The organism is Rhodococcus sp. PML026 (genome assembly GCF_000963615.1).
Taxonomy (GTDB): Bacteria; Actinomycetota; Actinomycetes; order Mycobacteriales; family Mycobacteriaceae; genus Rhodococcoides; species Rhodococcoides fascians.
In genome coordinates, this window is sequence record NZ_KQ031375.1 from 1 (window position 1) to 57,671 (window position 57,671).

Consider the following 57,671-nt stretch of genomic DNA (forward strand, 5'->3'; position numbering starts at 1 on the left):
TTGTGTGTGTTGTTTGAGAATTGCACAGTGGACGCGAGCATCTTTGTTGTAAGTAATGAAGAGCGTACGGTGGATGCCTTGGCACCAGGAGCCGATGAAGGACGTAGGAGGCTGCGATAAGCCTCGGGGAGCTGTCAACCGAGCTGTGATCCGAGGGTGTCCGAATGGGGAAACCCAGCACGAGTGATGTCGTGTTACCCGCATCTGAATATATAGGGTGTGTGGAGGGAACGTGGGGAAGTGAAACATCTCAGTACCCACAGGAAGAGAAAACAATAGTGATTCCGTGAGTAGTGGCGAGCGAAAGCGGATGAGGCCAAACTTTGTGCGTGTGATACCCGGCAGGGGTTGCGTATGGAGGGTTGTGGGGTTTGCATTGTCGATTCTGCCGGATCGGCCGACAGTGAGAAATTGTGGTGTTAGTCGAAGTGGTCTGGAACGGCCTGTCGTAGAGGGTGAGAGTCCCGTAGACGAAAACATTGCAACTGTCGTTGTGGATACCCAAGTAGCAGCGGGCCCGTGAAATCTGCTGTGAATCTGTCGGGACCACCCGATAAGCCTGAATACTCCCTGGTGACCGATAGCGGACTAGTACCGTGAGGGAAAGGTGAAAAGTACCCCGGGAGGGGAGTGAAATAGTACCTGAAACCGTGCGCTTACAATCCGTCAAAGCCGTCGAGCAGTTTACTGTTGGTGGTGATGGCGTGCCTTTTGAAGAATGAGCCTGCGAGTTAGTGGCATGTCGCGAGGTTAACCCGTGTGGGGTAGCCGTAGCGAAAGCGAGTCCGAATAGGGCGTATCCACGTTTGTGGTGTAGTGGCGTGTTCTAGACCCGAAGCGGAGTGATCTACCCATGGCCAGGTTGAAGCGACGGTAAGACGTCGTGGAGGACCGAACCCACTTAGGTTGAAAACTGAGGGGATGAGTTGTGGGTAGGGGTGAAAGGCCAATCAAACTCCGTGATAGCTGGTTCTCCCCGAAATGCATTTAGGTGCAGCGTCACGTGTTTCTCACCGGAGGTAGAGCTACTGGATGGTCTAGGGGGCCTACAAGCTTACCGAAATCAGCCAAACTCCGAATGCCGGTGAGTGAGAGCGTGGCAGTGAGACTGCGGGCGATAAGGTTCGTAGTCGAGAGGGAAACAGCCCAGATCGCCAGCTAAGGTCCCTAAGCGTGTACTAAGTGGAAAAGGATGTGGGGTCGCGAAGACAACCAGGAGGTTGGCTTAGAAGCAGCCACCCTTGAAAGAGTGCGTAATAGCTCACTGGTCAAGTGATCCTGCGCCGACAATGTAGCGGGGCTCAAGTACACCACCGAAGCTGCGGCACTCACACAATAGCCCCATTCAGGTCTGCGGATCTGTGTGCAGGTGTGTGGGTGGGTAGGGGAGCGTCGTGCAGCCATGGAAGCATCGGAGTGATCCAGGTGTGGAGGCTGCGCGAGTGAGAATGCAGGCATGAGTAGCGAAAGACGAGTGAGAAACTCGTCCGCCGAATGACCAAGGGTTCCTGGGCCAGGTTAATCCGCCCAGGGTGAGTCGGGACCTAAGACGAGGCCGACAGGCGTAGCCGATGGACAACGGGTTGATATTCCCGTACCCGTGTAACCGCGCCCATGGTGAATCAGTGACACTAACCACCCTGAATCCAGATGACCGATCTCTTTCGAGAGTGAGGCGTGTGGTGGATGCGTGGGACCTGATCTGGTAGTAGCCAAGCGATGGGGTGACGCAGGAAGGTAGCTGGGCCAGTCAGTGGTTGTACTGGTGTAAGCCTGTAGGGCGAACGGTAGGCAAATCCGCCGTTCACACAGCCTGAGAGGTGATGCGTAGCCGATTGAGGCGAATTCAGTGATCCTATGCTGCCGAGAAAAGCCTCTAGTGAGTTGTTACACGGCCCGTACCCCAAACCGACACAGGTGGTCAGGTAGAGAATACTAAGGCGATCGAGATAACTATGGTTAAGGAACTCGGCAAAATGCCCCCGTAACTTCGGGAGAAGGGGGGCCCCTGCCGGTGATCACTCTTGCAGTGTGAGCTGGTGTGGGCCGCAGAGACCAGTGAGAAGCGACTGTTTACTAAAAACACAGGTCCGTGCGAAGTCGTAAGACGATGTATACGGACTGACGCCTGCCCGGTGCTGGAAGGTTAAGAGGACCGGTTAGCCAGTAATGGCGAAGCTGAGAATTTAAGCCCCAGTAAACGGCGGTGGTAACTATAACCATCCTAAGGTAGCGAAATTCCTTGTCGGGTAAGTTCCGACCTGCACGAATGGCGTAACGACTTCTCAGCTGTCTCAACCATAGACTCGGCGAAATTGCATTACGAGTAAAGATGCTCGTTACGCGCGGCAGGACGAAAAGACCCCGGGACCTTCACTACAGCTTGGTATTGGTGTTCGGTTCGGTTTGTGTAGGATAGGTGGGAGACTGTGAAGCGGTGACGCCAGTTACTGTGGAGTCGTTGTTGAAATACCACTCTGATCGTATTGGATACCTCAACCTCGGACCATGATCTGGTTCAGGGACAGTGCCTGGTGGGTAGTTTAACTGGGGCGGTTGCCTCCTAAAATGTAACGGAGGCGCCCAAAGGTTCCCTCAGCCTGGTTGGCAATCAGGTGTCGAGTGCAAGTGCACAAGGGAGCTTGACTGTGAGACTGACAAGTCGAGCAGGGACGAAAGTCGGGACTAGTGATCCGGCACCGGCAAGTGGAAGCGGTGTCGCTCAACGGATAAAAGGTACCCCGGGGATAACAGGCTGATCTTCCCCAAGAGTCCATATCGACGGGATGGTTTGGCACCTCGATGTCGGCTCGTCGCATCCTGGGGCTGGAGTAGGTCCCAAGGGTTGGGCTGTTCGCCCATTAAAGCGGCACGCGAGCTGGGTTTAGAACGTCGTGAGACAGTTCGGTCTCTATCCGCCGCGCGCGTAAGAAACTTGAGGAAGGCTGTCCCTAGTACGAGAGGACCGGGACGGACGAACCTCTGGTGTGCCAGTTGTTCCACCAGGAGCACCGCTGGTTGGCTACGTTCGGAAGGGATAACCGCTGAAAGCATCTAAGCGGGAAGCCTGTTCCAAGATGAGGTTTCTCACCCCCTCGAGGGGGTAAGGCCCCCGGCAGACCACCGGGTTGATAGGCCAGAACTGGAAGTACAGCAATGTATGCAGGTGACTGGTACTAATAGGCCGAGGACTTACCACAAAGAAGCTACGCGTCCACTGTGCAATATCTGAAACAACACACGAGTAGTTGTTCAGTAACACAACCGAATACAGGTCCAAGAACGAAACACCACCCCCGACAGTATGTGGGGGATGTGTTCTCCGACTGAGACCGCTCGTGACACTGTTTCGCAGAGTTACGGCGGCCATAGCGGAGGGGAAACGCCCGGTCCCATTCCGAACCCGGAAGCTAAGCCCTCCAGCGCCGATGGTACTGCACTCGACAGGGTGTGGGAGAGTAGGACACCGCCGAACACCCGTTGTAAGAAGGGGACCCACTTGGTGGGTCCCCTTTCTGCGTTTGTACCCGAAAATCCGAAAGGACGCCCGTGTCGGAAGACAACAACGATCGTCGCCCCTCCCGAGCAGACGGTGGCAATCGCCCCAACGAGTCCCGAGATCGCAACCCCCGCGCTCAGGACCGTCGCGCCGACCCGCGTCGTTCGGACGGTCCTCCCCGCAGGCGTGGTGGGGAAGGTGGGTTCTCCGGCGATCGCCGCGGAAACAGCGCATCGTCCGACCGTCGACCCCCGCGGCCAGACGAGCCGGATCTGCCCGACGAGGTCGAAGCCGGCCAGCTCGAGCCGGCAGTGCGCCGGGATCTGCTGAGCTTGGACAAGAACAATGCCACTGCTGTGGCGCGTCACCTCGTGATGACCAGCCGCCTGCTCGACGACGACCCGCAGTTGGCGCTGCTGCACGCGCGCGCTGCTCGTCAGCGGGCCGGCCGCATTGCCGTGGTACGCGAGACGGCCGGTATCGCGGCATATCACGCGGGTGAATGGGCGGAGGCTCTGTCGGAACTGCGGGCGGCACGTCGAATGGCCGGCGGCCCCGGCCTCATCGCGGTCATGGCCGACTGCGAACGCGGACTCGGGCGCCCCGAGCGGGCCATCGAACTCGGTCGCAGCGACGAAGCGCGGGAACTGACCGGTGAAGAGGCGTCGGAACTCCGGATCGTCGTCGCCGGCGCTCGTATGGATCTCAATCAGTACGACCAGGCCGTCGTCACCCTCCAGACTCCCGATCTCGACGCGTCCCGGTCGGGTACGGCTGCGGCTCGTCTGTTCTACGTCTACGCCGATGCGCTCGTTGCTGCCGGTCGCGTCGACGAAGGTGTGAAGTGGTTCCTCAACGCTGCCGCGGCGGATGACGATGGAGAAACCGACGCAGAAGAGCGGGTCGAGGAGTTGTCCGGGGGCAGTCGGTGACATTGCTGCGCGACGCCCACGACGTTCTGCTGCTCGACCTCGACGGCACCGTCTACGCCGGCAAGGAACCCATTCCGGGTGCAGTGGAGGCGCTTTCGGGTGGTTCCGAGAAGCAGTTCTTCGTCACCAACAATGCCAGTCGCGCACCGAGCGATGTCGCCGAACACCTCCGCGAACTCGGTTTCGACACCACAGCGGAATTTGTCGTCACCAGTTCCGAAGCAGCAGCCCGAGTACTCGCGGACAGACTCGATCCTGGCTCACGCGTCCTCGTCGTCGGTACCGACGCCCTGGCGACCGAGATCGAGAAGGTGGGATTGACGCCGGTGCGCTCTGCCGACGACCAGCCGGTTGCGGTGGTTCAGGGACATTCGGTCGATACAGGGTGGCCCATGTTGGCCGAGGCGGTGCTGGCTGTGCGTGCGGGCGCGCTGTGGGTCGCGACCAACGTCGATGCGACTCTTCCGACCGAGCGCGGCCTCGTTCTCGGCAACGGTTCGATGGTGGCAGCAGTGCGCAATGCCACCGACGTCGAGCCCATCGTTGCAGGCAAGCCCGCGGCTCCCATCATGCGTGACGCCGTCGAGCGAAGTGGTGCCAAGTCGGCGCTCGTGGTCGGGGACCGGCTCGATACCGATATAGCAGGCGCGAACGAAGCTGCCCTCCCGTCGCTGTTGGTCCTGACGGGTGTCAGTACCGCTGCAGAGTTGCTTCGTGCTCCGAAGCACCTGCGTCCCACTCACATCGGTAGTGATCTCGGGGTTCTGAACAAGGACGAGTCGGCGTCCGAGGTAGCCGGTAAGGATGGCTGGACGGTCGGCATCGACGACGAGGTCCTGTCCGTGCGGTTCGAGGGTGCTGCCGAGATGGATGCCTTCGAGGGTCTGCTCGCCGTCCTCGATATTGCGTGGTCGGGTTCGGAATTCTCGGACGTTCGCTTCGACGGGGATGGACTCGCCGATCTGCGCTCGTTGTTGGGTTGTTGACACGGGTTCGTGCAGTCGGCCGCGAGCGGGCGTTGGTCGGACCCATCCGATAGCGTGAGAGGTGATGAGCGCGTCGATTCCACTCCCAGGACAACACCGGCCGAACGCGGCCGGCGAACAGTCGTCCGCAGATCCGGACAGCATCAGGGCCGAGATGTCGTCGCTGCTCGCGCAGCTCACCATCGGGTCGGAGGCAGGCCTCGACTCGGAGGCCGTCGATTCCGACGCCCTGGCGCGTGATGCGAGTGTGCTGGACCGGGCCCACGAAGTGCTGGTTCGGGCCTTGACGACCGTCGACAAGACCTGACGTGGCCCGTCGCGCACGTGTCGACGCAGAACTGGTCCGTCGTGGATTGGCCAGATCTCGTGAACACGCCTCCGAACTCATCGAAGCAGGCCGGGTGAAGATTGCCGGAACCGTGGCTTCGAAGCCCGCTACCGCCGTCGAGCCGGGCACTCCGCTGTTGGTGGCCGAGGAAGACAACGAAATCAGCTGGGCGTCTCGCGGCGCGCACAAACTGCTCGGTGCCCTCGACGCGTTCGAGCCACTGGGTCTGACCGTCGAGAACGCGCGGTGTCTCGACGCCGGTGCCTCCACGGGAGGTTTCACCGACGTTCTGCTCAGTCGCGGTGTGCGCGAGGTCGTTGCGGTCGACGTGGGTTACGGCCAGCTCGTGTGGCGGCTGCAATCCGACGAACGCGTGCACGTCATCGATCGCACCAATGTGCGTTCGATAGATGCCGACACGATCGGGGGCCCGGTCGACGTCATCGTGGCAGACCTGTCGTTCATCTCTCTGAAACTCGTTCTTCCCGCTTTCGTCGCGTGCTCCACGTCGGGTACCGACATGGTGTTGATGGTCAAGCCTCAATTCGAGGTCGGCAAGGATCGTGTCGGTTCCGGCGGCGTCGTGCGAGACCCGGCGCTGCGGGCGGAGGCCGTCGAGGACGTCGCGAATGCCGCGCTTGCGTCGAACCTGCGAGTCGAGGCGGTCGCCGCAAGCCCACTGCCGGGACCTTCGGGCAACGTCGAGTACTTTTTGTGGCTGAAGGCGGGCGCAGGTGACGGTTCGCCGCGTACCGACGTGGACGTCACCGAGTTGGTCCGTCACGCGATCGAGGAAGGACCACAGTGACTCCGTCCCATGCAGCACCGACACAGGAGTCCGTTCGGGAGATTCTTCTCGTCGCACACCCCGGCCGGCCCGACATCGCCGAGACGGCGCGCCGAGTGGGCAAAGTGTTCGACGAAGCAGGCATCTGCCTGCGGGTTCTCGTCGACGAAGTGGAACCGTCCAAGATCGAGGCATCGGACACCGAGGAACACGACCATGTGTTCGTGGCGGACATGAGGCTCAACGTCGTCGAGTTCGGTCCCGATGCGGCCGCCGGGTGCGAGATGGTTCTGGTTCTCGGCGGTGACGGAACGTTCCTGCGCGCAGCCGAGCTCGCACAGGCGGCCGACATCCCGGTTCTCGGTATCAACCTCGGCCACGTGGGGTTTCTCGCGGAGGCCGAGGCCGACCATCTCGAGGACGCGCTGGCGCGTGTCATGGCCGGCAACTATCGCATCGAACAGCGGATGACGCTGGACATTGCCATCCGAGTGGGCGACCAGGTCGTCGAGCGTGGGTGGGCCTTGAACGAGGCGAGCATCGAGAACGGTTCCAGGCTCGGGGTCCTCGAGGTCGTTCTCGAAGTGGACGGGCGTCCGGTCTCCGCGTTCGGCTGCGACGGAGTGCTCGTGTCGACACCCACGGGGTCGACGGCATATGCGTTCTCTGCAGGCGGGCCGGTGGTGTGGCCGGAACTCGAAGCCATACTGGTCATCCCGAGCAACGCCCATGCCCTCTTCGCGCGTCCGCTCGTCACCAGCCCCGAGTCGATCATCGCCGTCGAGATCGATGCCGGCGGACACGATGGTTTCGTGTTCTGCGACGGCCGCCGCACATTGGGGTTGCCGGCGGGAGCACGCGTCGAGGTCGTGCGGGGAGCATCGCCCATCAAGTGGGTTCGCCTGGATTCGGCACCGTTCGCCGATCGCATGGTCAAGAAATTCGAACTGCCCGTGACCGGGTGGCGGGGGAGAGCGAGGTAGGGATGCTCGAAGAGATTCGGATCGACAGCCTCGGAGTCATCTCCGGTGCGAGCGCACAATTTCACGAGGGGTTGACGGTTCTCACCGGCGAGACCGGTGCGGGCAAGACGATGGTGGTCACCAGCTTGCATCTGCTGTCGGGTGCACGCGCCGATGCAGGTCGGGTGCGGCTCGGTGCCCAAAGGGCCGTGGTCGAGGGTCGATTCAGCACCGACACCGCCTCGGAACAGGTGATCGAGGACGTCGAGAAGGTGCTCGAATCCTCGGGAGGTCAACGCGACGAAGACAATTCGATCATCGCCGTGCGAACGGTCAATTCGGACGGCCGCTCACGTGCACATCTGGGTGGACGAAGCGTCCCCGCATCGGTGCTGTCGAACTTCACCGATTCGCTGCTGACAGTGCACGGCCAGAACGATCAGTTGCGGCTGCTGCGCCCCGATCAGCAACTCGGTGCACTCGACAGATTCGCCGGTGATTCGGTTGCCTCTCTGGTGGCGAAGTATCGCGCCGCCCGTAAGACGTGGCTCGACGCACGCAACGAATTGATCGACCGCACCGAACGCAGCCGTGAATTGGCTCAGGAAGCGGACCGGCTGCAGTTCGGCCTGCAGGAGATCGACTCCCTGGCACCGGAGCCGGGTGAGGATCGCTCCGTGGCCGAGGATGTGCGCAGGCTCGGCGACCTCGATTCGCTGCGGGAAACCGCCGAGGGTGCCGCCGCGGCTCTCGTCGGGAGTACCGAGGAGGCGTCGGACACCACGTCTGCGCTGTATCTGTTGGGCGAGGCACGATCGCGTCTCGAACACGCCGACGATGCTGCTCTCACAGAACTGCTGCCCCGGTTGAACGACGCGATGGCCGTCGTCGGCGACGTCGGTGCCGACCTGACCACGTATCTGTCGGATCTCCCGTCGGATCCAGGAGCTCTCGACACGATCCTGAACCGGCAGGCCGAGCTGAAGTCTTTGACGCGCAAGTACGCCGCCGACGTCGACGGTGTCATCGCGTGGGCCGAGGACGCTCGCGAACGTTTGTCTCGGATCGATACCTCTGCCGACGCGCTCGCGGAGCTGAGTGCGCGTGTCGAGTCGGCTGCGGTCGATGTAGCGGCGGCCGCGTCCAAGCTCAGCGCTGCCCGGTCGAAAGCGGCGACGAAGCTGTCCAAAGCCGTCAGCGTCGAGCTGGCCGGACTGGCGATGGGAAAAGCCAAGCTGCAGATAGATGTTCGATCGCTGCCGGCCGGACCGTCGGACACGGCACCGATCGTCGTCGACGGTACCGAGTTGCATGCGGGTAGTACCGGGGTCGACGAGGTCGAGTTCCGGTTGTCCGCGCACGACGGCGCCCAGGCGTTGCCGATCAGCAAGAGCGCGTCGGGCGGCGAGCTCTCGCGGGTGATGTTGGCGCTCGAGGTGGTGCTGGCGGGTTCCGACAAGGGCGCGACGATGGTGTTCGACGAGGTCGACGCCGGAGTCGGTGGTCGGGCAGCGGTCGAGGTCGGTCGTCGGCTCGGTCGGTTGGCTCGTACCCATCAGGTCATCGTCGTCACCCACCTGCCGCAGGTGGCTGCGTTTGCGGACACGCATCTGGTGGTGGACAAGACCGACGCCAAGAAGGGGGCGGCGAACAGCGGAGTCCGGACGCTGTCGTCCTCGGAACGCGTCGTCGAACTCGCCCGGATGCTCGCTGGGCTCGACGACACCGAGACCGGTCGCGCACACGCCGAAGAGCTGTTGGCCACCGCAAACGCGGATCGAGCCGCCCTGTAACTTTTGGTGCTGATGTGATCAGTGTGGTAGTTGTTTCGGCGCGCCTCCATGGCCGGGCGTGTCGATCGGGTCATCATGGTGGGCATGAAGATGCCGGCACTGCTGTCACGTAGTCAGGATTCGCTGCCCGGAATCACCGGGATCGCGCGAGTCGATCGCAACACGGCCAAGCTGCTCAAGCGGGTCGGCCCCGGCGACATCGTCGTTCTGGACGAGCTCGATCTGGACCGGTTGACCGCAGATGCGCTCGTCGAGGCCGGGGTGCTCGCGGTCGTCAACGCGTCGCCGTCGATCTCCGGCCGCTATCCCAACCTCGGCCCCGAGGTCATCGTCGCCAACGGGATCACCTTGATCGACTCGGCCGGCACCGAGATCTTCAAGAAGATCAAGGACGGCACCAAGATCCGGCTCAACGACGGTGGCGTCTACACCGGCGATCGCCGCCTCGCCAAGGGTGAGGAGCAGAGCGAAGCCGAGATCTCGGACAAGATGATCGAGGCCAAGACCGGGCTGGTCGACCATCTGGAAGCGTTCTCGGGCAACACGATCGAGTTCATTCGGACCGAGAGTCCGTTGCTGATCGACGGCGTCGGGGTACCGGACATCGACATCGACCTCAAGGGTCGTCACGTCGTGATCGTTGCCGACGGGCCGGGGCACGCGGAGGACCTGAAGAATCTGAAGCCGTTCATCAAGGAGTACTCGCCCGTCATCATCGGCGTCGGTGCGGGCGCGGACACAGCGATGAAAGCGGGACACCGCCCGGATCTGATCGTCGGCGATCCGGAGGACGTCACGGCGCAGACACTCAAATGTGGTGCAGAAGTGGTACTTCCGGCCGATTCGGACGGACACGCGCAAGGTCTCGAACGCATCCAGGATCTCGGTATCGGTGCCATGACCTTCCCGGCGACCGGTGCTGCTGCAGACCTCGCACTACTGTTGGCCGACCACCACGGTGCGTCGCTGATCGTGTCGGTCGGTAGCCCGGCAAGCCTGGACGAATTCTTCGATCGCGGACGACGCAACACCAACCCGGCCGCGTTCATGACGCGTCTGAAGGTCGGTGCCAAGCTGGTCGACGCCAAGGCGGTGGCCACGCTGTATCGAAGCCGCGTGTCGGGCGGTGCAATTGCCCTGCTCATTCTCGCTGCGCTCGTTGCGGTGATCGTGGCGTTGGCAGTTTCCAACATCGGCGGCGAATCCTTGGATTGGGCGATCGATCTGTGGAATCGATTCGCACTGTGGTTCCAGGGGTTGCTTTCGTGATTTCGCTTCGCCAACATGCCATTTCGTTGGCCGCCGTGTTCGTTGCGCTGGCCATCGGCATCGTCCTCGGCTCGGGTCTGCTGTCCAGCGGACTGGTCTCGGGTCTGCGAGACGACAAGACGGGCCTCGAGAATCAGGTCGACGATTTGCAGTCGACCAACAACCAGCTCGGCGAGCAGCTGAACTCGGCCGACGGTTTCGATGCGGCGGTGTCGGGTCGAGTACTTCGGGACACCCTCGTCGATCGCAGTGTCGTGGTCATCACCACACCCGACGCAGATCCCGGCGATGTCGACGGCGTCACGCGGTCGATCGGAGCGTCCGGGGCCACGGTCACGGGTCGGGTATCGCTCACGGATTCGTTCGTGTCCGCGGCGAACGGCGACGATCTGCGCACCCGACTGACCAATGTCATTCCGGCCGGGGTGCAGTTGCGGACCGGGGCGGTCGACCAGGGCAGTCTGGCGGGCGACCTGCTGGGTTCGGTGTTGCTGCTCAATGCGCAGACGGCACAGCCGCAATCGACCCCCGAGGAGCTGTCTCTCGCTCTCGAGACGTTGCGCAGCGGCGGATTCATCGCTTATGACAACGGGGCGGTCGCACCGGCGCAGTTGGCCGTGGTGGTCACCGGTTCGGGTGCCTCGGATGTCGAGGACGGCAACCGAGGTGCCATCGTCGCTCGCTTCGCAGGAGCTCTCGATTCACGCGGAGCAGGTGCGGTATTGGCAGGTCGTTCCGGCGCGGCAGAGGGCAACGGCTCGATCGCAGTGGTGCGAGCCGACTCGGCGTTGTCGTCGGCGCTCAGCACGGTGGACAACGTCGACCGTGAAGCTGGCCGGATCACCACGGTTCTTGCCCTGGCGGAGCAGCTGGACGGTGCTTCGGGCCGCTACGGCACCGGAGCGAACGCGAACGCCGTCACCGTCGGAGCGCCGGTGAGTTGATCGGCGCTCGCGTCGAATACGCGTGTCGTTGGCGGTGAGGTACGTACTGGTGTTACCGTGAAGTCCCGTGGGTAGCAGGCCCAATTTTCACGCTTTACCTCTCTTATCAGCCCCCTGATAGGAGCAAGCCCTGCAGACTCGTCACGGGAGCCTCATTGTCACGCCTTCAGTCGCGTTCCGACACCAAGCACATCTTCGTCAGCGGAGGCGTCGCGTCTTCGCTCGGAAAAGGTCTGACGGCGTCCAGCCTCGGCCAGCTACTGACCGCACGCGGTTTGCGCGTGACCATGCAGAAGCTCGATCCGTATCTCAACGTCGATCCCGGCACGATGAACCCGTTCCAGCACGGTGAAGTCTTCGTCACCGAGGACGGCTCGGAAACAGACCTCGACGTCGGCCATTACGAGCGCTTCCTCGACCGTGATCTGTCCGGATTCGCCAATGTGACCACCGGCCAGGTCTATTCGACGGTCATCGCCAAGGAGCGTCGCGGCGAGTACCTCGGCGACACCGTGCAGGTCATTCCGCACATCACCGACGAGATCAAACGTCGCATCCTGGCCATGAACGGTCCCGACCTCCAGGGCCACCAGCCTGATGTCGTCATCACCGAAATCGGTGGCACCGTCGGCGATATCGAATCGCAGCCGTTCCTCGAAGCGGCGCGGCAGGTCCGCCACGACGTCGGCCGAAACAACGTCTTCTTCCTGCACGTGTCGTTGGTTCCGTTCCTGGCGCCGTCCGGTGAACTCAAGACCAAGCCCACCCAGCACTCCGTCGCAGCACTGCGCAGCATCGGCATTCAGCCCGACGCGTTGATCCTGCGGTGCGACCGCGACGTGCCGCCGGGGCTCAAGAACAAGATCGCGCTGATGTGCGACGTCGACGTCGACGGCTGCATCTCCACACCCGACGCCCCGTCGATCTACGACATCCCCAAGGTGCTGCACAAGGAAGGCCTCGACGCCTACGTCGTCCGGCAGCTCGGTCTGCCGTTCCGTGACGTCGACTGGACCATCTGGGGCGGACTGCTCGAGCGCGTCCACCAGCCCCGCGAAACCGTGCGCGTCGGCCTCGTCGGCAAGTACGTGGACCTGCCCGACGCCTACCTCTCGGTCACCGAGGCGCTGCGTGCGGGCGGATTCGCTCATCGCGCCAAGGTCGAGATCAAGTGGGTTCCGTCCGACGAGTGCTCGACGCCCGCGGGGGCTCAGGCTGCGCTCGGCGATGTCGATGCCGTGCTCATTCCCGGCGGATTCGGCATTCGCGGTATCGAAGGCAAGCTCGGTGCCATCGAGTTCGCGCGTACCCGCAAGATTCCACTGTTGGGGTTGTGTCTCGGTTTGCAGTGCGTCGTCATCGAGGCGGCTCGTTCGGTCGGACTGACCGATGCCAATTCCGCCGAGTTCGATCCGGATACCAAGGATCCGGTGATCTCCACGATGGCCGACCAGGAGGACGCCGTCGCCGGCGATGCCGACCTCGGAGGCACGATGCGTCTCGGTGCCTACCCAGCGACGCTGCAGAAGGGTTCGGTCGTCGCTGCGTCGTACGGCACCGAGAACGTCTCGGAGCGTCACCGTCACCGCTACGAGGTCAACAATGTCTACCGCGATCGAATTGCCAAGAGCGGCTTGGTCTTCAGCGGTACGTCCCCGGACGGTCATCTGGTCGAGTTCGTGGAGTTGCCGGCATCGGTGCACCCGTTCTTCGTTGCTACCCAGGCGCATCCGGAGCTCAAGAGCCGACCGACCCGTCCGCATCCGCTGTTCGCATCACTGATCAACGCGGCGTTGAAGTACAAGGCTGCCGAGCGGCTGCCGGTCGACATTCACGGTGACACCGCTGCGGCTGAAAAATCGGACGCCGAGGCCGAGACCGTCGGATGAGCGAGGACTCCAGACACGAATTCACCACGCTCGGTTCGACGGTTCCGTACTCCGGCGCGATTCTCGCGTTGCGGCTCGATCAGGTGGCGATGCCGAACGGGCGTCGCGCCGAGCGAGAGGTGATCGAACATCACGGCGCAGTCGGCATTCTTGCCGTCGACGATCAGGACCGCGTGGCGATGATCGAGCAGTACCGGCACCCCATCGGACGTCGTCTCTGGGAGCTGCCCGCAGGTCTGCTCGACGAGCCGGGGGAGCAGCCCGTGCTGGCGGCGCAGCGCGAACTGGCCGAGGAGACCGGTCTCGCGGCCGCCAAATGGTCGGTGTTGGTGGACGTGTTGGCCTCGCCCGGATTCACCGACGAAGCGGTCCGCATCTTCCTCGCCGAGGATCTGAGTGAGGTCGATCGCCCGGAGGCACACGACGAGGAAGCAGACATCGAGCTGTCCTTCGTGCCGATGGACGAGGCCGTCCGTCGTGCGTTGGCCGGGGAGATCGTCAACGCCTCCGCCGTGTCGGGAGTGCTCGCGTTGGCGGCAGCTCGTGCCACCGGTACCGAGTTGCGTCCGGCCGACGCCCCGTGGGCGGATCGACCCACGGCATTCGAGTCTCGGAAGAGTTCACGAAAGTAGCCACCGTGATCGTCGATCAGATTGCGACGTATCTCGATCATCTGGTGGTCGAGCGCGGTTCAGCACCGAACACGGTGTCGTCGTACCGTCGCGATCTGGTGCGGTACGAGCGGTTTCTCAGCGGGTACGGAATCACCGATCTGGCCAAGGTGACCGAGAACGACATCACCGAGTTCGTGCTGTACCTCCGGCGCGGTGACGACGAATTCCCGGCTCTCGCAGCCAGTTCGGCGGCCCGGACGCTGATCGCGGTTCGTGGTCTGCACCGGTTCGCTCTGGCCGAGGGCATGGTGGAGCGCAACGTCGCGAGCGAGGTAAAGCCGCCGCAGCCGGCCAAACGACTACCGAAGTCGCTGCCCGTCGACCAGGTCGTGGCGCTGCTGGAATCGGCGTCCATCGCCGGTCCCGATGCGCCGCGTGGTCTGCGAGATCGGGCACTGCTCGAACTGCTCTACTCCACCGGTGCGCGCATCTCCGAGGCCGTCGGTCTGGATGTGGACGACATCGACACCGAGGCTCGCTCGGTGCTCCTGCGCGGTAAGGGCGGGAAACATCGAGTCGTCCCGGTGGGGAGGCCGGCCATCGAGGCGGTCGACGCATACCTCGTGCGCGGTCGGCCGGGCCTCGTCGCCCGCTCGAATCCGGCGCTGTTCCTCAATGTGCGCGGTGGTCGACTGTCGCGGCAGAGCGCCTGGCAAGTGCTGCAGGACTCCGCGCAGCGGGCCGGAATCACGGCCGGGGTCTCGCCGCACGTGCTCCGGCACTCGTTTGCGACGCACCTGCTCGACGGCGGTGCCGACGTTCGTGTCGTGCAGGAGTTGCTCGGCCACGCGTCGGTGACCACGACACAGATCTACACCCTCGTCACCGTCACGACGTTGCGTGAAGTGTGGGCGGGTGCGCACCCGCGAGCGCGCTAGCACGCGGTCGGCAATCGAGTGTCAGCGTGTCCGACGACAATGCCGTCGCGTCAAGCGGTAGCGTTTGCATGAACTACTCGAAGACGAACGGGACAGGGGAGCGCTGGAACGTGTCGACACCGCAGCCGCCAGCGGCGGAGTCAGCCTCGGAACCGTCGTGGGGCGTGCAGCCCGCCGTCGCCCCCGATACCGGCGAAACGCATTCGTCTCATCCGCACAGCGATGGCGCTCTTTTCCACACACGTCAACCGGAATCCAGTCGGGAGACACGCGACATCATTCCTGCTCCGAACGAGCTCGGGCCCACCGGTCGCAAGACGAGGCCGGTTCCCGATCCGCAGCCGCTGGCCAGTCACGGCCCGGCCAAGATCATCGCGATGTGCAACCAGAAGGGCGGCGTCGGCAAGACGACGTCGACCATCAATCTCGGTGCCTCGCTGGCCGGTTACGGCCGTCGCGTGCTGCTCGTCGACCTGGACCCGCAGGGCGCACTGTCCGCGGGATTGGGCGTCGCACATCACGAACTCGATCTGACGGTCTACAACCTCCTCGTGGAGGCGAAGGTGTCGGCCGACGACATCATCATGCGGACTCGCGTCGACAATCTCGATCTGATGCCGAGCAACATCGATCTCTCAGCCGCCGAGATTCAGCTGGTCACCGAGGTGGGGCGTGAGCAGACGCTCGGACGGGTACTGCACCCCATTCTCGACCGCTACGACTACGTGCTCATCGACTGCCAGCCCTCGCTCGGCCTGCTGACGGTCAATGCGCTGACGTGCGCCGACGAAGTCCTCATTCCAATGGAGTGCGAGTACTTCAGTCTGCGCGGTTTGGCATTGCTCAACGACACCGTCGAGAAGGTCCGCGACCGCCTCAATCCGCGGCTGAAGTTGGCGGGCATCGTGGTCACGATGTTCGACGCTCGGACGCTGCACTCGCGCGAAGTGATGACGCGGGTGGTCGAGGTGTTCGGCGACGTCGTCTACGACACCGTGATCACACGCACGGTTCGGTTCCCCGAGACCAGCGTTGCCGGTGAGCCGATCACAACGTGGGCTCCCAAATCCGGCGGCGCGCAGGCGTACCGCGCTCTTGCGCGCGAGGTGATCTACCGGTCGGGTCCGTGACGGTCGACGCTGCCGACGAGGCCCCGATCGAGGTTCCCGCCGACGCGGACCCGGCGAAATTTCGGGTTCGGTTGCTCAACTTCGAGGGCCCGTTCGATCTGCTGCTGTCGCTGATCAGTCAGCACCGCATGGATGTCACCGAGGTGGCGCTGCACACCGTCACCGACGATTTCATCTCGTTCACCAAATCGCTCGGGGCCGATGTCGGACTCGATCAGACGACGGAGTTTCTCGTCGTGGCGGCGACGTTGCTCGATCTGAAGGCGGCTCGTCTGCTGCCGTCGGGTGATGTGGAGGACGCCGAGGATCTCGCGTTGCTCGAGGTGCGCGATCTCCTGTTCGCCCGGTTGCTGCAGTACCGCGCGTACAAGCAGGTGGCCCTGCTGTTCGGTGAGCTGGAAGCTGCTGCGCTGCGGCGTTATCCGCGCTCGGTGTCGGTGGAAGATCGATTCGCCGATCTGATTCCCGAGGTGTTGTTGGGTGTTGACCCGGCCAGATTCGCAGACATCGCGGCAGCAGCGTTTCGGCCCAAGCCGATCCCGCAAGTGGGTCTGGACCACATTCACCAGCATGCGGTCTCGATTCCCGAGCAGGCAGAGTGGTTGCTCGAGAACCTGCAGGGCCGGGGTTTCAACGAGTGGGCGTCGTTCTCGGAACTCGTGCAGGACTGTGAGGTGCAGGTCGAAATAATTGCGCGCTTCCTCGCGTTGCTGGAACTGTTCCGGCAACAAGTGATCGCCTTCGAGCAACCCGAACCGCTCGGCGATCTTCGAGTGAGCTGGACCGGCAAGGACGAAGGACCCATCGTGGTCACGGAAGAGGACTACGCATGAACGCCGACCCGGAACTCGAGCTCGAGGATGTCGACGAGTCAGGCGAACTCGACGACGCCACGCTCGCGTCGGCACTCGAGGCGGTTCTGCTCATCGTCGACACTCCGGCCTCCGACGAGCAACTGGCATCGGCCGTCGGTTCTTCGGTGGCCCGCGTACGTGCCGCGCTGAAGCGGATGGCCGCGGAACTGACAGAACGCCGCAGCGGAATCGACCTCCGCTACGCCGGTGACGGGTGGCGTTTCTACACCCGAACCGCCTATGCGCCGTACGTCGAACGGCTGCTTCTCGACGGCGCTCGGTCCAAGCTCACACGCGCAGCATTGGAAACCCTGGCCGTGATCGCCTATCGTCAACCGTTGACCCGCGCACGAGTCAGCGCCGTACGTGGAGTCAATGTCGATGGAGTGATGCGTACGTTGCTCGCCCGTGGACTGATCTCCGAAGCAGGAACGGACCCGGAGACGAACGGCACGATGTACTGCACCACCGAGCTGTTCCTCGAACGGCTCGGGCTCGCATCGCTCGGTGATCTACCCGAACTGGCACCGCTGTTGCCGGGAGTGGACCTGATCGACGAGATCAGTGACAGCATGGACACCGACCCCAGAACGACCCGCTCCACTAAGAACCGCGGATCGAAACCCGATCCGGCAGCCGAGCTCGACTCGGACGACTGATAGGTAAGACAAGTGAACAAGCCCGCTCGCCGTGATGGCACACCGGACCGTAACAAGAGACAAGACCCACGCAGGAAGCCCACCGCAGGTCGGTCGGACACCCCGCGTGACGCACGCCGCGGAGATCGCACCCGCGACGCCGCACCCCGGGACGGCGCTCCCCGCGCTGGTGCACCCCGAACCGGTGCCCCTCGCACCGGGGGACCACGCGCATGCGCTCCCCGCACCGGTGGCCGACCGGCCCCGCGCAGAGGCGTCGAGCAGGGGGAATCGTTCGAGAACAAGCCCGTCGAGACGGGCATCAACGACCGCAGCAACGACGCGGTGCCCCGCAAGAAGCCGTCGCGCCCCAAGCCGCCGAAGCCGCAGAAGAAGCAGGCTCCGGCAACCACCATCAGCAACGCCAAGCCGGCGAAGCATCAGTACACCGATTCGTCCCCGCGCAAGCACGTGCCTGCTGGTGAGGGTGTTCGGCTGCAGAAGGTGCTCGCGCAGGCCGGTGTCGCGTCGCGTCGGGCCGCTGAGGAGCTGATCGCCGACGGCCGTGTCGAGGTGGACGGACGCATCGTCACCGAGCAGGGTATCCGCATCGATCCGAACATCGCCGTCGTTCGCGTCGACGGCACCCGCGTCGTCGTGAAGGAAGAACTGGTTCATCTGGCGATGAACAAGCCGCGCGGATGGCAGTGCACCATGTCGGACGATCTGGGTCGTCCGTGCGTCGGCGATATCGTCGCCGAGCGCGTGCAGGCGGGCCAGCGACTGTTCCACGTCGGGCGACTCGATGCCGACACCGAGGGACTGTTGTTGTTCACCAACGACGGTGACCTTGCTCACCGGCTGATGCACCCGTCGTACGAGGTGTCCAAGACCTATCTCGCGACTCTGTTCGGCACCATTCCCCGCACGCTCGGCAAGCAGCTGCGCGAAGGCGTCACCCTCGACGACGGCCCGGTGAAGGTCGACGGCTTCCAGCTGCTCGATATCTCGGACGGTAAGTCGCTCGTCAAGGTGACGTTGCACGAGGGCCGCAAGCACATCGTGCGCCGGTTGTTCGACAAGGTCGGATTTCCGGTGGGACGCCTCGTGCGTACCGACGTCGGCAACATCGTGCTCGGCGATCAGCGCCCCGGAACACTGCGTGTTCTCGGCCGCGGCGAGATCGGCAAGCTCTACGAATCCGTAGGCCTGTGATGAGTGCGCTCGTCGTGGCGATGGACGGGCCGTCGGGCACCGGTAAGTCGTCGGTATCGCGCCGGCTCGCATCGGCACTCGAAGCAAGCTACCTCGACACCGGTGCGATGTACCGCGTCGCAACGGTATGGGTGCTGCGTTCGGGCGTCGAGCCCACCGATGCAGACGCAGTCGCGAAAGCTGTTGCAGCCCTTCCCCTCGAGATCGGGAAGGATCCACTGTCGGAGACCGTCTTGCTCGACGGAGAGGACGTCAGCGGCGAAATCCGCGGCGACGCAGTGACCAAAGCCGTCTCGGCTGTGTCCGCGGTGCCTGCGGTGCGTGAGCTCTTGGTGCAGATGCAGCGCGACCTCGCCAGCTCGTCGACGCGAATTGTGGTGGAGGGTCGCGACATCGGCACCGTCGTACTTCCCGACGCCGACGTGAAGGTGTTCCTGACGGCCTCACCGGAGGCGCGTGCGGAACGACGCAACAAACAGAACATCGAACAAGGTCGCGGCGACGACTACGAATCCGTGCTCGCGGATGTACAACGCCGCGATCATGCAGATTCGACGAGGGCAGTGTCACCGCTTCGTCCCGCTGAGGATTCGGTGATCGTCGATACCAGCGAGCTGGATCTCGACGGCGTGATCGAGCGTTTGCTGCTCGTGGTGAACGACAGAAGTGGAGCAGTCCAGTGAGTGAAGAATTCTTCTCCGGCGCAGCGGAAACCGCGGGCGACGGAACGTGGAGCGACGAGGGCGAGTGGGAGTACGTCGACCTCAACGAGGGTGAAGACGGTGAAGATGCCGTTGCCGTACCGACTCTCGCCGTGGTGGGCCGACCGAACGTCGGCAAGTCGACGCTCGTCAACCGCATCATCGGCCGCCGCGAAGCAGTGGTCGAGGACGTCCCGGGCGTCACTCGCGATCGTGTGTCGTACGAGGCGAACTGGAGTGGTCGACGCTTCCTGGTGCAGGACACCGGCGGTTGGGAGCCCGACGCCAAGGGGCTGCAACAGTCCGTTGCGCGCCAGGCCGAGTTGGCTATGAACACCGCCGACGCGATCCTGCTGGTCGTCGATGCCCGCGTTGGTTCGACGACGACGGACGAGGCAGTGGCACGAGTGTTGCGTCGGTCGAAGACTCCGGTTCTGTTGGTGGCCAACAAGGTCGACGACGGTCGCACCGAGTCCGAGGTCGCTGCACTGTGGTCTCTGGGTCTGGGGGAGCCGTTGTCGGTGTCCGCCACCCACGGCCGCGGTACCGGTGATCTGCTCGACCGTGTGCTCGAGGCCCTGCCGGAGACTCCGCGCGAAGGTATCCCCGGTGGGGGACCGAGGCGTGTCGCTCTGGTCGGTAAGCCGAACGTCGGCAAGTCGTCGCTGATCAACAAGCTCTCGGGTGACGAGCGTTCGGTGGTGCACGATGTTGCCGGCACCACCGTCGACCCGGTCGACTCGTTGGTCGAATTGGGCGGCAAGACATGGCGATTCGTCGATACCGCTGGACTGCGCAAGCGCGTGAGCCATGCCAGCGGCGCCGAGTTCTATGCGTCGCTGCGCACCAAGTCCGCGATCGAGGCAGCGGAGGTTGCGGTTCTGCTTCTCGATGCCTCACAGGTGATCTCGGAGCAGGATCTGCGCGTGCTCAGCATGGTCTCCGATGCCGGCCGCGCATTGGTGTTGGCGTTCAACAAGTGGGATCTGGTGGACGACGACCGTCGTCAGCAGCTCGAGAAAGAGATCGACCGCGATCTCGCGCGCGTGCCGTGGGCCCAGCGGGTGAACATCTCGGCGCACACCGGCCGTGCTATGCAGAAGCTGGTTCCCGCACTGGAAACGGCTCTGGAGTCGTGGGACAAGCGCGTCCCCACCGGACGCCTCAACACGTGGCTCAAAGAGGTCGTGGCGGCCACTCCGCCGCCGATGCGAGGCGGACGCCTGCCACGCATCATGTTCGCGACGCAGGCCAGCACGCGGCCGCCGACGTTCGTGCTCTTCACCACCGGCTTCCTTGAGGCCGGCTACCGCCGATTCATCGAGCGGCGTCTGCGTGAGGAGTTCAACTTCGACGGCAGCCCCGTCCGCGTCTCGGTACGTATCCGCGAGAAGCGAGAACGGCCGGGCAAGGGCAACAACCGCTGACCTAGTCCGACCCCGCCCCTGAGCAGGCGATTTCCTCTCAGGGGTAGGGCTGGGGTAATCTCAGCAAGCGCCTTTCGAGGTGCGGCGGGCTGTGGCGCAGCTTGGTAGCGCACTTGACTGGGGGTCAAGTGGTCGCAGGTTCAAATCCTGTCAGCCCGACACAGAGCAGTTCAAAGACGGTTCCGGAGCAATCGGAGCCGTCTTTTTTTGTTTGAATGCCGCGAGGATGTCACTGCTCGTTTCGTGCAGGTACGCATATGGTGCTGAAACAATTTCCAGCTGCGTTCAATGGCGTCCCAAATCTGCCAGTGTTGAGCGAATGGACCTGAGTGGACGAAGCCACTTGACTCGGTTAGTTCACTGTCAAGTAGCTACGGTGTCCATAGGGATCCGGGCTAAGTCGGAACCTGGGTGTTGTCCACCAGCGCGTTCAAGCCATTGCCGGCGACCCTGCATTTCAAGACTGGCCGTATAGCTCACCCGCTTGCACCGCCAGAAGCAGTTCGAAGATCTCGTACTTCCAAGGCTGGCGGAGCTCGCCTGCGATACTTGGTTTGCGGCTGCACGCCAATCGGGCCGACGGTGGAGGCGGGTATGGAGTGGGTAGAAGGCATGGATCCGGACGAGCCCGGAGTCCGGCGCGTCCCTTGGAGCAGCGTGGGTGAAAATCCACCCGAGGTGCGCGCACACATCGCTCGCAAGGAAGCGATCCGCGAGCGGAAGGCCAACCGGCGGGAGGTTCATCCCCGACGGAAGCCACCCCTCGAAGACGAGGGCCTACTGGTCGAACCCTCTGAGCGGTACCCGTTCTCGCTCGATGACGTACTTCTTGGCGGGGTCCAGATGAGGGTCGATCGGCTCCGCATCTTCCGAACGGGTCTTCAGTTCGACCTCTCTTCGACATCCTTTCACGAGGGCGGTGGGTTGTTGGATGACCGTCTCAATCTGACGCATCGCGTGCGTCCTACCGCGAAACACCGGATATACCTAGGCCTCGTGCTTCCCACAGGCAAGGTGGTGTCCAACAAGAAGAGCTTCGCCTGGGATGCCCCCGAGGACGACGACGCAACGACCCCATGGCTGTACGGGGGAGGAAGCTACAGCCGTCCGACAGAGACCGGTGCAACGTACTTTCTGAGTCCCCTCCCTGAATTCGGACCGATCACGTTTTCCATCGCGTACGAGGAACTCGGACTGAATACCGCCGCGAGCGTGTCGATCGACCTCGAACACCTTCTACAGCTCGAAAGACCAGACACTCGATAGCAAGCTCCTGACGAGGACGGAACTGACAGATGCTCGAAATGCGCGGAACGGTCACTGCCGTGTACAGGTCGATCTGCCTGGTAGACGACCCCGCGTCCGATGCAGCGTATCCCGACGTGGAAGTGGGGGCAGAAGATGTCGACGACTATCTCCCGCCCCCGGACCCGCCTGAAGGTTTCGACCTACTGACCGCTGCGCCAGGGGTCGTGACCGTCACGACCGGCGCGATACGTGGCCAAGTCGACCTTACGATTCGCGTGCTCGACGACGAACCTTCCGCGCTCGCACCAGGCATCTGGGACGCCGTCGAGGAAATCGGATTCCGCGCCCTCAGCGGGTATACGATGCCTGCGTCGGGCGAGTACTACCCCTTTTCCGCCGACGGCTCGGGCGTGTTCCCGTCGTCCGTCACAGCGAAAGGCCCTGGGTTCTATCGAGTGCGCGCCTACGAGCGCAATCGAAAGCTGACGATGGAGGTCAATCGCGAGGACAACGAACCCGCCGCGGTAGAAGCATATCTGTTAGAGATATGGGCCACGGACGTCGAAGACGAAGATCGGCGACGGCTCCGAGGACCGCACCCGACTTTGCTGCGATAACCTATTAGAAGATCCCGCCTCGTGAGCCACGAAAACTGATGCGGCGCAGCATATTCAGAGCTCTACTGGTAACCCCATGGCGGCTGTCGCTGTCTGGGCATCATCGCCTCCGTGTGATGGGTGATCGCGGTGACGTACACCCGAACGGCGACTATCGCGATCACGGCCCCTTATCCCAGCGATGAGTCGAATGATCCCAACGCAGACATTCCCACGTTGAGAGGACGGGCCGGGGTACGTGAACCTAGACGTCCCGAGGCGGTCCACTGTTCGGTCGTGGGCGCGAAAAGGTACGCAAATAGGTAACTCGCCGCCGTTATCGCTGCCAGTGCGATCCACCAGGACGGGAATACATCTGTGTCAGTGAGGATTTCACCGCCAGAAACGACCAGCCAGCACAATGCAAGAGAGGTCGCCAGCGTGACCGCTGCTGCGGTGCACGCCGCGAATCGGTGTCGCCAGGTGTGGTGAGATCGTGCGGCCCACATCCGGTTCGACCACAAGGCGAAGCGTCCACCACCGACTGCGATCACACCGACCAACAGTCCGGCGACGGCACCGCAGAACGCAGGAAACACCAGCAGCGCCAACCGGAGCAAGGTCCCTTCGAGGGCCCAGGGGAGCATGACACCCACCGCTGTGCAGGTACCGGTAAGACCAGCGACCCTTAGTTCTTTCTCGACCCAGTCCACTGTTCCACTAGAACACGGCAGAAATGCGCTTCGGTCTCGAAGCCGCTGTCTGACCGCTCACGTTTACATGTGGACCCGTTGACGCCGGACGTGACGCTGCAAAAGCGTAGATCTGACGACTTGCGCTACTGCCGCTCAACCGCGCTCGCTAACTCCTCGTATGTCTCTTCACTGATCGCAGCCAGCTATTCTCCGCGGCCCAGCAGTTGACAGCGCAATGAAGCCGCGAGATCTCCCCAGCAGCGCGCGATCTTGCCGTCGTCATCGAGCCGGTACATCGCTAGTTCTTGGATCTGCACATACCGGCCGGTCGCCGCGATCCCATCGAACTCACCGTGGTGGGTGCCGGTATCCGTCAGGCGAGCCGCCATCAACCGGCCCTCGACGACCAAGTCCTCCATGCACCAGCTGAAGTCGGGGAACGCGACTGTGATGTCTCGAAGGCCGTCGCGGTAGCCGTCGATGCCGCTGCGGACACCTTCGACATCGGTGGTGATGAATTCGTCGAGGTCGCCGAAACGCCGTTCGTTGCAGGCGGTGATGTAACGAGCGTAGGTACCGCGCGGATCGTCTGCGAAAATCGCCATACCATCCACGGTAAAGGCCCCGCGTAGTCCTGGCCAGGACGACAGCGGATCAGCTGCACGAACAGCATTTCACCGTCGTCACTGCCTAATGGCTGTTGTCAACGAGCCCGTTCGAGTCACCGTTACGGCGGACACACCATGCCTGTATCGGTTACGTCTTGACCGGACTGTGCTCACGAGCAATTGTCGCCTGCGGCGGTCTACATAGCCAGTAGCGGAAAACTCGGTGCATGGACTGACCCGGTTCTCGGCCCTTGGGCGTAGTCGATCTTGCAGATTGAACGCGGGGCGAGGCGGAGCGAACCCCGAATATGCCAAATAGCTGGCGGGTCAACGTCCCCCGCCTACGGTCGGCATCTGACCGCTCAGAGAGCGTGGAGTCAGCCGCTTCTGGTCGGACCCGTCGGGGTTCATCGACGCAATCTCGGCCTGAGAGCCGGTAGCGACATCGGTCACCAGTTCACCCGTCTGTGTGACCGCTCGGTCGTAGAGGATGCGCGAGCCGTCGGGCGTGAACTTCGGATGTACCGAGTAGGTATCGGTGAGAGGCGTGATCTCCCCTCCGGCGGAGGGCATTGCGTAGATCTCCGAGCCGTTGTTGCCGCCTCGGTTACTGGAGAAGACGAGCGTCGACCCGTCAGGCGAAAAGGCCGGGTCGGAGTTCCAGAACTGGTCGCGCAGAAGCACTGTCGATTCACCGCCGTCGGCAGGTACTTCGTTCAGGTAGCCGCCGGTGACGTAGACAACCCGTGAGCTGTCGGGCGAGAATGTCGCTCCGAACGCCGACTCTTCTTGCGCGATGACGTGTGCGTCGGACCCGTCGACGTTCATGATGTTGATGCCGCCGTTCGCGGTGAACGCGATCTTGGATCCGTCGGGTGAGAAAGCCGGTTGGTAGCCACCTTCGAATACCGATTTCGATTCACCCGACTCGAGGTCGAGGATCTCGATGAATCGGCCTCGGGCGTACGCGAGCTGCCCGCCATCGGGGGAGAGGGCAGCGCCGTTCCCATAGTTCGGGTCGCGGCTGTCTTCGCCCACGGTCGGGGTGACCTGACGCAAGCCGGAGCCGTCGAGGTTCATGACGAACAGTTGACCCCATCCGTCGTCGAATGCCACGACCACCGGTGTCGGCTCGGGTGCGGGCTCGTCGTCGCATCCTGTGGCGAGCAGTGTCAGCGCGACGAGTGCGGAGATCAGCCGGGTCCGGTGCATCGGGAAATCATCTCAGAACTGCCAACGTGCAGAACCCTTCTACGAGGCGGGCCTCTTGTCGAGGTCGTAAAACTGTCGTTCGACATGCCTCACTTGTCGATTCTCAGGGCTGTGCCTATCCACGGCGGTGCCCGCGGACAGGGATGTTGCATCGTGGAGTTCGATCGAAGAATTTTCGTGTCGGTGCTCTGTGCGACTCTGCACGGCATGGCGATCTGCATGGCGTGTGATCTGGAAATGCTCGATTCAGTGGGTTGCACGTGGCGGCCCAGTCGAATACCCAACGGCAGGAGCAAGTGCCACGACTGCGGTGCCCCGCCGCGAACGCTTCACCACCCGGGGTGCGACGGCGAGCGGTGCAGATGTGGACAGATGCTGTCATGCGGCAGCGGATGCGCGGTGGATGAGTGCGAACGTGAAGACGGCCACGACTACATCGACGGGAGCTGCAGGTGGTGCAACGAACCGTCCGGACAGCTCCGCGTCGTCGGCGGCGCATGACCCTACCGGCGGGTATCAGGACTTCCGACAGGACCCAATAGACCCCCTAACTGCAAGGGACAAACCCGGCGCGGTCACGGAGTTGTAGACGGTCAGGGTATCGGTACGTTGCGTCGCGGACCCAGAGGCGGAGGCATAGTCGATTTCTTTCCGTCAGGTGCTGGTTCGAGAGCGCACTGCACTAGGGCATCATGGGCCTATGAGTGATCTCGAGTACCTCGCCACTTTGCTCGCTGCGCTGGACGCGGAGATCGCGCGATTTTCGGCCTCCGAAGCCGGGTCCGACGAGCAGGCGTCGGCCATCGACGACGCAGCCGCCGCTGTCTTCCGGTTGCGTGAGAAGGTCAAGGCCGGTTACCCCGGCAAGAAGGCCTACTACCTTGCGGCGTCGACCGATCCCCAGGGGATCAGAGTCGAGGGAATTTCTGCCCTGCACGGCAAACGCGCCCATGAACTGGTCCAAGATGGTGGTTGGATGCACGCAGATTCCAGCACTGTTCTCGATGCTCTCGATGACGACCAAATCAGTCGGTATCACGCGATCGCAGGACGCGGTGTAGCGCAGACGCTTCGAGACTCACGCGAATACTTGGCGACGGCAACAGGTCTGGCCGAAAAGTAGACCCACGCATTGGTACGGCGAGTCGGCCCAGCCTTGGAATAAGGATTCCCGAAATCTGCTCGATTCCAATGACCAAGATGGCGCGCGATTGACTAATCGGATAGATGTCGAACGATGAGGGCTTATCCGTTCCATTGTGTATAGGCTCGACTGCAGAAGTCGGTTTTGTCCACTAGGGCGAACGGATGGTCGAGTATTCATGGCACTGGCAGATCTCGATACTGGCAACCCACATTGGCTCAACGCCGTCCTTTTTACTGTTGCCGCAGTCGTAGCGATTGTCCTCACTTGGTGGTTCTTCGGCAACGACAGTTAGCCGAGACGGACACGGCTGTGTAGCTCTTCAACACGAGCACGCGAACGGCGTGCTGCTCATCTGCCACAGTGAGCCGACGCACCTCGGCCGTGATGCCTCCGGTCATCGAGTCCACGGCCGTCACACGTTCGCCGGGTTCGAGGTGTTCGAGAACCCAGGTGGCAGTGGAAGGAGCAAGATCGGTGGACATTCTCGTCATGCCTCCGTCCCGCTGCGCTGGGTGCCGCAATCCCGGTGTCGGCCGAGCATCTCACCAGGCAGCCTTCGCGGTCCACCTGTTTTCGGCTGTATCCATGATTGAGGATCCGGCGTATTGGGCATCGTGCAGATATGACAGAGAACGCAAAGCTGACAGTGGAACGCACCATCGAAGCGCCCGTCGACGCAATTTTCGACGTCCTGTCCAACCCCGAGCGGCATCAGGCACTCGACGGCTCGGGCTTCGTACGCGGCGTGGACCACGCAGACCGAATTCAGAAGGTCGGCGAGAAGTTCACGATGAACATGCAGGGCGATCACATGGGTGGGGAATACCAGACCGACAATGTCGTCACCGGGTACGCCAAGGACAAGCTACTGGCATGGAAGACCGCGCCGGCCGGCAACGAGCCTCCCGGGTGGGAGTGGTTGTGGGAGCTGGAGTCTCAGGGGCCCAACGAGACATTGGTGCGGCACACCTACGACTGGTCGAAGGTCACGGACAAGAAGCTTCTCCAGCAGATCGGGTTTCCCCTGGTCACCGAGGATCAGCTGAACGACACACTTGCACGCCTCGCTGTCGAGGCAACGTCCTGATCTTTCGGGCATACGTTCAGCCGTAGAACGCCGCTGCGTCGACGCTCTCGATGTGCATCCATCGAGCTGGAAAGTCCGTCGACGCAGCGGCTTCGGCGAGGTCCAGGCCACGTATAGCCAACGCCGTCGTGGGTGACTGGTCCACGATCAGACTGATCGCGTACGTTGCTGCGGTGACGTGAACGCAAGGATCAGTTCTGCTGGAACAGGTGCATGCCGTGTCGACGTCCGTGGGAACCGGTGCCAGACCCCGCAATACCAGCTCCGCGTGAAGCGCGTCGGGCAGATCCCCGCTGCCTCTGCCGTGAGTCGGATGACCGGTGACGATGCGCAGAGCCGTCCTTTTGTGAGCCGCCGAATAGCGCGGCACCGCAAATGTCGCGGTCTCGATTTTCTTTCCTGCCGAGACCACGCAGCGAATAGAACCGATCGTGTTGGTATCCACGATGACCGACTCGCTACGAGCCAGGCTCCGCGCTCGAGGAAGCATGGGATTGGGTCGGGTAGCGGTGATCGGCTCGACTCGACGCAACCATTCCTTGCCCCATGGAGTCGCACCGAACGGCGGGGGCTGGGGAGTGGATGCCATCACCGTGCCACCGACAGCGACAACGTCTGTCTGAGTGTCGAATCATCCAGTGCGGCAAGCGCTGTCTCGTTGTTCCCCTCGGTCAACCCTGCAATTGCTTTCTTGCGGGCGTGCAGCGACGCAATGCACTCCTCCAATGTTCCTTCGGTGGTGAGCGCCATGACTGTCACAGGCGAGGTCTGTCCGATTCGATGTACCCGGCCGGTTGCCTGCGATTCCACCGCCGGATTCCACCACCGGTCGTAATGGATGACGGTGCTGGCACGGGTGAGGTTCAACCCATAGCCGGCCGCTTTGAGGCTCAGCACCATCACGGGACAGCTACCGCCCTGAAACTCGTCCACCATTTTCTCGCGCTGGTCCACGTCGAGTCCGCCGTGGAAGAAGGGTATGGCGGCTCCAGTGACACGCGCGAGATGGTCGGCGAGAAACTCGCCGGTCTTGCGGTACTGGGTGAAAACCAATGCGGTCTGCGACGATTCGGCGAGCTCCTCGATTATGTCGGTAAGCCTGTCGAGTTTCCCGGAACGGTCGGGCGACGAAGACATGATGCCGTTCACGAGACCCGGGTGGTTGCAGATCAGTTTCAGCGAGGTCAGCAAAGCGAGCACCGCAGTCCCTCGGCGTTGTGTAGAACCGAAACCGGTGTCGAAGGCAGCCTCGACCGTCGAGTTGTACAGCATCGCTTGCTCGTTCGTGATCGGGCACAGAACGTCTATCTGCTGTTTGGGTGGAAGGTCGGTCGCCACTTCGTCTTTCGTCCGTCGGAGGACGACCGGAGCTATGGAATGGGACAAGTGCGCAAGCGCAGCCGCCGAACCAGCGTTCTCGATGGGTGCGGAAAATCGCCGAGTGAAGCGTGCTCTGGTCCCGAGCAGACCCGGGTTGGTCAGGTCGATCAGGGCCCACAGTTCGTCCATGCGGTTCTCGACCGGGGTGCCGGTCAGTGCGATGCGAGTTGTCGAGCTCAGTCGTCGCGCAGCACGGGAAACCTGCGTGCGCGAGTTCTTCATGACGTGCGCTTCGTCGAAGAAGACCGTGTTCCAACTGATCTCGGCCAGACGGTCGGTGTCGGAGCGCAATGTCGGATATCCGGTCACGGTCACGCAGCCGACCTCGCCACATCCACCGAGCGAGCGGTTCGGTCCCCGGTAGACATTGACCGTCAGGTCGCCGGCGGAGAACTTCTCGATCTCACGTCGCCAATTGCTGATCAGGGATGTCGGGCACACCACCAGAAAATTGCCTTCACCGCGCGAGGCTCCCACAATCATGTGGGAAATGGCCTGCAGAGTCTTGCCCAACCCCATCTCGTCGGCGAGAATTCCTCCACCCCCGGCTTCTCCGACGGTCGGAATCCAGGACGCACCGTGCACCTGATACGGCCGCGGGGTGAAAGTGGACGCACTGTCGCCAAGACTGCCCTGCATGTGCAGGCTGGTGCGTAGGGCATCGACGGCACCGTGCGCGGTCGACACGCTGGACCCGCCCGTGTTGGGCACCGCGTACGCCGCCGGGGGGAGTGACTCCAGCAGCGATGCAGGAATCTCGGCGTAGTGGGGCCGGTGTTCCAGGTGGTCCAGAACCGCCAGCCACCCCCGGGCCGACGCGCTTTCCGGGAGGCCTGCCGATGGTGCCAGTGCCGCTTCGAGTTCGACGCGACGCGGCTCGACGAGCTGCGCTTCGACGGTCCGTACTGCCACGGAGCCACCCGTATTGGGAAGTGTCAGTTCGATCGGCGTCGTCGCTGTGGTAGCCGTCCTTGTGGAATCACGTTGCCAGACAGCGAAACAGTGTCGACGGGGCAGGTAGGTGACCTGCGGAGCGAGGCCCGTGTCGGTCGTCGAGAACATGCAACCTCCAGCCGAGTGAGCGCTTCGGTCGACCCGAAGCTGCCCACACGGTACGTGCCCGAACGGGATTTCGCCGCATTCAACAGCGTTTGACAATTCCGAAAAATGCTGTCCTACAGCGCTATCGAGCAGCACGCAGCGGCGCGGAACCGATCAGGATTGCTCGCGCGAACACCACCACGTGGTGCGGCCGCCCACCGTTCCGCGAGTCATCGGAGCACCGCATCGTGGGCACGCCGCGTCCGCCTTGCGGAACGGGATGATCTCACCGGTGTGCACGCCACCCTTCTTGATCGCTGACCTGATGGCGCGACGCAGAACAACGCGGAGCTCGTCGAGTTCCTCGGTGGTGAGGGTCTTTGCCCGTCTGGACGGAGATTGCTCGCTCTGCCACAGCACCTCGTCGGCCAACAGATTGCCGACGCCTGCGATTGCTGCTTGGTCCAGCAAACGTGCTTTCAGAGGTGCTCCGCTGGAACCGATTCGGTGCCGGAAGTCGTCGCGCGTGATCTCCGCAGCATCGGGCCCCAACGCATCGATATCGGGTTCGAGGCGCACTCGGCCGAGCCGGCGCTTGTCGAAGAGCCGGAGCTGACCCCCGTCTTCGAACGTCATGGCAAAGCGTGTCCACTCGGGCTTGTCGGTGTCGCGCTCGCCCACGTGCGGATCGCCGCCTCCGTACTGCGACGTGCGATCGCCGTCAGGAGCGGTGACAATGACGCGGCCGCCCATTCCGAGATGGATTCCCAGCGTCGGACCGCTGGACCCGTCGGCGGTGACGGTTTCGCACCACATCGCCTTGCCACGTCGACATGCCTCGGTGAGCTTGCCGCCCTTCAGGGCGTGAGCGATATCGCCCGGCATGTGTGGGCGGCACTCGAACGAGTCGGTGTCATCGATGTCGACGATGACGCGTCCGAGGGCTTTCTCGACGACCTGTCGAGCGTTTTCGACTTCGGGTAGTTCGGGCATGAAGCGGGTGTACCCAATTCGCCGGCTCTATGCGCGAGCCTGTGTCGTCAGGCGCGCTTCCTACCGGTGGCGAACTGTCTGAAGCCGATCAGGTTGCCGAACGGATCGAGAACCTGGCACAGACGTTCACCGGTGAACACCGATTTCGGCCCTCGATGCACGACGCCTCCGCGATCGACGCAGCCGGCGACCACTGCGTCCACGTCGTCGACGTTCCAGTACGAGACCGACCCTGCGGTCCCCGCGGGGCGGTTGTACGAATCGGTGACGTGGACGGTGAGCCGGGTTCCTGAGACGTCGAACGCGGCGAGTTGCTCGTGTACGTCGACGGGGTCGGTGCCCAGGAGCGTTCGGTACCAGTCGACGGCGGCGGCGAGGTCGTCTGCGAAGTAGAAGACATTCCCCACGCCCAAGAGTGTGTTGTCCATCATTGTCCGTTCGGGTTCGTTCGCACCGACAGTGCGATGTCATGGGTTTCGGTGTGCGTAGCACCGTCGACGGTGTGGGCCAGCGCTTTCTGCACCACGTCGTGGTCGGAGCCGGTCCACCGTTCTTCTCGCTGACGTCGGTACTGGCTCCACGACGGCACAGTGAACTGCTCGACCACGGTGTCCTCGACGTCCAGACTCCGGTACAGGTTCCAGGCGTACGCCCCCGTTCGCTTCCGCGCGATCCCGACCGGAGCCATCGACGTCAGAAACTGTTCGAGAGCGTCGTCGACGACTCGGTACGTAACGGTGATCCGTACCGGCCCGTCGTCCGGATCGGGCTCGAACATCACGGTCGGGGTCGGCCACGCCATGGACACCGCACGGTCGAGCACGCCGGTTTCGGGTCGCAGGGGGAGGACTGCGACACTCGCAGCGACCAATGCCAAGGCGGCTACCGCGACCGCGAGTGCGTCGACGATGCCGGTCTTCGACGCCAACCATCCCCACACGAGCGAGCCGATGGCCTGAGAACCCATGAAGACCAGGAGGTAGACCGACATCCCGCGCGCTCGAACCCAGGTGGCGAGCGAAAGCTGGATAGACGCATTCAGTGCGGTCAACGTCGTGATCCAGGCGATGCCGGACAACAGCAGCGCCGGGACCACCGCCCACAGCGGAAGCCACGCCAGCGCGGCCATTCCCACGCCGTACCCGACAGCAGAGCCGACGAGCAAGGTGTTTGCGCCGCAATGTTTTCGGAGCATCGGCGTCGCGGCAACGCCGATCACGGCTCCGACCCCGAGTACGCCCAACAACACGCCGTATCCCACCGAGCCCAGTTTCAGTACCGACGACGAAGCCGATGGCAGTAGCGCCCACAATGCAGATGCGGGGAAGGCGAACAGCGCCGAGCGCAGAATGATTCGTCGAACGATCGGGCCGGATCGGATGTAGCGGACCCCGGACAGGATCGACTCGGCAAGGCCTTCTCGATCCGTTTGTGGATGTTTCGGGCGCTTCCATGCAATCAGCACGCTCAACGTTGCTAGAAAGGAGGCGGCGTTGATGGCGAACACGAAGGTCGGCCCGGCCAATGCCACCAGTACACCGGCAAGCGCCGGTCCGACGGCCCGCGCCCCGTTGACGGTCACGCTGCCCAGCGCCGAGGCGGCCGGGATTTCTTCACGGCTCACCAGCTCGGGCTGAATCGCCTGCCAGGCGGGAGCGGACAGTGATGTCCAGCAACCCAATACGAATGTGCAGGCGAGCAATCCCCACGGAGACAAGGTGTCGGTCCATGCCAGTGCGGTCAACACAATTCCGGTCAGCATCGAACCGGCACCGACCGCGATGAGCAGAACGCGGCGATCGAGCGCGTCGGCGAGCGCGCCTGCCAGCAGAGCCAGCAACAGGGTGGGTAACAGACTTGCTGTCTGCACGGCGGCGATGATGGTGGTCGACGCCTCACGTTCGACGAGGAACCACTGCGCACCGACGGTCTGCATCCAGCCGCCGATGTTCGAGACCAGCTGTGCGACGAAGAGGCTGCGGTAGACGGTATTCCGTAGCGGTGACCACGCGGACGGTGCTGCCGGCGTGGTGGCGGTGGTGCTCACGCCAGTCCCGCCGACCATTGCGCGAATGTCTGCCATTCGACCTCGGGATAACGGGTGCGCAAGCCGTCGATGTCTGCGTCGTACCCGACGTCGGTCAAGAATTGGAACATCGCTCTCATGTCCTCGGAACCTATGTCCCGTGCCCGGCTCGAATACGGCTGCACCGAGGTTCCGAGAACGTCGCCGAGAGTGTTCGCCATGGCCTCCAAGCTCGGATCGTCCGAAGCGAGATCGATTCGCATCTCGTGAAAGTGCGCGGGTTCGGTCAACACGAGGGTGACGAACCGCCCCAGATCCCGCCGCGACAGCTGCTGCAGTGGCGTGTGGAGCGGCAAGGGCAGATCGAGGCGGCCGGCCCTGACGTCGTCGAGTCCGCCGAGAAGGTTGTCGTAAAAGTAGGTGGGGCCGACGATCGTGTACGACAGCCCAGCTCGACGCAGCAGTGCCTCGGTTTCGGCCTTCGTCTCGAAATGCGGTATGCCGGTGCGGCGGTCAGCGCTCGCAACCGAGGAGAACACCACGTGCGGAACCTCCGCGGCGATCGCCGCATCGACGAGGGCTGCGCCCTGAGCCAATTCGGCCGCGGGACCGTCCTCGAACGGCGTCGTCATCACGAACGCACCGGCACTGTCTCTCAATGCAGCCGCGGACGATTCCCGATCGGTGATGTCCGCGACGACGATCTCGGCACCTCGCTCACGTAGCCGATCCGCGCGGGCCGAATGACGCCGCACCACTGCGCGCACCGGTAGCCCCTGCGCCAGCAGGGCATCCACCACCGCGCCGCCCTGCCCTCCGGTTGCTCCGACGACTGCGTACGGTCTGATCATCGTGTTGTCACCTTTGTTCCGGAGGGCGAGAGCGGGGCTGCTACTGGGCGATGAAGGCGAGAATGTCTGCGTCCAAGGCCTTCTGGTAATCGCCGTAGATTCCGTGCGGTGCACCGGGGTAGACCTTGAGGGTGCCGTGCTGGACGAGTTCTGCGGTTTTCAGTGCCGCCGCGGCGATCGGCACGATCTGGTCGTCGTCACCGTGGGCGATGAAGATCGGGACGGTCAGCGCTTTGAGATCCTCGGTGAAGTCGGTCTCGGAGAACGCCTTCACGCAGTCGTATGCAGCAGTCAGATTGACCAGCATCCCCTGTCGCCAGAAGTCGTCCTTGGCGCCCTGGGAGATGGCGGAGCCCTCACGGTTGGCACCGAAGAACGGCTCGGACAAGTCCTTGTAGAACTGCGATCGATCGTAGAGAACGCCGTTGCGGATGTCGTCGAGTGCTTCGATCGGCGTGCCCTCGGGGTTGGCCTCGGACTTCAGCATGACCGGGGGAACGGCACCGGCAGTGATCACCCGAGTGACGCGGCTGCCACCGTGCTGCGCGGCGTACCGCACGACCTCGCCGCCACCGGTCGAGTGTCCGATGAGGGTGAGTTCCTGCAAGTCGAGGGCCTCGACCAGTTCGGCCAGATCCTTGGCGTAGGTGTCCATGTCGTGGCCGACGGCAGTCTGCGAGGACCGGCCGTGGCCGCGGCGATCGTGTGCGATGGCGCGGTAGCCGGCGTCTGCGAGAAGCTTCAGTTCGAGCTGCCAGGCATCCGAGGACAGTGGCCAGCCGTGACTGAGCAGAACTGGCTTTCCGGTGCCCTGCTCGGTGTAGTAGATCTCGGTTCCGTCGGTGGTGGTGATGTACGGCATGGCCTGCTCCCTGGTTCGGTTCGATTGGGTACCGACAACATTCGTCCGTTCCCGGGTCGAAAGCGTCGCCGCTGCCATCCAACGCGGGGGAGGAGATTCCGGTGGCGCCGCTACCTGCTAGCCGGTAGACAGACCGATGTGGACCGACAGTGTCGTGCCACCCCCGGGTGGACTGACGATGGTCAGTTCGCCGCCGACTGCGGCCACCCGATCCTGTAGTCCGATCAAACCCGACCCTGTGCTCGGATCGGCACCTCCGCGGCCGTTGTCGGTCACGGTCAGTTCCAAGCTGTCCTCCGTCAGGTGCGCGGTGATGTCGACTTCGGTGGCCTCGGCATATTTGGCTGTGTTCGTCAGCGCCTCGGCGACCACGTAGTACGCCGCCACTTCCACCGATTCGTCCATCCGGGAGGAAATGTCGGCGGTGAGGGCAACGGGAATCGGACTGCGTCTGGCCAACGTCTTGAGGGCCGGTGCGAGTCCTCCGCGCGAGAGGATTGCGGGATGGATGCCGCGACTGAGTTCGCGGAGGTCGGTGTGCACCTGCGACAGCGTCTCGACGCTGCGGTCCAACATCGCGCGGAGCTCGGTCAGATTCTCCGGGGCAGCGGCTTGGGCGCCGCGCAATTCCATTCCGAGAGAGACGATTCGCTGTTGGGCACCGTCGTGCAGGTCACGCTCGATACCTCGGCGGGCTTGGTCGGCGGCGGCGACCACGCGGGACCGGGACCGCGTCAGCTGAACTCGTGTGTCGTGGTTGTAGACCGCAGTGGCAACGAGGTCGGCGAAGTCGGCCAGTCGATCTCGGGTCTCACCGCCGGCCGCATACTGCGTAGCTGTCGTGCCGATGATGACGGCACCCCAGGTATTGCCGTCGACAGTGATCGGTACACCTTCGACCCAGCGAATACCCCTGCCCTCCAGTCGCTCAGCGATACCGCCGGTCGCTTCGGTGAAGTCGACGGCAGCGGCGCGGCCGGTGTCGGCGACGATCGTGGCCACGTTCTGCCCACCGATCGGCAGTTGATCACCGGCTTGCACGCGCTCACCGGCGGAGTCGTCGCGGATCGCCAGAATCGTGTAATACCCGTCGCCGTAGCGGATCACCGAAACATGTTCGTTGTCCAACCCGACGGTGAGTTCGTGTGCGACTGCGAGGTACACGTCATCCGGATCGGCCCGCAGCGCCACCAATGTTGCGACCTTCCGAAGTGACGCTTGCTGGCGTGCCAGCGCGACGGTGCGGAGGTGCATGTCCTGACGGTCGCGGGCGGCGGCAAGAAGAGCCTCCAACGAAGGCACGACACGGCGGATACGGCGGGCATCGACGCTATCGAGATCGGCGGGAACCAGCAGCGACGCGGTGACGACGTCCCCGTCCCGAAGCAGGATTTTCTCCTGCCCCACGGACGCGTCGGCATTCCCTTGCTTCAACACCGCGAAGGGTAGGTCGAGGACCGCAGCCAGGCGGGTGCTGGCAACGTCGAGCATCGTCGGGGTGTGGTCCGAGCGCAAGATGGTCTTGGCGAACGCCGCCAACATATCTGCTTCTCGTCGACGTTGATCGGATTCGGTTGCGCGCAAACGTGATTGGCCAACCAGCACGTTGGTCAGAAGCGCCAGTGCCAGAAACACGATCAGTGCAGGGACGAGGCTCTCACTGCTTTCGAGTACATGGATGTAGGCGTACGCGCCGGCACTGGCCACCGATGTCGCGATCGACAGACGAAAGCCCCACCCCGCAGACACGATCAGCACTCCGAACAGGAATATCGCACCGAAAGCATTCTCGGGTGACACCCGTTTGAGCGTCAGCACAACGAGTATCTCGACGGCGATGGCGGCTGCGGCCGCTGCGATTCCGCAGGCGACCGGCGGCGCACTCGGCCGGAGTATCACAGTGACGAGCCGGTCGCGGAGGGCGGTGTCCGACGTCATCGGCACATCCGACTGCTCGAATTACCGCTAGCGGTAATGCCGACCCGAGCCGTCTCTGACACTCTCGACAGAGTGATGCCCTCCCGCCTGCAGTGCCTGATCGTCGACGACAGCGACGCTTTCTGTGTCGCTGCACGCCGACTGTTGGAATCGGCAGGGATGTCGGTGGTCGGCACCGCGACCTCACTCACCTCGGCGATCGATGCAGTGCTGTCCACCCACCCCGATCTCGTGCTGGTCGATATCGACTTGGGTGCCGACAGTGGATTCGACGTGGTCGAAGCGATCGACGCCCAGGATCTGACGCCTCCGCCTGCCGTCATTCTCGTGTCGACACACGACGAGGAGGACTTCGCAGATCTGGTGAACAACAGTTCTGCCCTGGGTTTCCTGTCGAAATTCGAGCTGTCGGCGAGCGCGATCGAAGCCCTGCTGGGCACCTGACGGCGGGTCACCCGACGGTGTCCAGATACAGGATCACCGCTCGCACGCGACGGTGATCGTCGGCCGTCTCCGACAGGTCCAACTTGGTCAGGATGCTTCGGACGTGCTTCTCGACGGTTCCTTCGGTGATCCACAAGCGTCTGCCTATGCCCGCGTTGGAGAGCCCTTCGGCCATCAAGGTCAAGACGTCCCGTTCGCGAGAACTCAACGCGCCGAGGGGATCACCTCGGCGCTTGGCCGCAACCAGTTCGTAGACAAGAGCAGGATCGATGACCGACGATCCTGCCGCGATCCGATCTATCGTCGAGACGAAGTCGGCGATGTCGGTCACGCGGCTCTTGAGCAGGTAACCCATACCCTTGGCGGTGTTGTTCGCGCTGTCGAGCAATTCGAGTGCGTGATCGACCTCGACGTGAGCAGACAGGAGCAGCAGCGAGACGTCGGGGAAACGGTCGCGGATCTTCACGGCCGCGTCGAGCCCCTCGGCGGTGTAGGTCGGCGGCATCCTGATGTCGATGATCGCCAGGTCCGGTGGATCTTTCTCGAGCAACGCCAGTACCTCCTCGGCGTCACCGGCCCGGCCCACGACATCGAGGCCCGCCTGGGTGAGCAGACTGGCCAGGCCTTCTCGCAGCAACACGTCGTCATCGGCGATGACTACTCGTATCTGGGACATCACGCTCCTCGAACCCGTCGGGTTCGAAGTATCGGCTGCGGCGTCGTGAGCTGTCATCAGTCATTCGACTCTATTGCGCGCTTCGATTGTCGACTCGGTTGCTGGATTTTTCAGTCGCTCGATCGGTCGTCGTGGATTCCACGGTTCGGACTCGGCCCGGGGGAGAGGTCGTTCTCACGGGTTGCCTCGAAAAACAACTGCAGGAAGGACGACGACGCATCCCCGGGCTGGGCGGCGCGAGCCTGACGGGGTTCATCCGATGACCTCGACATCGCCATTCCGTCCCTTCCGTCCCTCACCCGCAGAACGGGTATCGCTTCCTCCCAAATAGTCTCAGATTCTGAACAGTCAAACAACTGAGAGTTCTCTGGGTGGAGTCGGAAGCCGGGGTGGTGAGGAAGTCGACGTGCCGGCTTACATACCGGCGGCCGTGGGAGGTTCGATCAGCATCCTCTTGATCACTTTGCCGGTCGCGGTTCGGGGGAGTTCTTCGAGGAACGTGATGTCTCGCGGCACCGAGAACCGGCTCAGTCGATTTCGGATGTAGGCCCGCACCATATCTGCGTCCAGGCCTGCAGCACCCCGACCGACGACGAACGCCGCGAGGCGCTGACCGTACTCGTTGTCCGGTACACCGACCACCGCTACCTCGCCGACCTGAGGAAGGTTGGCGATGGCGTCCTCCACCGGCCCGGGAAACACGTTCTCGCCGCCGGAGATGATCATCTCGTCGTCCCGCCCGCACACGAAGAGCCGCCCGTTGCAATCGATGTACCCGAGGTCGCCGGTATCCATGAGTGCTGCACCGCGAGCCGAAGCAGTCGACGGAGGCTCGGCGTTCGTGTAGCCGTCGAAGAGCATGTCGTTACCTACGAATATCCGGCCCAGAGTGCCGGTCGGAACCACTGCGCCGTCGGCGTCGAGTACGGCGATCGTCGTGCCGAGCGGCGGCCGACCCGCGGTAGTGGGAGCTGCACGTAGATCCTGCGGTGTGGCGATGGTCGCCCACGAGACCTCGGTGGAACCGTAGAAGTTGTACAGAACATCTCCGAAGGCATCCATGAACCGCGAGACGGTCGACCCCGTCAACGCCGAACCGCTGCACGCGACGACTTTCAAGCTGGACGTGTCGTAGCGTGATCGCACGGACTCGGGTAGATCGAGTATGCGCTGCAACATGATCGGGACGGCGATCAGCGACGTGCACCGATGAGTCTGGATTGCCCGCAAGCACTCTTCCGGATCGAATCGATCCTGCAGAACCACTGTTGCCCGCAGCGGTGTACTGATCTGCAACGCCGCCAGCCCCCAACTGTGGAACATCGGCGCAGCGATCAGCATGCGCTCGTTCATACGAAGTGGCATGCGGGACAACATGGCCGCGACGGTCCCGAAGCCGCGTGGGGTCGGGCGAAGTGCACCTTTGGGAGACCCGCTGGTGCCCGAGGTCAGCACGACAACGGATCCGGGCCGTTGCGGTCTGTCGAACGTGGCGGACGGAGCCGCGACGAAATGCTCCAGAGTGCGACGGCCCGCGACGACGGTATGAGCCGACAAGCTGACGCGGAGGACGTCGCTGGGGAGGTAGCGAACCATCTTGTCGAATTCGTCGTCGACGAACAGCGCTTGCAACTGGTGACGACTCGAGATGGTCTCGATCTGGCGGGCCGCGAGGCCGGTGTTGAGAAGTACGACCTCGACACCGAGCATGCCGCAGGCGACGACGCATTCGATCATGGCAGTGTGATTGCGGGCCAGAACTCCTACCGTGCTTCCCGGGCGAATTCCGGATGCGGCGAACCCTGCTGCTATCCGATGCGATCGCAGGTGGATCTCTGCGAACGTGCGAGTACCGCGATCGTCGATCACGGCAATTTCGTCCGGTGACTTGGCGGCGGCGGCCGCGAAGCCACCGCCGAGGGTGAAGCCCCATTTCGCCAGCGAGTTCAGCTGCCGGTATGCGCGATCAGGACGCGCGGCACGAACGACGCCGGTACCGATCATCGTTTTGAGGACCGCAAGCTGTAGCGACCGGGAATCGCCGGCGTTGGACACGATCGATGTCGTTGCGCCGGAGAGGGACTCGGCCAACCTGTTCAGGCCACCCATGACCCAGTCGACCACTGCCCGATTGTGTTCGGGTTGCGGCGAGTAGGTTCCGGCCAGGCCGGCTCGGAAGATCGTCACATCGATTTTGGTCTCGCTCGGTGAACGCGCGCTGAGGGTGAATCTGATGAAACCGCCGGATTCGACGTGCTCGACGGTGATGATCGGCCGGTTACGTCTGTTCACCACGACTTCGAGTGCGTGCTCGACCCCACCGACGTCGCACGTGTAGCGGTTCGCCGACTCGCTGAGAAGGCAGTACCCGAGTCCGGGGAAATATCGCGGGTACAGTTCGACCGCACTGAGCACCCCGCACACTTGCTCGACGTCGTGTGCGAAGACCGTGCTGCAATCGATGACGTCGGAAACCATGGTCCACCCCTGTGCCTTGCCGTGTCGAACAGCGCCGCTGCCACATCGGCACCGACCAGAAGAATGGCAGCGCACATCGGTAACGGGTCATCCGCCTGGATGAAGTCGTCATAGTAATCCCGGTGCGCGGTTTCGGGAAGGAAACGCGAATCTCCGTCTAATTGGGACGAAGTTCGCCGCCGCCCCAGATCTCGTCGAACGGAACCGTGCGGGCCAGGATTCGCTCCGCCGCTCGGTGTCCCGACAGGAATGCCGCGGTCACCGTCGACGGATCGTCCGTCCACGTTGCCTCGCCGGCCAGGTGTAGAACTCCGCCGACCGGGGTCGACAGATCGTCGTGGTCGCTCGGTCGCGAGCCGACCGCCGGGTAAGAGTAAGCACCGCGGGAGAACGGGTCGTCCTGCCATCGCGTGACATGCACCCGCTGCGGGGAGATCACGCGTTCGCCGTAGAGGCCACGAAGCGCGTCGAGCACCGATTCGGCAATGCGTGCGTCGGACCACTGCCGGATCGTCTGCGCACACGGCCCCGCCGCAAACGTGAGCAGCGTGGGCAACCCCTGCGGCACGGTCACGTCGTACCACGAGTGCCACCAACGCCCGGCCTCCCCCTGCTGCCGAATCGCGTAGACGTCCTCGTCCCAGAATGCATGCGGGAACTGTAGGAACACCTTCTCGAACGCGTTCATCTCGAGTCCGTCCAACGCAGTCGACACCGGATGGGGAAGAGGCGGTTCGATAAGCAAGGTCGGTGACTTCAGGACGCCGATCGGAACCGTCACCACGATGTGGTCGGCCGAGAACGTCTCGGTGAGAGTCTCGACGGAGGAGCTGTTCGATCCCCACGCGATGCGTGTCACTTCATGGCCGAGTCGTACATCCAGCCCGTCGGCCAGACAGACCGCGAGCCGGTCGTACCCCTCGGGGAAGACGACCTCGTCACCCTCGATCGCGTCGTCGTCCAACCCGTGCGCATCGAGCATCCCCTGGTCGACACCCAGCTGTTCCTCGGCCCGGTGACCCAGGAACTCCCGGACCCGTTCGATTCGATCAGGATCCCATGCGAGCCGTTTCACGGTGCTGTTCACGGCATCCCCGTACGACGTGCCCAGGGTCGATGTCGCTATGGTCGCCGCCAACAGCTCGTCGACGACGTGTACGTCCGACGCGAAGCTCGCAACCTCGTCCTCGCTCAGACGCCGTCCGTTCGGTGAGTAGTACGCGATGGGTCGTCCGTCCGGCTGAAAACTCCCCACCGTGAACTCACTGGTCAGAATGCCGAAAGCCTGTACTGCGTCGGCCAGCGGATTGTTGTCGATTCCATGAACCCAGGACGCACCGACATCGAGAATCTGTCCGTCCGTCCGCAGGGTGTGCACTCGTCCGCCGATGCGGTCGCGGGCTTCGAGAACGACCACACGGTGACCCGCACGGTGCAGAATGCGTGCTGCGGTGAGACCGGAAATGCCGGCTCCCACCACCACGGTGTCGACGTGCGTCATGCTCTGTCCGTTCCATTGGTTGCCGACATGCTCAGTTCCCACGGCCGGGGTTGCCGTTGCCGGAGTTCCCATTGCCTGAATTGCCGTTGCCGTTGCCGTTGCCGTTGCTGTTGCCTGGACTCCCGTTGCCGGAGTTGCCATTGCCCGCATTACCGTTGCCGTTGTTCCCGTTTCGCGGTGGAGCCGCAGGTTGTGGCGGCTCGGCGGGCACCTGTTCGACGGCGGGGGCGGGCACGTCCTGGGGGAGGTTCGAGACAACCGGCATCGAGGACTCGGATGCCGTCGTCACGGGTGCAGGACTGGTCGGAGCGGTGACCGATGTGGACGGCGATGTCTCGATCGGCTCGTCGCCTGTTCCGGTTGCCATCCAGGCAATTGCCGACGCGACGGCGACGAACAGTGCGGCCGCAGCCAGAAAGACAAGACCGCGACGCCGTGAACCCTCCGTTTGCCGAGGGGCCGAATCCTGTTCGGCGACAAACGTTGTCGCATTCGCGGCGGGCAGGACCGCAGTGGCCGGCGGTGGTGGCGGTTCGCTGGAAAGACTGTGTAAGGCGTCGGCCACGGTGTCCGCCGTCGGCCTGTTTTCGGGATGTCTGGCCGTCATCGTCGTCAGCAGTGAATGCCACTGGGGCCCGAGTTGCTCGGGTACCTCGGGATCGCGGTGCAAGCGCGCCACGGCTGCGGCTACCGCGCTGCCGTCGAACACCATTGCGCCGGTAAGACATTCGATGAGAACCAATCCGAGGCTGTAGATATCGGTTGCAGGCCCCGCAGAGGTGCCCGTCGCCTGTTCCGGGCTGAGATAGTGAGCGGTGCCGACGGTGGTGCCGTGCTCGGTGAGGCGGTCGGCGTCGACGATGCGAGCGATACCGAAATCGGTGAGCTTCACGCAGTGTCCCGTGCTCGACGCCGGCTCTCGGGCGACCAGGATGTTGGCCGGTTTGATGTCGCGGTGGATCACGCCGCGGTGGTGGATGTAGGCAAGGGCTCGAGCAATCTCGTGTCCCATCCGGGCGACGACATCGCCCGGTAGTGCGCGGCCTGCGCGGTAGCCGTTCAGAGTGGGGCCGTCGACGAACTCCATCACGAGAAAAGGCACTCGGATGCCGCCGGTGTCGGGGGCGGTACCCGCGTCGTACAACGTCACCAGGCCAGGATGCGACAGCGACGCGAGCGTCCTGATCTCGGCATCGATCCGTGCATCGGTATGTGCGGGTTCACCCTGACGGAATATCTTCACGGCAACGGGCCTACCGAGGACGTCGTCGTCGGCTCGAACGACATCTGCCATTCCGCCGCGCCCCACGACGTTGCCCAGACGATATCTGCCCGCGAACAGGTGATCGTCGGAGTTCGCACCCACCATTGTTCACCGCCGATTCGAAGTCTTCCGAGAACCCTATAGCCCGTCGGCGAGGGAAGAAGGCGCGGCCGGCGACCATCGGGCATGATGGTTCCCCGGGTGGGGACCGTCGAGATGTACCGAGGGAGGTCCGCCTGTGCATCGTGACGCCTCGCACGCGCAATTTTCGCCGATGACGATCGATATCACGTCGACCTACCAGCCGATCGTCGCGTTGGACGGCCGAGCTGTCGTGGGTTACGAAGCCCTGGTGCGGACCTGCGGCGACGCGCAAGCGATCTCGCCGCCGCAGCTGCTGCGCGAGGCGGCCGATCGAGGCGAGTCGGCCGAGTTCGACTGGCGGTGCAGACTCAGCGCCCTGAGCGGGGCCGTCGAAGCCGGTTTCCCCGAAGGACTCGCGTTGTTCGTCAACGCGGAACCCACAGCCCTGGACGCGCCACCTCCGAGAGAGTGCCTGCCATTGGTGGCCGAGGCATCTCGGTTGTCGATCATCGTCGAGATCACCGAGCGAGATCTGATGGGTGACCCCTCCGGGCTGCTGCGTGCGGTAGAGCATGCCCGCGACCTGGGATGGCGGGTCGCGCTCGACGATGTGGGTGCAGACTCGTCGAGTCTGGCACTGATTCCGCTGCTCCGGCCCGACGTGATCAAGCTGGATATGTCTCTCGTGCAGGGCCGTTCGAGCTATGCCACGGCGTCCGTGGTGTCCGCGGTCGCCGCAGAGGCCGAACGCAGCGGTGCGCTGGTGCTCGCCGAGGGAATCGAAACGGAGCGGCACGAAGCGACCGCGCACGACATGGGTGCGGTTCTCGGCCAGGGCTACCTGTACGGCGCCCCGACTCGTCTACCCACCTTCGGAGCCACCGGCGGTACGGCCAACACACTCGAGTTGGAGCCGGCAATAACCGTCCGGGCCCCTGTTGCCGTGACGCCGTACGGTCTGGTCCATCGATTCGGAACCCGTCGGCGCGCTGACGCACGGCTTCTCGACGACATCGAGAACGGTCTGCTTCGCAGTGTCTACGGCACCGGTGCGTCGACCGTCGTATTGGCGACGACGAACGCGTCGGCCGGGACGACCGCCGAGCGTGTCGCGTTGTTCGACGACCTCGCTGTGCGCACGTCTCTCGTGGCCGTCTTCGACTCGCGGCCGATGCCGGGTGAACATCGGTTTCGGACCGTTGCGGTCGGCGAGGACGAACCACTGGCGTCGGAGCGCTCGATTGTCATCGTGGCACCGATGTCTAGCGTTGCTCTCATCGCGGTGGAGAGCGGAACTGCCCACGACGGAAGCGTGTTGTACGACTACTGCCTGACCTACGACCGACACATGGTCCTCGATGCGGCGACGCTTCTGCTCCGCCGATTGCCCGCTCGGACCCGTGTATGAGCCACTACAAGTCAAGAATATGTAAATATTTGCCCGTTTTTCGATAAAGACCGTGACGTGTGCCCGGGATGATGTTGACTCGACGTCATGAGTTTTCACCGTCTCGCCATCGACTATTCGGCCGCGGACGGAGGCACGATCAGTTCTATCGAGACAGCGATCAACAATGCTTTCGATCCGATCTCCGCCGCTGTCTCCAGCTTCGTGTTCTTCACCGTGAACATCGGTGGTGCCGCAGTTCCACTGATCGTTCTGTGGCTGATTCTGGGTGCCGTCGTCTTCACCGTCACGTTCAAGTTCATTCAGTTCCGCGGTATCAAGCGATCTTTGATCCTGGTGAGCGGCAAAGAAGACGAAGCCGATGCACCAGGAGAAGTCAGCCACTTCCGGGCTCTCACGGCCGCAGTGTCCGGAACCGTGGGACTGGGGAACATTGCAGGTGTGGCGGTCGCAGTCACGCTGGGTGGACCAGGGGCGACCTTGTGGATGATCCTCGCCGGACTGCTGGGAATGGCCTCGAAGTTCGTCGAGTGCACCCTAGGCGTGAAATATCGGGATATCAACGAGGACGGCACCGTCTCGGGCGGGCCGATGAAGTACCTCACCAAGGGACTCGCCGAGCGAGGTCTTGCAAAGGTCGGGAAGGTGATGGCTGCCTTCTACGCCGTCATCATCACGTTCTTCGCCATCAGTGGCGGCAACATGTTTCAGGCCAATCAGACGTACGCGCAGGTCCGCTCGGTTACCGGTGGCGACGAAGGCTTCCTCGGTTCGGACGGTGCGAAGGCAGTGTTCGGACTCGTGATCGCACTCATCATCGGCCTGGTCATCATCGGCGGCATGAAGTCCATTTCGGCCGTCACCGCAAAACTCGTTCCTTCCATGGCGTTGGTCTATGTCGTCGCGTGCGGCGTCGTCATCGCCGTGAACTTCCGGTCCGTTCCGACGGCGTTCGGTGCCATCTTCGACGGCGCGTTCTCACCCGAGGGCGTGGCAGGCGGAGTACTTGGAGTGATGATCATCGGGTTCCAGCGCGCGGCCTTCTCCAACGAGGCCGGGTTGGGATCGGCTTCCATTGCTCACTCGGCCGTCAAGACCAGACATCCGGTCACCGAAGGATTCGTGGCAATGCTCGAGCCCTTCATCGACACTGTGGTCATCTGCACGGCAACGGCCCTGACCATCGTGATCGCCAATACTGTGTCCTGGCAGGACCAGCGCGCCATAGTTGCCGAAACCGGTGAGTTGCCGGCGGGCGGCGTCACGCTCACCTCCGACGCCTTCGAGACCGTCCTGCCGTGGTTCCCGTACGTACTCACTCTCGCTGTGGCACTGTTCGCGTTGTCCACGGCGATCACCTGGGCGTACTACGGACTACAGGCCTGGACATCGTTGTTCGGTCGCAGCCGGTTGTCGCGCAATTTCTTCAACCTCATGTTCTGCACCTTCACCGTCATCGGCACCGTCCTGTCGCTCGGCTCGGTGCTCGACTTCGCCGACGCCACGCTGTTCCTTCTGGCGTTGGTCAACATCTCGGGCCTCTACTTGCTGCTGCCGGTCGTCAAACGGGAACTGTCCGACTACATGGCAGTGCGTCGGGGCGAATCGAAGGCAGTCGACGCCGAGCTGTGACAGTGTCGGTCGACCGACCAACTGCTTCCGAACAGGAGAGCGTTCACCACGGCACCCCAGCCCGGAGTGGTCGGTACACTGACGCGCAGTCGGCAGGAGGTGAGGGCATGAAGACGGATTTCAAGAAGACCCTCGACTCGTATTCGGCACGGCGCAACGTGTTTCGAGTTCTGACCGTGCCACCGACGAAATACTTGATGATCGACGGCCACGGGGATCCGAACACCGCACCGGAATATGCCGATGCTGTATCCACCCTGTTCCCCGTTGCGTATCGGCTGAAATTCACCAGTAAGAACGACCTGGAGCGCGACTACGTCGTCCCACCGCTCGAAGCCTTGTGGTGGGCGCCGGACATGGCGGCCTTCACCACGCGCCGGGACAAGTCGAACTGGCTCTGGACTGTGATGATCATGGTGCCTGACTGGATCGACCACACGATGTTCGAGCACGCCGTACGGGTCGACGCATCCGAGAACCGTTCGGACCGACGTGACGGAATGCGCCTCGACACCCTCGACGAGGGCCTGTGCGTGCAAACTCTGCACACCGGTTCCTACGACGACGAGGCCGCCGTGCTCGACGAGATGCACCACCGCTACATCCCGCAGGCCGGGCTGACGATGACCGGCCGTCATCACGAGATCTACCTCAGTGACCCACGACGGGTCGAACCGGCGAAGCTGCGCACCATTCTTCGGCAACCGGTGCGGTACTCGGCGGACGAGGCCTCGCTCTGACACGATGACCGGCATGACCAATGCGGTGCGTCCGGCGTCGTTCACCGTCGGCACCCTCACGTTGCTCGGGGCCCTGTACTTCGCTCAGGGGCTGCCGTTCGGCTTCTTCACGCAGGCCCTGCCCGTCGTCCTTCGAGAGTCGGGCTTCTCGTTGGTGAAAATCAGTGCAACCGGGGTGTTGTTTCTGCCGTGGGCGCTGAAATTTCTGTGGGCACCGTACGTCGATCGTTACGGGTCGAGGCGGTGGCTTCTGTCCTTACAGGTGTCCGCCGCGCTGGTGGCGCTCGCACTGTCTTTTCTCGATTTGTCGTCGACGTTGCGCTGGCTGTTCGTCGGAATCTTTGTCATCAACGCGCTGTCGGCCACCCAGGACATCGCAACGGATGGGATAGCGGTCCGCACGTTGACGGTGTCGCAACGCGGCCTGGGCAACGGTCTGCAGGTGGGCGCGTACCGGATAGGTATGGTGTGCGGCGGGGGAGTGCTGTTGTGGCTGTTCACCTTTGCGGGATGGCAGGTGCTCTTCGTTGCGATGGCATTGCTGATCCTGTTGGCGACGGCCCCGGTCTGGTTCATGAACAGGCAACTGGCCGCGGCAGACGTGGACACCGACCGGCAGCCCGAGTCCGAGAGCCCGGCGCGACTTGCTGTGGCCTGGTGGTCCCGATTGCGCAGGCCTGGCATGGTCGCGTTCATTCTTCTCATCGTCGGCTTCAAATTCGGAAACTCGATGGGCTCGGCGCTGGTCGGCCCGTTCCTCTCGGACAACGGACTGACCTTGACTCAGATCGCGCTGGTCGAGGGCGGCCTGTCGTCGGTGGCAGCACTCGGAGGTGCTGCGCTCGGCGCGTGGTTGTCCTTTCGCTTCGGACGTCGTCAGGCTCTGCTGGTCGGCGGAATCGCCCAAACCCTCAGTCTTGCGTTGTATGTAGCGGCATCGTTCGGCATCGGCGGGTTTCCGCTTCTGGTCGCGGCCAACGTCACCGAACACGTGCTGGGCGGCGCGGCAACCGTTGCCGTTTTCGCGCTGATGATGGACGCATCGGAAAAACGTTATGCAGGAAGCGATTACACACTGATGGCCTGTGCAATCGTCTTTGCGCAGGGTGCGTCCGGACTTACGGCGGGCGTGATCGGCGACGTGTTCGGTTACACCGCATTGTTCGGTTCCGCACTGGTGCTGTCCGCAGTCGGTTGCGCGGTGCTGATCGTGGCGCTCGACAGGGGCTGGGGGCCGACAGGGCTGCACGAGGTCATCTCTGTCGAATCGCGCACCCACTGAAGGTGCCCACTGCTCCTCCGTCGCTCAGCTTTCGACGACCGAGCCGGAGATGTTCACCATCCACTGCACACCGAACTTGTCGGTGAGCATGCCGAATACGTCACCCCACGGTGCTGCGTCGAGACCCATCGTGAATTGTGCGTCGACGGCCAGCGCGTTCCAGTAGCCCGTCAATTCCTCGTGCTCGGTACCGAAGAGCGAGACGCTCATCGTGTTTCCGGGTGTGTGTTCCATCGACGGCGGGGTGTCGGCCCCCATCAGTGTGAATCCGCTGGGAGTTGTCAACTGGCCGTGCATGATCAGGTCCTTCTCGGATGGATCGTCGGTGGCCTGGCCCTCGCCGAACGTTGTCATGGTGAGTTCTCCACCGAAGACCGTGCGGTAGAACTCCATAGCGTTGCGCGCATTGTCACGGAACGACAGGTACGGACTGAGTGTGGGCATGGCAGGGACTCCTTCTCGAATCGAACGACCGGTGCGGGCTGCATCGACTGCATCCGTCGAAAGATAGACACGGAGCTGGGGGAGAACTCACCGCCCGGGCTCGGATGGGCTCGCGTCGGCCTCCGCGAGAATGGCGCGGAGGGCAGCCACATGGCGGCGGTAGGCGTTTTTTCCCTCCCTCGTCAGCGATAGCCACATCCGCCGCGAGTCGGTGCGTGATCTCTGCTGGTCCACGTAGCCGGCGTCGACCAGAGCCGCCACCTGCTTGCTCAGCGCGGATGCGCTCAATCCACTGTGTTCCTTGACGACGGCGAGCTCGAGCGTCGTACCGGCCGCCAGCAGCGCGCAGATCCGCAGCCGGTTCGCCGGATGAATGATCGGATCCAGATCGTCCGTCATCGGTGTGTGCTCCGGTAGTGAGCGATCGAACCGAACGAGTAGGTCGCCGTCGCTGCTGCAGCGAGGAGCACCAACGCCCAGCTCGGCAGGGATGGCTGTGCGAATGCGAGTGCTACCACCACGAAAGCAACGGACAGTGCGACCGACGCCAAAAATCCACGGCTGGTAGGCAGCGCCCACGGTGTGCCCATTCGGTACCCGGTGATCACGTTCGTTGCCACAATGGCCGCGGCCAGAATCAGCAGGGCGACAGTGCGGTGGGAGTCGGTGAGCAGCGGCGTGAGTGTCAACGCACCGATGAGCACTGCGTTGACGGCGTACAACCAGGCCGGCCACGGAGTGTCGCGCACGGCGCGTTGCACTCGGTCGATGTCGTCGAGAGTCGTTCGAGCTTCGGACGAGGTGGGCGTATCGATGCTTTCCATATCGGAAACCATATCGGATAGTTTCCGATATGGCAACGATTCGTGTGATCAGTTCTCGGGATCGGTATCGGTCGGCCGTGGCACATCGGCCTCCCATCGAGCCCGTCGCTCGTCCGGGGACTGTTCCCACCACGGTGTACCTCGTTCTCCCAGAGCGACTTTGGCGGCTTGAACGCCCGCGCGAGACTCTGTGGCACCGGAGGTGCGTTTGACGTCTCTGCGCCACGCCATGAGGATCGAGCGCAATTCGGCGTTGCGATCCTCGGGAATATCGGGATCGGTAGCGCGCCACCGTCGACCCTTGATGACGACATAGTGACCGTCTTCGGTGCGTTCCACTTGCTCGGCCATGAGACCACCTTGCCACCCAGCAACGTCTGTGGTCGGTTCGACGCGTGGTTTACGATTCCGGCACCTGCTCCGCTTACTCCTTGAACCGAACTGAGGATTGCCCATGCGCACCGTGATCGTGACCGCGTTCGTTTCGCTCGACGGCGTCATGGAGGGACCGGGTGGGGAAGTCGGCTACCGCAACGCAGGGTGGACGTTCAAGGACATCGAATTCGATCCTGCGGCGTACGAAATCAAGGGCCGTGAGCAGGACGAGGCCACGGCCATGCTGCTGGGCCGAACCTCCTACGAGGCATTTGCCCCGATCTGGCCCACAATGGACGACTTCTCCGGGTACAACTCGATGCCCAGATACGTGGTGTCGACGACGTTGGAGCGCAGCGACGACCGTTGGCCGGCAACCATTCTGCGCAGCATCGACGACGTCGCCGAACTCAGGAAAACCGAAGGTGGGCCGATCTCGGTGCACGGTAGCGCGACGCTGGGTCGCAGCCTCGCCGATGCCGGTCTCGTCGACCGCTACCACCTGCTGGTTTTCCCGATGCTGCTCGGCGCGGGCAAGCGGCTGTTCAGCTCCAGGGACAAGGCCACGACCCACCTGGATCTGGTGGAGCACGAGGTGTACGGCAACGGCATCCAGAAGCAGGTGTTCGACGTCCGTCGATGACCGTAACTGTCGATGACCCGGATTCGTCGACAGTGCGCGATTCAGATGTCGTCGCTCTTCAGGGTGCGCCGCCGAACGGCTACGAGGTGAAGCTCCGGTCGGGACGCCGCCATCCGCTCGACCCGGTCGAGGATGTCGGTCACGTGGTCGAGGTCGCCGGCTACCACCGACGCTCCGATTTCGGCCCGTCTGTGCAGGTCGCGATGGTCGGTTTCGGCGACCGACACCGCGAATTTTCGATGCAGCTCCGAGATCACGGGCCGAATCACCGAGCGCTTCTCCTTCAGGGAGTGCACGTCGCCCAACAAAAAATCCAGTTCTATCCATCCGATCCACATAGGCTTTCGACTGTACCGCGGTAGTGGGCGGGGCTACCTGGTGCGAGCCGAAGGGCCCGCACCAGGTAACGGTCAGCTCTTGGCCACCAGGCCGAGTGCTACCAGATCGGCCAGATACTTCTCGATCAGTTCTCGCCCGAGGTGTGGGATATCGCCGACAGCCGACGCGAATTCGTCTGCCGGCAGGATTGCTCCCGACGACGGGTGCTGGGGATGCGCGTAGGAGTGGATCAGCGGCAACAACGAGTGTGACCGTTGTTTCTCCGGTAGTTCCTGAACTGCCGCGCTGAACCTCTCGAACCATTCGTCGTAGTCGTCGACGATCTCGATGGTGCAGCCCGCGTCACGTAACCAATCGACGAACGTATCCAACGATATGTCGTCGTCGTGGGGGTTCAAGATGTCGAAGGTTCGGTAGCCTGCCACGTCGTCGCCCGCGATCGAGGTGATGGCCGTTGCACTGAAGTCCGCAGGCAGTCCGTCGTAATGAGCCAGTGGCCTGCCCTGCTCGTCGGTGGGCGCTCCGGTGTCGGTGGCATAGAAGCTTCTCGGTGCCAGCCCGGTTGCCACCACCGACAGGATCAGTCGCGTGAATACGTCGGGCACGTTCAGCTGACCGGACCAGGTGCTGTGGGCGAGGATCATGTCGGACCGGAAGACCGAGACGGGAAGCGAGTACTCGTCGAAAGCATTGCGCAACAACACTTCGCCTGCCCACTTGGAGTTTCCGTAACCGTTGGCGTACGACTCGTCGACTGCTCGTTGCGGACTGTCCACCCGAATGTCACCGTTCTCGTGGAAGTCGTCGACACCGACGGCAACCGCGACCGTCGACAGGTAGGTCACCGGCTTGATGTGGTCGGTCAAGGCCAACCGGATCACCTCGGCCGTTCCGACGACGTTCGGTCCGAAGAGGTGCTCGTACGGCAGCGCGTGATTGACCAGTGCTGCCGGGTGCACGACGCGGTCCACGCGGCGGGAAAGTTCCTCCCAGACATCGTCGGTCAACCCGAACCGGGGAGTGCCCAGATCGCCTGCAATCACGTCGAGTGCGGCGTCGGCCAAGGCGCGGTATCGATCGGACAACGTCGCGTCCCCGCTGTCGAAGGCGGCGTCGAGCCGAGCGCGGGCATCGGCATCGGAGCGTCCGCGCACCAGGCAGATGACTCTTCCGCCGGCGGCCGCCATCTTCTCGAGCCATTCGAGGCACAGAAACCTGCCCAGGTAGCCATTCGCTCCCGTCAGCAGCACGGTGTTCGTTACCGTCCGAGGGCCTGGAATTCGATGAGCGGCATCGAGCAGTGAGGCGTCCAGAAATGCCGACAGGGTCAGATCCGATGCGTGCGCGACGGAAGCGTCGCGTCCGTGAACCGACGCGAATGTCGCTGTGTCGGAATCGTTGTCGATTGCGGACGTGATGTAGTCGGCAAGAGCCGCCAAGTCCATTGCGGGTCCGGTGATCACCCCGACCGGGACGTCGACGTTGTAGATGTCGCGCAGCAATGTGGAAAACGTCAACGCCGACAACGAGTCACCACCGAGATCGGTGAAGTGGGCATCGGGCCGGATGTCCGCGCCCGAACAGCCGAGCAGAGCCTGGGCGGCGTCCCCGACCGTGGCGAGCACGGGTGCCTGGGCACCGGAACGCCGGAGCTCACGCAGTCGATCGGTCTGCCCCGATTCGAGTTCTGCGTAGCGACGCTCGAGTTCGTCGCCGTACCGCTCGACGAGTTTGGGACGCAACTGCTTTCCGGCACCCGACAGCAGACCGTTGTCCTGAGTGAAGGGCTCGCGTTCGAGCACGACCTCGCGAGGTATCTCGTACGAATTCAGCGACTCCGTGCGAGCGATCCGCTGTAACGACTCCATGATCGCGCCCGCAGTCGAGTTCGCGTGGGCAGGAACGACGATCGCCAACAGATACGACCGCTGGCTGTTGCCGTACAGGAAGATCTGGTCCACCAGCTCGCTCGTACCGAACACCGCTTCCAGGCGCGCCAACGCGACGAATTCGCCCTGGGCCAACTTCAATACGTTCTTGCGACGATCCACGTATGCGAGCCGGTCCGGTTCCAGCTCAGCCACGACATCGCCGGTGCGGTAGAACCCGTCCGAATCGAAGACGTCTGCGGTCACATCGGGCCGCTTGTAGTAGCCGGGGATGATCGACGTCGTTTTGAGCAGGAGCTCACCACGTGGATGGGGAGTGTCGGTGGAGAAATAGCCGAGTTCGGGCACGTCGTCCAACTTGTATTCGAGAACCGGTGGCCGCGCGACGATCCCGTCGAGAAGTACCATTCCGGCTTCGGTCGAACCGTAATTGTCGCGCACCCGAACGTCGAGCAAGTCGGTCACGAAATCCTTGACCTCGGCGGCGATGGGTGCGGTGCCCACCATTGCAGCCAGGATTCGTCCACCGAACTGCTCGGACCGCACGCGCTCGAGCACGCCTCGCGAAATCTGCTCGTGTTCGCCCGCATCGGTACCGTCGACCGCACGATCGATTTCGGCGAGCACGGTGTGGCGAATCATCTCGCACACCCGCGGAATCAACAACGCCAGCGTAGGGCGCGCCAGAGCGAAGTCCTCGAACAACGTGGACAGGTCGCTGGAGCCGGCGAAATGAACCGTGCCGCCCGCCGCCAGAGTCGAGAAAACGAGCCCGCGGCCCGCAAGGTGGCTCATCGGTAGGTAGTCGAGAGTGATGACGGGAAAAGCCGGCTCGTCGACACCCTCGGACGAGGCACCCGTCCGATGCCAGGCCCCGGTCCACGCACCGGACACGATCTGCTCGGTATGCATCGCCCCTTTCGGAGTACCGGTGCTGCCGGAGGTGTAGATCAGTGCGGCGAGGCGCTCGGGATCCTCGACGTCGAACAACGGCACCTGGGGGAGTCGGGAACCCTCGTCCACCAGTTCGGTGAGCGGTCGAACAGCAATGCCGGACCCGTGGACACCCTCGCGCGCGGACGTCAGCGCGCGGGTGTCGGCATCGATTCGGTCGTCGTAGTCGAGTACGACCACTGTGCGGATCGACCGGCAGTGACCGGCGACCTCCATCGCGACGGCGAGGTTGTCCACGTCGGAGGCCAGGACCACCGGCTCGACCTCGTCGACGATGGCCCTCAGTTGACCCGCGGTGGCTCCGGCCTGAAGTGGAACTGCGACTGCGCCAACACGGATGGTGGCCAGTTCGGTGATCACGTAGTCGATGCCAGCGAAACCGAGCGTGGCCACGAAGTCGCCCGCAGCGATGCCGCCGTCGTCGTGACCGAGGGCGGACGCCAAGGCTCCCGCGTCGGCCCAGGCCTGCCCGTAGGTCACCGTGTCGAATCGGGGGAGCAAGCGAGCGGTAGTGCTGCCGTCGGTGTCCTCGATCGTGCGCGCGCGGCGTCCCAGGGCGGGGCGGTCGGCGTACCTGGTCATGATCTCGGCAACCACGCGAGCGAGGTTGGGTGCCAGTTCACGAGCCGCGTCGGCAATCGACCGATCCGGCTCGGCAGCCCGGAACTCCGGATCGCTGTCGTGCAGATGCTGGAAACGGTCTCGTTGGCGGATGTCTCGATCGTGTTCGCTGTCGACGGCCACTGTGCTTTTCATGGCAATTGTTCGGGTCATGCTTCGCTCCCCTCCACGATGCACCGGACGACGCCGGATCATCGTGCTCGTACGTCGAATATCGTTATCAAAGGTAAGTATATGCCCGTGGCCGAGTAGGTAATCGTGACGCTGCTCATAGTCCAATTGGCCGGAAATGTCTGTGTTTCAACCTTTCTCGCGTACTGCTATGCCGGGCAACCGTCGTGTATCCGGGCGGCGTAGGTACTCGATGTGGACGACCGAACTCGACTTGTATGGTGAGTTGCACGTCACGTGCGACGCGGTTGCCGCTCCCTCGTAGAGCTCACGCCGTCGGCTCACGCGTCACCCCTCTCGATCGGAGCAGCGAAATGTCGGACGTTCTCTCACGCCGCGACCTGGATTTTCTGTTGTACGAATGGCTCGATGTGGTTGCGTTGACGGAGCGGCCACGTTTTGCGGAACACTCGCGCGAAACGTTCGATGCGGTACTGGACCTGAGCGCAGACATCGCCCACAAGCATTTCGCCCCGCACAACAAGAAGGCCGATGCACACGAGCCCACCATGAACAGGGATGGTGCGGTGGAGCTGATCCCCGAGGTGAAGGCCGCTCTCGACGTGTACCGCGACGCGGGGTTGATGGCCGGGCAGTTCGACGAATCGATCGGCGGTATGCAGTTGCCCGCCACCGTCTCTCGTGCTGCCATGGCGTTCTTCCAGGCTGCAAATGCTGGAACGTCGTCTTATCCGTTCCTGACGATGGCCAACGCCAATCTGATCGCCACCTACGGCAGCCCGGAGCAGGTGCGCGACTACGTGCGGCCCATGATCGACGGGCGTTGGTTCGGCACCATGTGCTTGTCCGAACCGCAGGCCGGGTCGTCGCTGGCGGACATCACCACGAAGGCTGTGCCGCAGGACGGCGGCAGCTACCGGCTCACCGGTACCAAGATGTGGATCTCCGGTGGAGATCACGAACTGACCGAGAACATCGTGCACCTGGTTCTGGCGAAGACGCCGGGTGGACCTCCCGGCGTCAAAGGGATCTCGCTGTTCATCGTTCCCAAGTTCCTGCCGAACGGTGAGGGCGGCATCGCCGAACGTAACGACATCGTGCTGACCGGGCTCAATCACAAGATGGGCAACCGCGGTACCACCAACACCCTGCTCGCGTTCGGCGACGGAACCCATTCTCCCGGTGGGAAAGCCGGGGCAGTCGGCTATCTCGTCGCGGAGGAGAACCGTGGTCTGTCGTACATGTTCCACATGATGAACGAGGCCCGGATCGGCGTCGGATTCCTGGCGATCGCACTCGGCTACGTCGGCTACCTGAAGTCCGTCGAGTACGCGAAGACGCGCACCCAGGGACGGCCACTGGGAGCCAAGGATCCGGCCGCGCCTCCGGTCGCATTGATCGAGCACGCCGACGTGCGCCGAATGTTGTTGGCGCAGAAGTCGTATGTCGAGGGGGCATTGGCCCTCGGGCTCTACTGCTCGCGTTTGGTGGACCACCAGGATTCGGCATCGGACGCCGCCGACGCAGCTCGATCGACACTGTTGCTCGACGTACTGACACCGATCGCCAAGAGTTGGCCCTCGCAGTGGTGTCTCGAGGCCAACAGTCTTGCCATTCAGGTGCACGGGGGTTACGGCTACACCCGCGACTACGACGTGGAACAGCACTACCGCGACAACCGGCTCAACCCCATTCACGAAGGTACACACGGCATTCAGGGCTTGGACCTACTCGGCCGCAAGGTCGTCATGCAGAACGGTGCCGGGTTGGCGCTGCTCGCCGAGCGAATCGCCGAGACCGTGACGCGAGCATCGACTCACGGGGGAGCGGCCGAGCAGTACGGCACCGAGCTGAACAACAGGTTCTCGAGGATCGTCGAGGTCACCGCCGCAGTCTGGGGTACCGGTGACGCCGCCGTGGCGTTGGCGAATTCCACGGCCTACCTCGAGGCAATGGGCCACACGGTCATCGCGTGGATGTGGCTCGAGCAGCTGCTTGCCGTGGGAGACCGAATCGGAGACTTCTACGACGGAAAGCGCTCTGCTGCACGGTACTTCTTCGTCTACGAGCTACCGAAGGTCGATGCACAGCTCGATCTGCTGGCGCTTCTCGATCGAACGACCCTCGATATGTCACCCGCCTGGTTCTGAGCACGAGACACCCGATACAAGGAGATTTCAGAACATGTCGATCTTGGACAAATTCCGCCTCGACGGCCGCGTCGTCATCGTCACGGGCGCATCGTCCGGTTTGGGAGTGTCTTTCGCGAAAGCGGCGGCCGAGGCCGGAGCCGACGTGGTGCTGGCCGCCCGTCGCGTCGACAAGTTGGCACAGACTGCCGCACTGATCGACAGCGTCGGTGGGCGTTCGCTGAGCGTGGCAACCGATGTGGTCGATCCCGACCAGTGCACGGCCATGGTCGAGGCCGCCGTCGCCGAGTTCGGCAAGGTGGACGTGCTGATCAACAACGCCGGCGTCGGCACGGCGTACCCCGCCACCCGTGAGACTCCCGAGCAGTTCCGCTCTGTCATCGACATCAACCTGAACGGCTCCTACTGGGCCGCTCAGGCGTGTGGACGGGTGATGCAGCCCGGAAGCTCGATCGTGAACATATCCAGCATTCTGGGGCTCACCACCGCCGGTCTGCCTCAGGCTGCCTACAGTGCCAGCAAGGCGGCCATCGTCGGTCTCACTCGTGACCTCGCGCAACAGTGGGGCGCTCGAAAAGGCATCCGCGTCAACGCTATTGCGCCTGGTTTCTTCGAGAGCGAGATGACCGATTCCTACCAGCCGGGATACCTCGAGGCATTGGCTCCCCGAATGATCCTCGGACGCAAGGGTGACCCCGAAGAATTGGCCGCCACCGCGGTCTGGCTCGCCTCCGACGCGGGCGGATACGTGACGGGCCAGACCATCGCAGTGGACGGCGGCGTGACCATCACCTGATGGTCGGGCTCGCCATCACTCGATGGCGGTGACTGCGATGCCTTCGCGCACGAGCCTGCGACCGACCACGACAGCATCGTCGGTGTCGAGGCCGGGCAGAGAATCCAACCGGCACGGCGATCCTTCGAGCAACAATTCGAGGGCATCGGCGCACTGAGGCGGCATCGACACGGTTTTGTCGCGCAGCACGACAGCCGCGGACTCGGGGGTTCGCACCACTCGCGCGATCACCCCGGCCCTGAGCCGAATCGAGTCCTGACCTCGCAGCGCGCCCATCTGGGCAACACTGCGAACGGGGCGCACCGGTTCGGGTCGAACCAGCTCGTCGTACCGACTCGCAACACGCTCGGTGATCCGATGCAGCGCCTCGGGATCTCGATCCAACTTGTCGAGAGCTCGGCGCAT

At 63.2% G+C, this 57,671-nt stretch carries 50 protein-coding genes, 1 tRNA gene and 2 rRNA genes (1 of these 53 running past the window's edge); 32 read left to right on the top strand and 21 right to left on the bottom strand.

The features are described 5' to 3' along the window. Positions 1 to 46: 46 nt before the first annotated feature. The 22 genes from VF34_RS15620 to VF34_RS15725 all read left to right on the top strand — a co-directional run bounded on the left by VF34_RS15620 (position 47) and on the right by VF34_RS15725 (position 22,771). Positions 47 to 3,200: ribosomal RNA gene (locus VF34_RS15620) — 23S ribosomal RNA — on the top strand. A gap of 158 nt (positions 3,201 to 3,358) precedes the next feature. Then, positions 3,359 to 3,475: ribosomal RNA gene (rrf, locus tag VF34_RS15625) — 5S ribosomal RNA — on the top strand. Between the two features lie 74 nt (positions 3,476 to 3,549). Then, positions 3,550 to 4,431, top strand: coding sequence for a tetratricopeptide repeat protein (locus tag VF34_RS24725; protein ID WP_080733135.1), 882 nt, complete (start codon positions 3,550 to 3,552; stop codon positions 4,429 to 4,431). Beyond that, positions 4,428 to 5,417: an HAD-IIA family hydrolase gene (locus tag VF34_RS15635; RefSeq protein ID WP_032372365.1), complete on the top strand. Its 990-nt coding sequence runs from the start codon at positions 4,428 to 4,430 to the stop codon at positions 5,415 to 5,417. Before VF34_RS24725 ends, VF34_RS15635 begins: the two co-directional genes overlap by 4 nt. A gap of 64 nt (positions 5,418 to 5,481) precedes the next feature. Continuing rightward, on the top strand, positions 5,482 to 5,724 hold the full coding sequence (locus VF34_RS15640) for a hypothetical protein (RefSeq protein ID WP_032372366.1): 243 nt from the start codon (positions 5,482 to 5,484) through the stop codon (positions 5,722 to 5,724). A 1-nt stretch (position 5,725) separates the two neighbouring features. Beyond that, on the top strand, positions 5,726 to 6,553 hold the full coding sequence (locus VF34_RS15645; protein ID WP_032372367.1) for a TlyA family RNA methyltransferase: 828 nt from the start codon (positions 5,726 to 5,728) through the stop codon (positions 6,551 to 6,553). Beyond that, a complete protein-coding gene (locus tag VF34_RS15650; RefSeq protein WP_032366112.1) occupies positions 6,550 to 7,515 on the top strand; it encodes an NAD kinase in 966 nt (321 codons plus the stop codon). Before VF34_RS15645 ends, VF34_RS15650 begins: the two co-directional genes overlap by 4 nt. Positions 7,516 to 7,517: 2 nt before the next feature. After that, entirely contained in the window at positions 7,518 to 9,287 is a 1,770-nt protein-coding gene (recN, locus tag VF34_RS15655; protein WP_032372742.1) for a DNA repair protein RecN, read from the top strand. An 84-nt stretch (positions 9,288 to 9,371) separates the two neighbouring features. Continuing rightward, complete coding sequence (gene steA, locus VF34_RS15660; protein WP_032366203.1) at positions 9,372 to 10,556, top strand: putative cytokinetic ring protein SteA; 1,185 nt, start codon at positions 9,372 to 9,374, stop codon at positions 10,554 to 10,556. Next, a complete protein-coding gene (locus VF34_RS15665) occupies positions 10,553 to 11,500 on the top strand; it encodes a copper transporter (RefSeq protein ID WP_032370606.1) in 948 nt (315 codons plus the stop codon). The genes steA and VF34_RS15665 overlap by 4 nt, the downstream gene beginning before the upstream one ends. 155 nt (positions 11,501 to 11,655) lie before the next feature. Beyond that, positions 11,656 to 13,389, top strand: a complete 1,734-nt coding sequence (locus tag VF34_RS15670) for a CTP synthase (RefSeq protein WP_027497215.1) — start codon at positions 11,656 to 11,658, stop codon at positions 13,387 to 13,389. Next, positions 13,386 to 14,021, top strand: coding sequence for an NUDIX domain-containing protein (locus VF34_RS15675; protein WP_032372368.1), 636 nt, complete (start codon positions 13,386 to 13,388; stop codon positions 14,019 to 14,021). Before VF34_RS15670 ends, VF34_RS15675 begins: the two co-directional genes overlap by 4 nt. A 5-nt stretch (positions 14,022 to 14,026) precedes the next feature. After that, positions 14,027 to 14,941 carry a site-specific tyrosine recombinase XerD gene (xerD, locus tag VF34_RS15680; protein ID WP_032372369.1) on the top strand — a complete coding sequence of 305 codons (915 nt, stop codon included), beginning with the start codon at positions 14,027 to 14,029 and terminating at the stop codon, positions 14,939 to 14,941. Between the two features lie 68 nt (positions 14,942 to 15,009). Then, positions 15,010 to 16,071, top strand: a complete 1,062-nt coding sequence (locus tag VF34_RS15685; RefSeq protein WP_155289445.1) for a ParA family protein — start codon at positions 15,010 to 15,012, stop codon at positions 16,069 to 16,071. Further along, positions 16,068 to 16,904, top strand: a complete 837-nt coding sequence (locus tag VF34_RS15690; RefSeq protein ID WP_032372370.1) for a segregation and condensation protein A — start codon at positions 16,068 to 16,070, stop codon at positions 16,902 to 16,904. Before VF34_RS15685 ends, VF34_RS15690 begins: the two co-directional genes overlap by 4 nt. Continuing rightward, entirely contained in the window at positions 16,901 to 17,584 is a 684-nt protein-coding gene (gene scpB, locus VF34_RS15695; protein ID WP_032372371.1) for an SMC-Scp complex subunit ScpB, read from the top strand. The genes VF34_RS15690 and scpB overlap by 4 nt, the downstream gene beginning before the upstream one ends. A 12-nt stretch (positions 17,585 to 17,596) precedes the next feature. Next, positions 17,597 to 18,778, top strand: a complete 1,182-nt coding sequence (locus VF34_RS24730) for a pseudouridine synthase (RefSeq protein ID WP_080733137.1) — start codon at positions 17,597 to 17,599, stop codon at positions 18,776 to 18,778. Further along, positions 18,778 to 19,461 carry a (d)CMP kinase gene (gene cmk / locus VF34_RS15705; protein ID WP_032372372.1) on the top strand — a complete coding sequence of 228 codons (684 nt, stop codon included), beginning with the start codon at positions 18,778 to 18,780 and terminating at the stop codon, positions 19,459 to 19,461. The genes VF34_RS24730 and cmk overlap by 1 nt, the downstream gene beginning before the upstream one ends. Continuing rightward, positions 19,458 to 20,906 carry a ribosome biogenesis GTPase Der gene (der, locus tag VF34_RS15710; RefSeq protein WP_045841742.1) on the top strand — a complete coding sequence of 483 codons (1,449 nt, stop codon included), beginning with the start codon at positions 19,458 to 19,460 and terminating at the stop codon, positions 20,904 to 20,906. Before cmk ends, der begins: the two co-directional genes overlap by 4 nt. A gap of 85 nt (positions 20,907 to 20,991) precedes the next feature. Next, a tRNA-Pro gene (locus VF34_RS15715) sits at positions 20,992 to 21,065 on the top strand. A gap of 837 nt (positions 21,066 to 21,902) precedes the next feature. After that, positions 21,903 to 22,172, top strand: a complete 270-nt coding sequence (locus VF34_RS25020) for a hypothetical protein (RefSeq protein WP_156158537.1) — start codon at positions 21,903 to 21,905, stop codon at positions 22,170 to 22,172. Between the two features lie 29 nt (positions 22,173 to 22,201). After that, positions 22,202 to 22,771, top strand: coding sequence for a hypothetical protein (locus VF34_RS15725; RefSeq protein WP_032370602.1), 570 nt, complete (start codon positions 22,202 to 22,204; stop codon positions 22,769 to 22,771). 877 nt (positions 22,772 to 23,648) lie between these two features. Here the strand turns inward: VF34_RS15725 and VF34_RS15735 are convergent. After that, a complete protein-coding gene (locus tag VF34_RS15735; RefSeq protein ID WP_032370600.1) occupies positions 23,649 to 24,050 on the bottom strand; it encodes an ester cyclase in 402 nt (133 codons plus the stop codon). 330 nt (positions 24,051 to 24,380) lie between these two features. Further along, positions 24,381 to 25,265 (bottom strand): PD40 domain-containing protein, encoded by an 885-nt coding sequence (locus VF34_RS15740; RefSeq protein ID WP_032370599.1) that lies wholly within the window; start codon positions 25,263 to 25,265, stop codon positions 24,381 to 24,383. A gap of 700 nt (positions 25,266 to 25,965) precedes the next feature. Between VF34_RS15740 and VF34_RS15745 the strand changes: the two genes are divergently transcribed. Together VF34_RS15745 and VF34_RS15755 are read left to right on the top strand one after the other, a co-directional pair. Continuing rightward, the gene (locus VF34_RS15745; RefSeq protein ID WP_032372376.1) at positions 25,966 to 26,388 is read left to right on the top strand and encodes a hypothetical protein; all 423 of its coding nucleotides are present in this window, start codon (positions 25,966 to 25,968) and stop codon (positions 26,386 to 26,388) included. Positions 26,389 to 27,034: 646 nt separating this feature from the next. After that, positions 27,035 to 27,499, top strand: a complete 465-nt coding sequence (locus VF34_RS15755; protein ID WP_027497200.1) for an SRPBCC family protein — start codon at positions 27,035 to 27,037, stop codon at positions 27,497 to 27,499. A gap of 16 nt (positions 27,500 to 27,515) precedes the next feature. Here the strand turns inward: VF34_RS15755 and VF34_RS15760 are convergent, their stop codons facing one another. The 8 genes from VF34_RS15760 to VF34_RS15795 form a co-directional block, all read right to left on the bottom strand. Next, positions 27,516 to 28,088 carry a hypothetical protein gene (locus tag VF34_RS15760; RefSeq protein ID WP_155289449.1) on the bottom strand — a complete coding sequence of 191 codons (573 nt, stop codon included), beginning with the start codon at positions 28,086 to 28,088 and terminating at the stop codon, positions 27,516 to 27,518. After that, positions 28,088 to 29,941: a DEAD/DEAH box helicase gene (locus VF34_RS15765; protein WP_045841744.1), complete on the bottom strand. Its 1,854-nt coding sequence runs from the start codon at positions 29,939 to 29,941 to the stop codon at positions 28,088 to 28,090. Before VF34_RS15765 ends, VF34_RS15760 begins: the two co-directional genes overlap by 1 nt. Before the next feature lie 153 nt (positions 29,942 to 30,094). Continuing rightward, positions 30,095 to 30,913 (bottom strand): Fpg/Nei family DNA glycosylase, encoded by an 819-nt coding sequence (locus tag VF34_RS15770; RefSeq protein ID WP_027497198.1) that lies wholly within the window; start codon positions 30,911 to 30,913, stop codon positions 30,095 to 30,097. 47 nt (positions 30,914 to 30,960) lie between these two features. After that, the gene (locus tag VF34_RS15775) at positions 30,961 to 31,341 is read right to left on the bottom strand and encodes a VOC family protein (protein WP_045841745.1); all 381 of its coding nucleotides are present in this window, start codon (positions 31,339 to 31,341) and stop codon (positions 30,961 to 30,963) included. After that, positions 31,341 to 32,996 (bottom strand): MFS transporter, encoded by a 1,656-nt coding sequence (locus tag VF34_RS15780; RefSeq protein WP_027497197.1) that lies wholly within the window; start codon positions 32,994 to 32,996, stop codon positions 31,341 to 31,343. Before VF34_RS15780 ends, VF34_RS15775 begins: the two co-directional genes overlap by 1 nt. Then, a complete protein-coding gene (locus VF34_RS15785; RefSeq protein WP_027497196.1) occupies positions 32,957 to 33,790 on the bottom strand; it encodes an NmrA family NAD(P)-binding protein in 834 nt (277 codons plus the stop codon). The genes VF34_RS15780 and VF34_RS15785 overlap by 40 nt, the downstream gene beginning before the upstream one ends. 40 nt (positions 33,791 to 33,830) lie before the next feature. Then, the gene (locus VF34_RS15790) at positions 33,831 to 34,652 is read right to left on the bottom strand and encodes an alpha/beta fold hydrolase (RefSeq protein WP_027497195.1); all 822 of its coding nucleotides are present in this window, start codon (positions 34,650 to 34,652) and stop codon (positions 33,831 to 33,833) included. Between the two features lie 117 nt (positions 34,653 to 34,769). Next, positions 34,770 to 36,590 (bottom strand): sensor histidine kinase, encoded by a 1,821-nt coding sequence (locus VF34_RS15795; RefSeq protein ID WP_037185805.1) that lies wholly within the window; start codon positions 36,588 to 36,590, stop codon positions 34,770 to 34,772. 75 nt (positions 36,591 to 36,665) lie between these two features. On the opposite strand from VF34_RS15795, the gene VF34_RS15800 reads away from it, so the two are divergent. Then, on the top strand, positions 36,666 to 37,034 hold the full coding sequence (locus tag VF34_RS15800; RefSeq protein WP_230591966.1) for a LytR/AlgR family response regulator transcription factor: 369 nt from the start codon (positions 36,666 to 36,668) through the stop codon (positions 37,032 to 37,034). 7 nt (positions 37,035 to 37,041) lie between these two features. Here VF34_RS15800 and VF34_RS15805 read toward each other — a convergent pair whose 3' ends face one another. The 4 genes from VF34_RS15805 to VF34_RS25720 all read right to left on the bottom strand — a co-directional run bounded on the left by VF34_RS15805 (position 37,042) and on the right by VF34_RS25720 (position 43,058). Continuing rightward, complete coding sequence (locus VF34_RS15805; RefSeq protein WP_032372748.1) at positions 37,042 to 37,710, bottom strand: response regulator; 669 nt, start codon at positions 37,708 to 37,710, stop codon at positions 37,042 to 37,044. A 414-nt stretch (positions 37,711 to 38,124) separates the two neighbouring features. Further along, a complete protein-coding gene (locus tag VF34_RS15810; protein WP_032372379.1) occupies positions 38,125 to 40,188 on the bottom strand; it encodes an AMP-binding protein in 2,064 nt (687 codons plus the stop codon). 157 nt (positions 40,189 to 40,345) lie between these two features. Continuing rightward, positions 40,346 to 41,830, bottom strand: coding sequence for a flavin monoamine oxidase family protein (locus VF34_RS15815; RefSeq protein WP_322544848.1), 1,485 nt, complete (start codon positions 41,828 to 41,830; stop codon positions 40,346 to 40,348). Beyond that, positions 41,721 to 43,058: a serine/threonine-protein kinase gene (locus VF34_RS25720; protein WP_032372380.1), complete on the bottom strand. Its 1,338-nt coding sequence runs from the start codon at positions 43,056 to 43,058 to the stop codon at positions 41,721 to 41,723. The genes VF34_RS15815 and VF34_RS25720 overlap by 110 nt, the downstream gene beginning before the upstream one ends. Positions 43,059 to 43,227: 169 nt before the next feature. Between VF34_RS25720 and VF34_RS15825 the strand changes: the two genes are divergently transcribed. From VF34_RS15825 to VF34_RS15840, 4 genes are all read left to right on the top strand, one after another. Continuing rightward, entirely contained in the window at positions 43,228 to 44,445 is a 1,218-nt protein-coding gene (locus VF34_RS15825) for an EAL domain-containing protein (protein WP_045841747.1), read from the top strand. 87 nt (positions 44,446 to 44,532) lie between these two features. After that, complete coding sequence (locus VF34_RS15830) at positions 44,533 to 46,077, top strand: alanine/glycine:cation symporter family protein (RefSeq protein WP_032372382.1); 1,545 nt, start codon at positions 44,533 to 44,535, stop codon at positions 46,075 to 46,077. A gap of 107 nt (positions 46,078 to 46,184) precedes the next feature. Continuing rightward, on the top strand, positions 46,185 to 46,817 hold the full coding sequence (locus VF34_RS15835; RefSeq protein ID WP_032372383.1) for a GyrI-like domain-containing protein: 633 nt from the start codon (positions 46,185 to 46,187) through the stop codon (positions 46,815 to 46,817). A 13-nt stretch (positions 46,818 to 46,830) separates the two neighbouring features. Beyond that, positions 46,831 to 48,099: an MFS transporter gene (locus VF34_RS15840; protein WP_045841894.1), complete on the top strand. Its 1,269-nt coding sequence runs from the start codon at positions 46,831 to 46,833 to the stop codon at positions 48,097 to 48,099. 24 nt (positions 48,100 to 48,123) lie between these two features. Here the strand turns inward: VF34_RS15840 and VF34_RS15845 are convergent, their stop codons facing one another. The 4 genes from VF34_RS15845 to VF34_RS15860 all read right to left on the bottom strand — a co-directional run bounded on the left by VF34_RS15845 (position 48,124) and on the right by VF34_RS15860 (position 49,718). Continuing rightward, positions 48,124 to 48,543: a VOC family protein gene (locus tag VF34_RS15845; RefSeq protein WP_032366156.1), complete on the bottom strand. Its 420-nt coding sequence runs from the start codon at positions 48,541 to 48,543 to the stop codon at positions 48,124 to 48,126. A gap of 87 nt (positions 48,544 to 48,630) precedes the next feature. Further along, complete coding sequence (locus VF34_RS15850) at positions 48,631 to 48,942, bottom strand: transcriptional regulator (protein ID WP_032366157.1); 312 nt, start codon at positions 48,940 to 48,942, stop codon at positions 48,631 to 48,633. Further along, the gene (locus VF34_RS15855; RefSeq protein ID WP_032372384.1) at positions 48,939 to 49,367 is read right to left on the bottom strand and encodes a hypothetical protein; all 429 of its coding nucleotides are present in this window, start codon (positions 49,365 to 49,367) and stop codon (positions 48,939 to 48,941) included. The genes VF34_RS15850 and VF34_RS15855 overlap by 4 nt, the downstream gene beginning before the upstream one ends. 48 nt (positions 49,368 to 49,415) lie before the next feature. Further along, the gene (locus tag VF34_RS15860; protein ID WP_032372385.1) at positions 49,416 to 49,718 is read right to left on the bottom strand and encodes a hypothetical protein; all 303 of its coding nucleotides are present in this window, start codon (positions 49,716 to 49,718) and stop codon (positions 49,416 to 49,418) included. A 103-nt stretch (positions 49,719 to 49,821) separates the two neighbouring features. Between VF34_RS15860 and VF34_RS15865 the strand changes: the two genes are divergently transcribed. After that, on the top strand, positions 49,822 to 50,385 hold the full coding sequence (locus VF34_RS15865; protein ID WP_032372386.1) for a dihydrofolate reductase family protein: 564 nt from the start codon (positions 49,822 to 49,824) through the stop codon (positions 50,383 to 50,385). Between the two features lie 41 nt (positions 50,386 to 50,426). Here VF34_RS15865 and VF34_RS15870 read toward each other — a convergent pair whose 3' ends face one another. Together VF34_RS15870 and car are read right to left on the bottom strand one after the other, a co-directional pair. Further along, a complete protein-coding gene (locus VF34_RS15870) occupies positions 50,427 to 50,723 on the bottom strand; it encodes a DUF503 domain-containing protein (RefSeq protein ID WP_027497180.1) in 297 nt (98 codons plus the stop codon). A 72-nt stretch (positions 50,724 to 50,795) separates the two neighbouring features. Next, positions 50,796 to 54,341 (bottom strand): carboxylic acid reductase, encoded by a 3,546-nt coding sequence (car, locus tag VF34_RS15875; protein WP_196249485.1) that lies wholly within the window; start codon positions 54,339 to 54,341, stop codon positions 50,796 to 50,798. A 332-nt stretch (positions 54,342 to 54,673) separates the two neighbouring features. On the opposite strand from car, the gene VF34_RS15880 reads away from it, so the two are divergent. Together VF34_RS15880 and VF34_RS15885 are read left to right on the top strand one after the other, a co-directional pair. Next, entirely contained in the window at positions 54,674 to 56,470 is a 1,797-nt protein-coding gene (locus VF34_RS15880) for an acyl-CoA dehydrogenase (protein WP_032372388.1), read from the top strand. Between the two features lie 34 nt (positions 56,471 to 56,504). Continuing rightward, positions 56,505 to 57,266: an SDR family NAD(P)-dependent oxidoreductase gene (locus VF34_RS15885; protein WP_027497177.1), complete on the top strand. Its 762-nt coding sequence runs from the start codon at positions 56,505 to 56,507 to the stop codon at positions 57,264 to 57,266. A gap of 15 nt (positions 57,267 to 57,281) precedes the next feature. Here the strand turns inward: VF34_RS15885 and VF34_RS15890 are convergent, their stop codons facing one another. After that, on the bottom strand, positions 57,282 to 57,671 hold the 3' end of the coding sequence (locus tag VF34_RS15890; protein ID WP_052061584.1) for a cupin domain-containing protein. Its footprint extends 873 nt past the window's final position; the window shows 390 of its 1,263 coding nt (coding positions 874-1,263); the start codon falls outside the window, past its right edge — the gene reads right to left on this strand; the stop codon is at positions 57,282 to 57,284.

Bases quoted from the DNA above. Each gene is read 5' to 3' on its own strand.
- VF34_RS15640 (WP_032372366.1), top strand. From the start codon at position 5,482: ATGAGCGCGTCGATTCCACTCCCAGGACAACACCGGCCGAACGCGGCC.
- recN (WP_032372742.1), top strand. From the start codon at position 7,518: ATGCTCGAAGAGATTCGGATCGACAGCCTCGGAGTCATCTCCGGTGCG.
- steA (WP_032366203.1), top strand. From the start codon at position 9,372: ATGAAGATGCCGGCACTGCTGTCACGTAGTCAGGATTCGCTGCCCGGA.
- VF34_RS15675 (WP_032372368.1), top strand. From the start codon at position 13,386: ATGAGCGAGGACTCCAGACACGAATTCACCACGCTCGGTTCGACGGTT.
- VF34_RS15685 (WP_155289445.1), top strand. From the start codon at position 15,010: ATGAACTACTCGAAGACGAACGGGACAGGGGAGCGCTGGAACGTGTCG.
- scpB (WP_032372371.1), top strand. From the start codon at position 16,901: ATGAACGCCGACCCGGAACTCGAGCTCGAGGATGTCGACGAGTCAGGC.
- cmk (WP_032372372.1), top strand. From the start codon at position 18,778: ATGAGTGCGCTCGTCGTGGCGATGGACGGGCCGTCGGGCACCGGTAAG.
- VF34_RS15725 (WP_032370602.1), top strand. From the start codon at position 22,202: ATGCTCGAAATGCGCGGAACGGTCACTGCCGTGTACAGGTCGATCTGC.
- VF34_RS15735 (WP_032370600.1), bottom strand. From the start codon at position 24,050: ATGGCGATTTTCGCAGACGATCCGCGCGGTACCTACGCTCGTTACATC.
- VF34_RS15740 (WP_032370599.1), bottom strand. From the start codon at position 25,265: ATGCACCGGACCCGGCTGATCTCCGCACTCGTCGCGCTGACACTGCTC.
- VF34_RS15745 (WP_032372376.1), top strand. From the start codon at position 25,966: ATGAGTGATCTCGAGTACCTCGCCACTTTGCTCGCTGCGCTGGACGCG.
- VF34_RS15755 (WP_027497200.1), top strand. From the start codon at position 27,035: ATGACAGAGAACGCAAAGCTGACAGTGGAACGCACCATCGAAGCGCCC.
- VF34_RS15760 (WP_155289449.1), bottom strand. From the start codon at position 28,088: ATGGCATCCACTCCCCAGCCCCCGCCGTTCGGTGCGACTCCATGGGGC.
- VF34_RS15765 (WP_045841744.1), bottom strand. From the start codon at position 29,941: ATGTTCTCGACGACCGACACGGGCCTCGCTCCGCAGGTCACCTACCTG.
- VF34_RS15770 (WP_027497198.1), bottom strand. From the start codon at position 30,913: ATGCCCGAACTACCCGAAGTCGAAAACGCTCGACAGGTCGTCGAGAAA.
- VF34_RS15775 (WP_045841745.1), bottom strand. From the start codon at position 31,341: ATGGACAACACACTCTTGGGCGTGGGGAATGTCTTCTACTTCGCAGAC.
- VF34_RS15780 (WP_027497197.1), bottom strand. From the start codon at position 32,996: ATGGCAGACATTCGCGCAATGGTCGGCGGGACTGGCGTGAGCACCACC.
- VF34_RS15785 (WP_027497196.1), bottom strand. From the start codon at position 33,790: ATGATCAGACCGTACGCAGTCGTCGGAGCAACCGGAGGGCAGGGCGGC.
- VF34_RS15790 (WP_027497195.1), bottom strand. From the start codon at position 34,652: ATGCCGTACATCACCACCACCGACGGAACCGAGATCTACTACACCGAG.
- VF34_RS15795 (WP_037185805.1), bottom strand. From the start codon at position 36,590: ATGACGTCGGACACCGCCCTCCGCGACCGGCTCGTCACTGTGATACTC.
- VF34_RS15800 (WP_230591966.1), top strand. From the start codon at position 36,666: ATGCCCTCCCGCCTGCAGTGCCTGATCGTCGACGACAGCGACGCTTTC.
- VF34_RS15805 (WP_032372748.1), bottom strand. From the start codon at position 37,710: ATGTCCCAGATACGAGTAGTCATCGCCGATGACGACGTGTTGCTGCGA.
- VF34_RS15810 (WP_032372379.1), bottom strand. From the start codon at position 40,188: ATGGTTTCCGACGTCATCGATTGCAGCACGGTCTTCGCACACGACGTC.
- VF34_RS15815 (WP_322544848.1), bottom strand. From the start codon at position 41,830: ATGGCAACTCCGGCAACGGGAGTCCAGGCAACAGCAACGGCAACGGCA.
- VF34_RS25720 (WP_032372380.1), bottom strand. From the start codon at position 43,058: ATGGTGGGTGCGAACTCCGACGATCACCTGTTCGCGGGCAGATATCGT.
- VF34_RS15825 (WP_045841747.1), top strand. From the start codon at position 43,228: ATGACGATCGATATCACGTCGACCTACCAGCCGATCGTCGCGTTGGAC.
- VF34_RS15830 (WP_032372382.1), top strand. From the start codon at position 44,533: ATGAGTTTTCACCGTCTCGCCATCGACTATTCGGCCGCGGACGGAGGC.
- VF34_RS15835 (WP_032372383.1), top strand. From the start codon at position 46,185: ATGAAGACGGATTTCAAGAAGACCCTCGACTCGTATTCGGCACGGCGC.
- VF34_RS15840 (WP_045841894.1), top strand. From the start codon at position 46,831: ATGACCAATGCGGTGCGTCCGGCGTCGTTCACCGTCGGCACCCTCACG.
- VF34_RS15845 (WP_032366156.1), bottom strand. From the start codon at position 48,543: ATGCCCACACTCAGTCCGTACCTGTCGTTCCGTGACAATGCGCGCAAC.
- VF34_RS15850 (WP_032366157.1), bottom strand. From the start codon at position 48,942: ATGACGGACGATCTGGATCCGATCATTCATCCGGCGAACCGGCTGCGG.
- VF34_RS15855 (WP_032372384.1), bottom strand. From the start codon at position 49,367: ATGGAAAGCATCGATACGCCCACCTCGTCCGAAGCTCGAACGACTCTC.
- VF34_RS15860 (WP_032372385.1), bottom strand. From the start codon at position 49,718: ATGGCCGAGCAAGTGGAACGCACCGAAGACGGTCACTATGTCGTCATC.
- VF34_RS15865 (WP_032372386.1), top strand. From the start codon at position 49,822: ATGCGCACCGTGATCGTGACCGCGTTCGTTTCGCTCGACGGCGTCATG.
- VF34_RS15870 (WP_027497180.1), bottom strand. From the start codon at position 50,723: ATGTGGATCGGATGGATAGAACTGGATTTTTTGTTGGGCGACGTGCAC.
- car (WP_196249485.1), bottom strand. From the start codon at position 54,341: ATGACCCGAACAATTGCCATGAAAAGCACAGTGGCCGTCGACAGCGAA.
- VF34_RS15880 (WP_032372388.1), top strand. From the start codon at position 54,674: ATGTCGGACGTTCTCTCACGCCGCGACCTGGATTTTCTGTTGTACGAA.
- VF34_RS15885 (WP_027497177.1), top strand. From the start codon at position 56,505: ATGTCGATCTTGGACAAATTCCGCCTCGACGGCCGCGTCGTCATCGTC.